We start from the raw sequence: 42214 nt of genomic DNA on the forward strand, positions 1-42214 counted from the left end.
CTCGTAGCAATGAAGTAATACGTCTTGGTCCCCTGCATAACAAAGCGCCCTTTATTAAAGTCGTTGCTTTTAGCCAAGTAGCTGAACTCATTAAAGGTGCAAATGCGGATAAAATCGTTATAATTGAGTCAGGCAATGACGGTCCCTTCCTTGGAATGGTTTAATTTTTTTGTCAAAAAAATTGTGCCGTCATTGCCACTTGAACTCCAGTTATTCTGCTTGTTTTCTACCAAAAAAATCAAATTCTGCTCATTATTTAAGCATACTTGCTTAAGTTAAATGGCCAAAGTCGAGTGAAAATGATAGTGAGGTGCTCATTTTCCATTGTTGGACTGGAGTTCATGACTCTGAACCCGATATGTTAGTTGATACAGAAATCAGCTTTATTCTTCGTTTGGGTAGTTTAGGCTTACAACAAAAAGTCATTCCAAATCGAGTTGAATTGACGAGAGATGCTATTGCTCCTGGGTATGCTGAAAATTGGGTGTTATGTTAAGCCAAATGCTAAAGCAAATATACTGGTATTGGGAAAAGATGTTTATCAAAAGTCGTTTATAACAGCGAATCCTGATTTACTTGAGATATTAGATATACCGTTAAAAAATAAATTAGCACTTTCTCATCATCATCACTCAATTACTTTGCAAGTGAAAAAAGTTTTAGTCAATATAATAACAGGTGAAAAGCCAAGTTTGGAACGTGTTGCTGCAGAGCTTTCAATGAACCCAAGAACATTGCAAAGGAAGTTAAGCCAGCATAACACCAATTTTAATACATTATTAACAGAAGTTAGAAAGGAAATGGCTTCGTATTATATGGAAAAAAAAGGCTTAAAAAAAGGAGAGGTTGCGTTTCTACTGGGTTTTGATAGTGTGAATTCTTTTTATCGATCCTATAAAAAATGGCGATGATATTTTGTTTTTTTAAGAATAAGTGGAGCATTGTATGAAACGACTTGAAAACAAAGTTGCTGTAGTGACTGGTGGTAGTACAGGGATTGGGTTGGCAACGGCTGCAAAGTTTGTACAAGAAGGGGCAACCGTTGTAATCTTTGCCCGTAATAAAGATGAACTAGAAATAGCTGTTAATCAGTTAGGTGATAGATGCTTTGCTTTTCAAGGGAGTGTAACCAGTCAGGAAGATCTCTCTAAACTTTATAGCTATGTGCACAAAGAGTTTGGTAAACTCGATATTATTTTTGCCAATGCCGGACAGGGTGAGTTTACTCAATTAGATGTCGTGACAGAAGATCATTTTGATAGAATGTTTAATGTTAATACAAAAGGTGTATTCTTTACGATTCAGCAAGCATTACCCTATTTATCATCAGGGGCATCGATAGTCATAAATGCGTCAATTTCTGGTATTAAAGGGTTTCAACAATTAGAAGCATATTCGGCATCAAAAGCAGCTGCGCGCTCTTTAGCAAGGACATTATCTGCAGACCTGGCATGTAAAGGTATTCGTATTAATGCCATTTCTCCAGGTCTTATTGATACGCCTATCCACACTAAAATGGGCGTTGATGGAGAGAATGTGCGTGAGGGAGCGAGACAAGCCATACCTTTAGGCAGAATAGGAAAACCTGAAGATGTAGCGAATGCTGTAGCATTTTTAGTCTCAGATGAAGCTGCGTATATTGTGGGGATAGACTTAATTGTTGATGGTGGTCTTACACAGGTTTAATGTGAATGGAAGATTGCAATAACAAGTGTTAGCACATTACTGTAACGTGAGAAAGGCTTTATGAATACAATAAGTTTCGTAAAGCCTTATAGCCATTCAGGTTTGACTTATTGAATAGTCCATTTAGGGTACACCTATAGTGTACTGACTTAAAACTGATTAACAATTAAGCACTGAATAGAATAGTCAGTTATTATTTGAAGAACTCTAGGCAAGTGTTTTAGCCTAATTGTTAAAAGCCTTAAGTTGCTCTATCTTTGGAAACCCTTGCCACTCGTAGTTATGTCTAGTCAAAAAAACGTCATACGTATCTAGGTTATTCCACGACCACCAAAAGTCTTTAAGCTCCTCTAAAGCTTCATAACAGTAAGAAATTGCAGGTTGGATATAGACAGCACAATTTTCAATATTGAATAAAGCGACTTTCAAGTAGTTAGAAGGTAACGACTGAGCATTTAATTTAAGGTTTTTTATATCATGAATTAGTTTTTTATTTTTTGTGTTAAACTCCGCTTTAGATTGGTATGCAAGAGGTTTCTTGTTATCAAGCTCTTCAAATTGCTGAATATTTTTTATGTGGAATACTGCACTCAATATATACCTGGTTTTTACAAATAAATTATAAATTTTTTCTTTTTCTTCTACTGTTGGTTTAGGGAGTATATCACTTAAAAGATTTTTTTCATTTCCAATTACTATTGATGGGAAAATGAAAAAAATCATTAATATAGCCTTTAGCATATAGCCCTCCATGCTCAGTAGTAGTCACGTTATAATATCTATATATGATAGTTAAAACTCGATTGATTGTAAGTATTCAGTTTGTCATGGATTATCTAATTATTTAATAAGTAATTTATCCTTTTTCTTTCTTTAACTCATTGTATTTATTTACCTGACAACTGGTGCATTTAGGGTATACCTTTAGTGTACTGTTTGTAGGGTAGTCCAATAAGTTATTGACCCACTATGTATACCCAAAACGAAGGGTTTTTAGGGGCGGCCGTCAAGCGATGAAGCTCCCGGAGCTTATATTAATAAGTGACTGGTGTGAAGAGCGCTGACAACAAACCCTAAAAATGATTCTTGAAGGGTATATAATGGACTTTTTAAGAATACCAATAAAAAACGGAATAATAATATGCGTTGAGGCTTATTAACATTGAACGTAAAACCCTTTTACGATTCTTCCCAAAGACAGATTCCTGTGTCAATACGGCTTTGATAACCATAGTGTTCAAAAAGTTGCTCTGCACGTGAGTGACTATGGGGCTATGGCTTGGTAAAAATGTTTAGAGTATTGAGATAATAAGTCTGATTATTTGTTCTCTAAATATTTATGTAATGATATGCCGGTGATTGACGGCATATGGGATGTTGGTGGCGCGAATGGCTTTATGTGCCGTATTCATATAGCGATGCCTATTGCTTTTTGCCTTCTCTAAAGTGACTTGGGAAGCTACCTTTTAGTTTGCTATTTCAGATTTAACCTTTGGTTTTTTCCCAAATCGCAAGTGAGGATATTGTCAATATTTAAAGCTTGACTTACCTGATCAAAAACAATGTTCAGTTGTAAAACCTATGCAGTCTAAAGGTTATTAAGTGAGCAGTAGCCTGTCATTCGAAAATACGTTGTAAGTAGCATGCTGCCTGACTTGCCAACCTGCTTTCCTGTTGCTTGACTTATACATGATTAATACGTATGTTCAAATCGTTTGAATTTTGACTATTTTTTGTCTAACAAGTCACCTTTAGATGAGTGCTTAATGAGGCCAGTAGGTCATATTAGTGTAATAGTTTGTAGGTATTTCTCAGTTAAGTGAAATACAGGGGGAACGATTTGACTCACTACAGGCCGAAGAGCATGAGGTGTTCGGAACCATTACTGGTTGGTTAATGTCTGTTGTTGAGTAGTTAACCAGGTTAATACTTCCCTGAGTTAAACAGTGAACCCAAAGCACGATTCATGAAGGGTATTGATGGTATTTAAATCGAATTTATTATGGCGCAATCAGACACGGTAGAGCGAATACTTGATGCAGCAGAAGCCTTATTTGCTGAAAAAGGCTTTGCAGAAACATCATTACGCACCATCACAAGTAGAGCTGGAGTTAACCTGGCAGCGGTTAATTATCATTTTGGCTCTAAAAAAGTGTTGATACAGGCGGTCTTTTCCCGTTTTCTGGACCCATTTAGTAAGCAGTTATCACAAGCGCTTGATAATGTTGAAGCGCAGTGGCATGAAAAAACGCTGAGTTTAGAAGAGCTACTTAAACTGCTTTTCCAGCAGATTTTATCCGTAGAGTCTCGCGGTAAAAACGATTTATCAATCTTTATGCGTTTACTTGGGCTGGCCTTTAGTCAAACCCAAGGGCATTTGCGTAAGTATCTTGAGTCAGTTTATGGTGATACGTTTAGGCGTTACATTGAACTTGTGGTCCGCGCTGCACCTGGGTTACCCAAGGAAGAGCTGTTTTGGCGTATTAACTTTATGCTTGGCTCGGTAGCATTCACCATGTCTGGACTGGATGCACTGCGTGCGATTGCTGAGGCAGAATATGGTGAGCATCCAAATATTCCTGTGATACTTGAAAGAATGGTGCCTTTTCTTGCCAGTGGTATGCGTGCTGATGTACCAACATTAACCTCATCTCATACTTCGAGCGAACAAACAGCATTTGATACATGATGTCTGTAATGCCACGCCTTGAAGTTTGTGTAAGTACACAGCAACTGCTGCTATTTAATACTGGTAATGATACCCCTGTATGTTATTCCATCTCGACAGCAGAAAATGGGGTAGGGCAACAGCAAGGCAGTGGCCAAACCCCATTAGGCAAACACTATATTAGAGCCAAAATTGGTGGAGAATGCCCTTTAAATGCCGTGCTTGTCGGGCGTCGCTTTACGGGTGAAATCTACACGCCGCAGCTGGCTAAACAATACCCTCATCGTGACTGGATTTTGTCCCGTATTCTTTGGCTATGTGGCTGTGAAGTGGGCATCAATCGGTTGGGGAATGTGGATACCATGCGTCGTTATATCTATATTCATGGCACGCCGGATACCGAGCCGATGGGGGAACCTCACTCTCATGGCTGTATACGGATGCGAAACCAGGATTTAGTCGAACTTTTTAATGCGATCCCTGTGGGGACGCCTGTGCTTATTAAGCGTTAGTTGATCAAGGATTCAGTATGCGTTCTGGACCATTTGTGATTGACATTGCCGGCACCCAGTTGACCGAAGAAGATGTGCAATTACTCCATGACAACAGGGTCGGTGGGCTGATTTTATTTAGTCGTAATTATCAGCATCGACAACAACTTGTGGATTTAATACAGCAGGTGAGGGCTTTGCGTCCTGATTTGCTTATTATGACTGATCAGGAAGGTGGTCGTGTGCAGCGCTTTAAGGCTGAGTTTACACGTATTCCTGCAATGGGGCGCTTAGTTAAAGCGGCACAACACGAAAATATTGAGGTTCCAGCATTATTACGTGATGTTGGGTGGTTGTTAGCCAGTGAGTTATTAGCCTGTGGTATTGACTTAACGTTAGCTCCTGTCGTGGATTTAGATCGAGGCATCAGTACAGTAGTGGGTGATCGAGCTTTTGCTGAAGACCCACAATGTGTAGTTGAGTATGCCGGTGCCTTTATTGAGGGGTTAACTGCAGCAGGCATGTCAGCTTGTATCAAACATTTTCCAGGTCATGGTGGGGTAGCGGAAGATAGCCATCATCATCAGGTTGTTGATGAGCGTACCTTTGAAGACATTATGTCTACTGATGGCTTAACGTTTAAAACATTTATCAGGCAAGGTATTCCTGCGGTAATGGCTTCTCATGTCATTTTTCCAAAGGTTGCCGCAGAGCCAACAGGCTTCTCTCATTATTGGTTAACGACCATTTTGCGCGAAAAACTTGGCTTTAAGGGCGTTATTTTAAGCGATGACTTGTCTATGCAAGGGGCAAGTTGGCTAAATGGCAGTGCAGTTGCTCAAGCACAAGCCGCAATTGATGCAGGCTGTGATTTGTTATTGGTGTGTAATCAACGAGCCAAAGTCTTACAGCTGCTTCAGCAGACAGCTTTTGCTCAGCTTGATTGTGGAAACCAAATCCGTACACTGCGTTCGAATAATTATGTTGATTTTGACCAGTTACAAAAAGATGCGCGCTGGGTAGAGACCCGAGCACGCTTGATGCGGTGGAGTTATGACTGAGGACGTTGATAAGGCGGTAACCAACTTCTGGCAATACTTTGACTTTATTAAAAGCCAAGATATTTGGGTTTATCAGGTATTTACGGTGGTGTTTTTAACACTGCTGGCAAATTTTATTGCCCGACGAGTGTTGAATAAGCTAGCAATACAGTTAGAAAAAACCGTTAATGTCTGGGATGACGCGTTAATCGCAGCAGCACGGAAACCTCTTGAAATCCTGATCTGGGTGATAGGTTTAAGCTGGGCAGCCGAAATTACGCGTAAAGTGTCGCATGCTGTGGTGTTTGATATTATTGAGCCGGCACGCCAAGTGATTGTGATTGGACTAATCACGTGGTTTCTTGTGCGCTTAATACATAATATTGAGCAAACACTGATCGCACCACCTTCTCATCGCCAGCCGATGGATGCAACGACTGTATCGGCTATTGGCAAGCTGCTAAGGGCAGCCGTTATTATTACTGCAGTACTTGTTGTACTTCAGTCATTAGGGTACAGCATATCGGGTGTGCTGGCTTTTGGGGGAATTGGTGGTATTGCTGTTGGTTTTGCAGCAAAAGATTTATTAGCCAATTTTTTTGGTGGGTTGATGATTTATTTAGATCGACCTTTCAAAGTCGGTGACTGGGTTCGCTCTCCAGATAAAAATATTGAGGGTACCGTTGAGCATATTGGTTGGCGGTTAACTTGTATTCGTACTTTTGATAAACGACCTTTATATGTTCCTAACTCAACATTTGCCAATATCTCGGTTGAAAACCCTTCAAGAATGTTGAATCGACGGATCTATGAAACCATTGGTGTCCGTTATGATGATGCCAATAAAGTCCAGCCGATTATTGAATCAGTGAAAAGTATGCTGGAAAGTCATCCTGATATTGATACCCGGCAAACCTTGATTGTTAATTTTAATGCGTTTGGGCCATCCTCACTGGATTTCTTTATTTACACGTTTACCAAAACGACAAACTGGGTCGAATACCATAAAATTAAGCAGGATATTCTGCTAAAAATTCTAAAAATCATTGCTGAGCACCAGGCAGAGGTAGCCTTTCCAACACAAACGGTCCATTTACCTGATGCATTACAGGTTAATACAGCAAATGGTTTACATCATCCTGATAATAAAGTTGCATTAGAACACGGAGATTAACACATGCCGTCGATGGCTGTTATTGGGGGCACGGGGCTGACGCAGTGGCCAGAATTGGAGCTAAAGGATACCGTTTCGCACGAAACTGTTTATGGTAATCCATCTGCGCCTATTACTATTGCCAAGTTAGGGAATGTTGAGGTTGCTTTCTTGGCACGCCATGGCTGTCCTCACCAGTTTGCGCCACATCGTATTAATTATCGAGCGAATATCGCTGCGTTAAAGAAGCTTGGCGTGAATCAGATTTTTGCCGTAAATGCGGTGGGGAGTATCTGCTCAGAAATACCACCTGAGAGTATTGTAATACCTGATCAAGTAATTGATTACACCTACGGCCGTGAACATACTTTTTTTCCTGGCGATGATCAGCCAGTGCATCATATTGATTTTACTGAGCCTTTTAGCCCTAACTTGAGGGACCGGCTGTTGCAGACCGCTCAGGATATTCAGTTATCAGTTACAAAAAAAGCTGTATATGGTTGTACTCAAGGCCCACGTTTAGAAACGGTTGCCGAAATCAATCGTTTAGAGCGAGATGGCGTTGATATTGTTGGCATGACAGCTATGCCAGAGGCGGCCTTAGCGCGTGAGATGGAAATGGACTACGCGAGTATAGCCCTAGTTGTCAATATGGCGGCTGGACGAAGCTCAGGGATTATAACCATGGATGAAATTGAGCTGGCGTTAGCTAAAGGTATGCAAAACGTTAAACGTCTATTGCTGGCGACCCTTAACCGATAAGTATTGGACTGACATACGGATTGATCTGATGCCATTAATGATTATGAGGCGGGTTTTTCCTGTGACGGTAAAATAGGTGTCAACTTGATAATTACGCCAATAACAGGGCTGTCAATGTAGTGCAGTGTTTTTGGCGTAACCACTTCGGTTTGCTGCAAACTGTAGTTGGCTTTCAGTTCGTAGCGCAGGTCATCTGGACTGGCTGAGGCTAGCCAGCGCTCCTCGGCAGTCATTTCTGCTTCATCCTCAAATTCCATAACATTCCAACGATGCTGGCGTGCGGCTTGCTGCTTGGTCGGGGCGCTTACTTCAAATGTGCGAAACCACAAGTCGACCTTGAGCTGGTAAACATGCTCAAAAGGTTGAATTTGTATGGTGCCAATAAGTTCGGGCTGGTCTTCATAGTACTGTCCACCCTCTATGCGGATAGGTTCAGCTTGTTGGTAGGGTTGCATCCAACCGGCATAGGTCAGCACAAAAAATGTGTGGTTGCGTTGTAGTTTTTGTACAGTTGTGGACAAGGTTTGTTGATCTTTCTGAAGTGCTGGATAAGTAGTACGGGCGGTTAAGTTGCTCCCAATGTTGCTCAGGGATTGATCAGAAAGGTAAGCGTAGTGTGTGGGAAGGGGGTGTTTATTGAGTGCGGGCCAGTTTTCCAGTGTATCTTCGTTAAACTCTTGCTGAACGATAATGACTTCGACTTGCAGCCATTCGGGTAAAGGCTCTGTTAAGCTGTTTGCTGCAGGTTTGCTTGGTTGTGCTGTTGCCGCCAGGCAGGCAGCAACAGTCAACAGCGCTCCTGTTAGGATGAGTAATCGTGAGCATCCAATGCTTTGCATTTTCAAGTTGTTAGCTTATTCCATTCAATAATCACACCCTAAGCTTAGCCAGAGGCTAGTCAGTTTACCCATTAAAACAATGGATATGCCAAAAACAGTGAATACGCTCTTTAACAGTGATCACCGGGACTAGCTTGCCAGCAGAGTCATAACCTGCTGGGTAGTTTTTAAGCGCAGATCAGGAGAAGGCATGTCTTCAAAATATTTAAAGATGGTCGCGCCTTCCAGTCGGTAGCGATAAGGGTGAGCCTGTACCAGTTGCACAATTTTTAATGGGTCTACTTGAGGTTCACTGCCAAACTCCAGACGACCCGTTTCTGCTCCAGTATCGATTTTATGGATACCGAGCTTTTGCGCTAACAGCTTAAGCTCTGTTTGCCTGAACAGGTATTTCGTGGGCTCAGGTAATAAGCCAAAGCGGTCAATCAGTTCCACCTGCAGTTCTTCTAGTGACTCAGTGGTGGTGGCGTTTGCAATGCGCTTATACATCATCAGTCGGGTATGAACATCGGCAATGTAATCGTCAGGCAGTAAGGCGGGTACCCGTAAATTCACTTCAGGGCCTTGTTGTAAAGGTTTATCCAAGTCAGGGGTTTCACCTTTTTGAATGGATGCAACAGCACGCTCTAACATTTCCATATACAAGCTGAAACCCACAGATTGAATCTGCCCACTTTGTTCATCACCTAGCAACTCACCAGCACCCCGTATCTCTAAGTCATGGGTCGCTAAGGTAAAGCCAGCGCCTAGTTCATCTGCTACAGAGATAGCATCCAGGCGTTTTACGGCATCATCAGTGACTTTTTTCGATTCAGGCGTGAGTAAGTAAGCGTAAGCCTGGTGGTGGGAACGGCCAACCCGACCACGTAACTGGTGCAGTTGTGCTAAACCAAATTTATCTGCCCGGTCGATAATGATGGTGTTAGCGCTTGGGATATCGATACCGGTTTCAATGATCGTAGTACACACCAGCAGATTGCTGCGCTTATGGTAAAAGTCAGACATGACTTGCTCTAGCTCTCGCTCCCGCATTTGCCCATGACCAATGGCAATACGAGCTTCGGGTACCAGCTCGGTAAGTTCTTCGGCGACTTTCTCAATGGTTTTGACTTCATTGTGTAAGTAATACACCTGCCCACCACGTAGCAGCTCACGGAGAATGGCTTCTTTAATCAAGTGTGAGTCAGAGGGACGGACAAAGGTTTTTACCGATAACCGGCGTGCTGGTGGCGTAGCGATAATCGATAAGTCTCGCAGGCTGGCCATCGCCATATTTAAAGTACGTGGAATGGGGGTGGCGGTAAGGGTCAGTATATCGACTTCAGCGCGCAGGGCTTTTAACTGCTCTTTTTGGCGTACCCCAAACCGATGCTCTTCATCGATAATGATTAAGCCCAAGTTGCGGAAAGTGACAGACCCTTGTAACAGCTTGTGAGTTCCAATGACGATATCCACTTTGCCTTCTTCTAAGGCTGAAAGGGTTTGATTCACTTCTTTACTGCTACGAAAGCGTGAAAGTACCTGAATGTTAACGGGTAAATCGGCAAAGCGATCCTTGAAGCTTTCATAATGTTGCTGGGCGAGTAGGGTGGTGGGGACGAGGACGGCAACCTGCTTGCTGCCTTGCACGGCAATAAACGCTGCTCGCATCGCGACCTCGGTTTTACCAAAGCCCACATCACCACAGACCAGTCGGTCCATCGGTTGAGGCGAGGTCATGTCTTGTATGACGGCTTGAATAGCTGACTGCTGATCAGGAGTTTCCTCAAAAGGAAAGCTGCTGGCAAACTGCTCGTAGCTAAGCTCGGGCGCAGGAAAGGGAAAACCTTGTCGTGCTGCACGGCGGGCGTAAATATCTAATAGTTCGGCGGCGACATCACGGGCTTTTTCGGCAGCTTTGCGCCGTGCTTTACTCCACTGTTCACTGCCTAGTTTGTGTAAGGGGGCTAACTCATCATCGGCGCCTGTGTAGCGGGAAATTAAATGGAGACTGGAAACCGGCACATAGAGTTTCGCTTCATCACTGTACTCCAGGGTTAAAAATTCAGCCGGGTGATCATCAATGGTGAGCGTTTGCAAGCCACGATACCGGCCTACGCCATGATCAATATGAACAACAGGCGCGCCTATTTTCAGCTCAGTTAAATTCTTAATGATCTGATCACTTTGGTCTTGCTGTTTTCGACGGCGCCGGCGTTGTGCCACCCGCTGGCCAAATAACTCGGACTCAGTAATCAGACACAGGTTTTGATCGGTGAACCATAAACCTTGATCAATAGGCGCCACGGTAATGCCAAAAGCGCTGCTGGTATCATCAGCAAAGGCGTGCCAGTGACTAAAAAATGTAGGGTTGATATTTATTTTTTTAAGATGCTCTAGCAGTGTTTCCCTTCGACCTGCTGACTCAGCGCAAAATAGAATGCGAGGCTTGTGCTCAGCAATAAACGCTTTGAGTAAGTGTAGGGGTTGTTCATGGCGGGCATCCGTTGCCAAAGAGGGTAAGGGGGAACTGGCAAGGTTGGTACGCCCCGACTTTTCTTCAACGGTCTCTTTTTCAAGCTGCAGTCGCGGTAACTGACGACACGCTGAAAAAAACTCATTGCTAGGGACAAACACGCGATGCGGCGGCAGAATGGGTCGCCGAATATCATGACGACGACTTTCGTATCGATTACTGGCTTCTTGCCAAAAACGCTCAATGGCCGGTTCCACATTACCAAATAGGATGGCTTGAACCTGACTGGGTAAGTAGTCAAACAGGGTGGCGCACTCTTCAAAAAATAGCGGCAGATAATACTCTACACCTGCAGGGGCAATGCCATGAGTGACATCTTGATAAACTGGGCACTGTCTGAAGTCCACATCAAATGTTGTACGCCATGCCTGCTTAAAATGATCAATCGCTTTGCGATTGAGTGGAAATTCTTTAGCGGGCAACAGGTGAAGTTCATTAAGCTTTTCTGTTGAGCGTTGTGTTTCAGGATCAAATAAACGTAGGGTTTCAATGGTGTCATCAAATAAATCAATACGTACTGGGGTTTCCAAACCCATTGGAAATATATCCATAATACTGCCTCTTACCGCAAACTCACCGTGCTCATAAACCGTATCAACACAGCGGTAACCAGCACTTTCTAGGCGTTTACGCTCAGTTTCCAGGGCAAACTGGTCGCCAACCGTCAACATAAGGCTGTTTGCTTGTAAGTAGTTGCTGGGCGTAATGCGATGCATCAGGGTCGTGACCGGAACAATAAGAATACCTTGATGCACTTGGGGCAAACGGTAAAGGGTCAGTAATCGTTGTGAAATAATATCCTGGTGTGGGGAAAAGCTATCATAGGGGAGTGTTTCCCAGTCAGGAAAAGACAACACAGGAAGTGTGTTGTCGGCTAAAAACAACCCTAGTTCACGTTCAATCTGGTTCGCACTGGCCGTGTCTGGGGTAATGATCAGACTTAATCCATTAAATTGGTGAGCGGCTGTGGCGACAGCCCAGCTGGTTGTCGCACCCTGTAAGTTGCCAAGAAAACGTCGATCACCACGATGCGTGGGTAATTCCAGAGTCGTATGTTGAACGGTCATTGACTTACCAGTTTGTCCTACAAAAATTCAGATAATCTTTCCAACCACGCATCATACGCGAGATATGGGATATAACGCACGCCGAGTATTAAGAATAACCCGTCACTGAGTTGCGTTGCCGGTAGCGAGCCTCGATAATATACGCGCTTATAACCTAGAGTGTGTATCGACAAAAAACAATACCGTAGTGTATTGGCTAACAAATAAAGGTAAAAAATCGTGAATCAAAAAATACAGCATGACTGTTTCCAGGATTGGAAAAAACGTGAAGCGATGGCTGAGGCCATGATCCCGCTAATTGGCAAGCTGTATCGTGAGCACAATGTCGTGACTTCCATTTACAGCCGACAAATCATTAACCGCTCGGTCATTGATATTATTAAAGCCCACCGTTTTGTTCGCCAGATTGAAGCAGAAGAACTGGCTATTGAAGACAGCTTCCCGATTCTCCAACTGCTCACGGATTTAAACTTAGGGCCAGCACATATTGATGTGGGCAAGTTAGCTATTAAATTCAAGAAGCAACAACAAACACAGGACCTGGCTACCTTTGTCCGTCAAGAGGTTGCAGATGTGATTGACAAACACCCTGGAGGCGATGGTAAAGGCCAGGATGTGGTGTTATACGGTTTTGGTCGTATTGGTCGTTTGGTGGCCAGAATATTAATTGAGCGTGCAGGGAGTGGTGATGGGCTAAACCTCAGAGCTATTGTGGTGCGTAAAGGCGGGGCTAAAAATGATTTACTTAAACGTGCCAGCCTCCTGCGCAGGGACTCTATCCATGGCTCATTTGGCGGAACCATAACCATTGATGAAACCAATAATGCGATCATTGCCAATGGTACATTTATTCAAGTGATTTATGCCAATTCACCTGCTGAGGTAGACTATGCTCAGTATGGTATAGACAATGCTGTCGTGGTGGATAACACCGGTATTTGGCGTGATGAAGGAAGCTTATCCCAGCACCTTAAGTGTTCTGGTGTGAGTCGCGTGTTATTAACAGCTCCAGGCAAGGGCGAATTGAAAAATATTGTGCAAGGGGTGAATCATCAGTTAATTACCGCAGATGATAAAATTGTGACGGCAGCTTCTTGTACGACCAATGCCATTGTCCCTGTGCTTAAAGCGGTTAATGATCAGTTTGGTATTGAACACGGTCATGTAGAAACCGTTCACTCCTATACCAATGACCAGAATCTTATTGATAACTACCATAAGGCTGACCGCAGAGGCCGAAGTGCGCCGTTGAATATGGTAATTACGGAAACAGGAGCGGCGAAAGCGGTGGCCAAAGCGTTGCCAGAGTTGAAAGGTAAGTTGACCGGCAATGCGATACGTGTACCCACACCGAATGTTTCTTTAGCTATTCTTAATTTAACGTTGAATAAAGACACAACAGCTGATGAGCTTAATAATTACTTACGAGAAATTTCACTTTACTCAGAGCTGCAAAAGCAGATTGATTATGTCAACTCGCCAGAAGTAGTGTCGTCTGATTTTGTTGGTTCTCGCTATGCTGGCATTATTGATGGAGAGGCAACCATAGCAGACAACAACCGTTGTGTACTTTATGTGTGGTACGATAACGAGTACGGCTATAGTTTTCAGGTGAATCGAATACTGCAAACGTTGGCTAATATTCGTTATCCCATGTTTCCAAAACCATAAAATTTGAATCAAAACCCTGTGGCTTTGCCATCGGGTTTTGTTCGCTGTTGCTCCGCAGTACCGCAAAATCTGAATAAATACGGCGTTATAGGTGGCATAATTTCGACTGCATCATTATAATGCTGGCGATTTTTCTGTGGGGTAATAACTCTAATTAGCCTGATGATGCTCATGTGAACCGCATTGTAAGATATCCCTAGAAATGGGTTTTGACCTACAAGGCATTATGATTTTAACGTGAGCCTATGAGCTCATAAGTAAGTCATGCTTCTCAGCGCAACCACTTGACTGAACAATACAACAACAAGTGTCAGTCGTCCGTGATGGGTTAATTAGGGTAACCTTGAACGTTCAACCAGTGATAGGCATTACGTATGATCAACATCAAACGGGGCCTTGATTTACCGATCACAGGATCGCCACAGCAGTCCATTGATGCTGCACGTCGCCCAGTCCGCTCTGTAGCGGTGCTTGGCCGTGACTATGTTGGTATGAAACCAACCATGGCCGTTGCTGAAGGTGATCGGGTAAAGACAGGACAGGTTATCTTTTCTGATAAAAAAACACCGGGCGTACTTTATACTGCTCCTGCAAGTGGAGTAGTGACCGCGGTCAATCGAGGTGAAAAACGGGTATTCCAATCGCTTGTGATAGAAGTTGATGGTGATGATGCTGAAACATTTGCCAGCTATGAGCCAAAAAACTTTGATCAACTGACACCAGCACAAGTACAGGAGAACCTGGTTCAATCTGGCTTATGGACAGCTTTCCGGACTCGTCCTTTCAGCAAAGTGCCAGCGCCAGATACTAGGCCACACTCCATTTTTGTCACGGCAATGGATACCCATCCGTTGGCTGCAGACCCTGCTGTCATCATTCAAGAGTATCAAGATGACTTTGTGCAGGGGCTGAAAATTATTGCTAGGCTCACTTCAGGCAAAGTATTTGTTTGTCACGGTGACAATGCTTCAATTAATGTAGGGCAAGCGCCAGCCTCATTCCATAGTTTCTCTGGACCGCATCCTGCGGGCTTGCCTGGAACCCATATTCACTTCCTAGATCCTGTAGGCACTAACAAAACCGTTTGGCATATTGGCTATCAGGATGTCATTGCCATTAGCCGTCTGTTTACTACAGGTAAACTATGGGTAGAGCGCGTCGTATCACTGGCAGGCCCTCAAGTGACTAAGCCTCGGTTGGTAAAGACTCAGCTGGGCGCTAACCTCACTGACCTTGTTCAAGGTGAAGTTTCTGATAAGGCCAATCGTATAATTTCAGGCTCTATTTTTGGCGGCTCAACAGCTAAAAATGAACTGGCATTTCTAGGTCGTTACCATAATCAGGTTGTGGTGCTTGAGGAAGGTTACAAGCGCGAATTCATGGGATGGTTGGCTGCTGGACAAGAAAAGCACTCAGTTATGAATGTGTTTTTATCCAAACTTTCAGCGAGCAAACGGTTTTCCTTTACCACTACAACCAATGGTAGTGTCAGAGCCATGGTGCCCGTGGGGAATTACGAAAAAATCATGCCACTGGATATTTTACCTACGCAGTTACTTCGGTCACTGATCGTTGGTGATACGGAAATGGCTCAAAAATTAGGCTGTTTGGAGCTTGATGAAGAAGATTTGGCATTGTGCAGCTATGTATGTGCTGGCAAATATGAGTACGGGCCAATCTTACGTGACAACCTGAATCGTATTGAGCAGGAGGGTTGAAGATGAGCTTGCGACAGTTTCTCGACAAAATAGAACCTAACTTTCATAAAGGGGGCAAGTACGAAAAGTGGTATGCGCTTTATGAAGCTGCAGATACTATTTTTTATACCCCTGGTAAAGTCACTGGTGGCACAGCACATGTCCGTGATGGTATTGACCTAAAGCGGATTATGATTACCGTTTGGTTTTGTGCATTTCCTGCTATGTTTTTTGGCATGTACAACGTGGGCTTGCAAGCACTGCAGGCGATGCCAACAGTAGGTGTTTCTGAAGTAGATGGTTTGCGTGGTGCATTTATCAGCCTGTTCAGCAGCTATGATGTTAATAGCTGGTGGGACTGTTTGATATACGGTGCAGCCTACTTTTTACCAGTTTATATCGTGACCTTCGTTGTCGGTGGTTTTTGGGAAGTATTATTTGCTTCAGTTCGTGGTCATGAGGTAAATGAGGGCTTCTTTGTAACCTCAATCTTATTTGCCTTGATCTTACCGCCAACCATTCCTTTATGGCAGGTTGCGTTGGGTATTTCCTTTGGTGTGGTAATTGGTAAAGAAGTTTTCGGCGGAACCGGTAAAAACTTTCTTAACCCAGCACTCACAGGGCGAGCTTTCTTATTCTTCGCTTATCCTGCGCAATTATCTGGTGATGCGGTTTGGACAGCAGTTGATAATTTCACAGGAGCAACAGCTTTAGGTGTAGCGGCTGCTGATGGTATGGACGCGCTGCAAAATACCTATACCTGGGCACAAGCTTTTGTCGGTACGATCCCTGGCTCAATTGGTGAGACTTCTACCTTAGCCATTATGCTAGGTGGCTTCGTGCTACTGATTACGGGTATTGCTTCTTGGCGGATTGTGTCTGGAGTGATGATTGGGATGATTGCCACATCACTGCTATTCAATGCTATTTCCTCTGAATCCAATTATATGTTTGCCATGCCTTGGTACTGGCATCTGGTATTGGGTGGCTTTGCCTTTGGTATGTTCTTTATGGCCACAGACCCTGTTTCAGCGTCAATGACGAATACAGGTAAATGGTACTTTGGTGGTTTGATTGGTGTAATGGTGGTGTTGATTCGGGTCATTAACCCCGCTTTCCCTGAAGGAATGATGTTAGCCATTCTATTTGCCAATCTGTTTGCGCCGTTAATTGACCATTTTGTGGTGCAAGCGAATATCAAGCGGCGGGAGGCGAGACTCAATGTCAGCTAATGACTCAATCAAGAAAACGATTACCGTTTCTGTCCTGCTGTGCTTGGTCTGCTCTGTTTTAGTTTCCGGTGCAGCGGTAATGTTGCGGGATACTCAGAAGCAAAACAAACAGCTGGATAAACAGCGTAGTATTCTGGAAATTGCGGGCTTGATGCAGCCAGACAAGTCTATTGCAGAGCAGTTTGCGGCGATTACCCCGAAAATTGTTGATCTGCAGTCAGGCCAGTTTACGGATGAGATTAATGCCAGTGGCTATGACCAGCGTAAAGCTGCAAAAGACCCGAAGCAGTCTGACATCGTGCCAGCTGATCAGGATATTGCCAGCATTAAGCGCAAAGCGCATTACGCGACAGTTTATGTGGTAGAGAAAAACAATAGCATTGATACCATCATTTTACCGGTTCATGGCTATGGACTCTGGTCAACAATGTATGGCTTTCTGGCCTTGAAAGGGGATACCAAAACGGTTGTGGGCTTTGGCTTCTATGATCAGGGAGAGACTCCTGGCCTGGGTGGTGAAGTGGACAACCCCAAATGGAAAGCGCTGTGGACTGGTAAAGAGGTGTTTGATGACCAGTTTAAAGTGAAGATTAACTTGGTCAAAGGTGCAGCGAACCCGAGTAATCCCAACTTTGACCACCAGGTTGATGGTTTAGCGGGAGCAACGCTAACCACACGTGGTGTTGAAAACCTGCTGCATTACTGGCTGGGTGAAAATGGCTTTGGACCTTTCTTGGCAAACTTAAGAGCGGGGAAAGCGTAAAATGAGTACGACCAAAGAAACCATCTTATCCCCCATTTTTGATAACAACCCGATTGCGTTACAAATTCTGGGGATTTGTTCTGCACTGGCGGTAACCAGTAATTTGCAGACAACCGTTGTAATGTGTATTGCACTGACGCTGGTAACGGCCTTTTCCAATATGTCAGTGTCGTTAATCCGCCACCACATACCCAGCAGTATTCGTATTATCGTGCAAATGACGATTATTGCTTCATTGGTTATTGTGGTGGACCAGGTGTTGAAGGCTTTTGCATATAGCATCAGCAAGCAGCTTTCAGTTTTCGTGGGGCTGATCATTACCAACTGTATCGTCATGGGTCGTGCTGAAGCCTTTGCTATGAAAAACCCACCCATCCCCAGCTTCATCGATGGTGTTGGTAATGGATTAGGGTACAGCATTATTTTGCTGACCTTAGGATTTATTCGAGAGCTGTTTGGGGCAGGTAAATTGTTTGGTGTTGAGATTCTGCCGCTGGTGAGTGAAGGTGGATGGTATCAACCCAATGGCATGCTGCTCTTACCACCTTCAGCGTTCTTTTTAATTGGTTTACTGATTTGGGGCCTCCGAACTTGGAAGAAGAGCCAAGTGGAACAGCCTGACTATAAACTGGCCGCTCACAGCAAGTATAAGGAGGCTATGTAATTATGTTTGAACATTACATTAGCTTATTCATAAAGGCTGTTTTTATTGAAAATATGGCACTGGCATTCTTTCTGGGAATGTGTACGTTTCTTGCCATTTCTAAAAAGGTTCAGGCGGCTATTGGTTTGGGAATAGCGGTCATTGTGGTATTGGCAGTAACAGTACCAGTCAATAACCTCCTTTATCAGCATGTTTTAAAAGAAGGGGCTTTAGCTTGGGCGGGCTTGCCTGATGTTGATCTGTCTTTTCTTGGTTATTTAAGTTACATCGGTGTGATTGCAGCTATTGTGCAGATACTGGAAATGGTGCTGGATAAGTATGTGCCTGCACTCTACAACGCGCTAGGTGTTTTCTTGCCTTTGATCACCGTTAACTGTGCCATTTTGGGTGCTTCTTTGTTTATGGTCGAGCGAGACTATACCTTTGCAGAAAGTACCGTATACGGTATTGGCGCAGGTGTAGGCTGGGCGCTGGCTATTGTCGCTCTGGCCGGTATCCGAGAAAAACTCAAGTATAGCGATGTCCCAGAAGGGTTACGTGGCTTAGGTGTAACATTTATTACTGTTGGTTTGATGTCATTAGGCTTTATGTCTTTCTCTGGCGTTCAACTCTAAGCAGTTATGTGGACCAACAGTGAATGAATAATAAGGAAACGATATGTCAGGTATCAGTGTAATCCTGCTCGGGGTTGCCATGTTTACAGTCATCGTCCTTGCACTGGTGGCAGTAATCCTGGTAGCCCGCTCCAAGCTGGTGAGTACCGGTGATGTCACCATTAACATTAATGATGATCCCGAGAAATCAGTAACAACGGCGGCTGGAGGTAAACTACTGCAGACGCTAGCTGAGAATAACATTTTCTTGTCATCGGCCTGTGGCGGTGGTGGCTCTTGTGCTCAGTGCAAGTGTAAGGTGCTCGATGGTGGCGGTTCAATTCTGCCGACTGAAGAGTCTCACTTTAACAAGCGGGAAGCGAATGAAGGTTGGCGCTTGGCTTGCCAGGTTCCAGTCAAGCAGAACATGCAAATTGAAGTCCCCGAAGAGTTTTTTGGGGTTAAAAAGTGGGAATGTACGGTTAAGTCAAACCACAATGTGGCGACCTTTATCAAAGAGTTGGTGCTGGAGTTACCAGAGGGTGAGGTTGTCAATTTCCGGGCGGGTGGCTATGTCCAGTTGGAAGCGCCACCTCATGAAGTTCATTATAAGGACTTTGATGTTGAAGAAGAGTACCGTCCGGACTGGGATAAGTTTAACCTGTGGCAGTACGTCTCCAAGGTGGATGAGCCTGTTATCCGGGCCTACTCAATGGCGAATTATCCTGAAGAAAAGGGTGTTCTGAAGTTTAATATTCGGATTGCTTCACCACCGCCTGGCTCAGATGTGCCACCCGGTAAGATGTCTTCCTGGGTGTTCAACCTTAAGCCTGGCGATAAAGTGACGGTGTATGGTCCCTTTGGTGAGTTCTTTGCGAAAGACACAGAAGCGGAAATGGTCTTTATCGGTGGTGGTGCGGGTATGGCACCTATGCGAGCCCATATTTTCGACCAGCTCAAACGCTTGAACTCGAAGCGTAAGATGTCATTCTGGTATGGTGCTCGTAGTAAGCGTGAGATGTTTTATATTGAAGACTATGATCATCTTGCCGCTGAAAATGACAATTTTGAGTGGCACGTTGCACTGTCAGATCCTCAGCCAGAAGATAACTGGACTGGGTACACTGGTTTTATCCATCAGGTATTGCTTGAAAACTACTTGAAAGATCACCCAGCACCTGAGGACTGTGAATACTACATGTGCGGGCCACCCATGATGAATGCGGCTGTAATCAAAATGCTGGAAGACTTAGGTGTTGAGCCTGAAAATATCCTGCTTGATGATTTTGGTGGTTAATACTGAGCTGGTTAAAAGTGAACATACTATGTCAGTTTATACTGTCATAATACAAAGCTTTAGATAACGTCAAAAAAGGGTTCGGTCAGCATGATTGAACCCTTTTTTGCTTATGTGAGGCACTCAAGCAATCATTGTTTAGTATCAGTGAGTACTGTAGTGAACATACTTGAACAATATTTGTATGTGAAAAAAAATGTTTTTGGCTGCGCCATTTTATTGTCTCTGCTTGCGCTGTTAACCGGTTGTAATCAGAAGACAATAGAGCAGGTCAGTGGCCCGACGATGGGCACCTCTTATCAGGTAAAGTATATTGCAGGGGATAGCAGTGTAAGTCAGTCAGAAGTGGCACAACGCGTTGATGCTGTGCTGGCTGATATCAATCAGCGTATGTCAACGTACATTCCAACCTCTGAACTTATGCAGTTTAACCAGGCTCCTACTGGTGAGGTGTTTAAGCTCTCGAATGATATCGTGACACTTGTGGCCTTAAGTCAAGAAATCTCGGAGATGAGTGGTGGTCGCTATGATGTAACGGTTGGGCCTTTAGTTAATTTATGGGGGTTTGGTCCCGATAAGCGACCGACAACCATCCCTTCAGATGAAGCACTTGCTGAAGCCTTTGATAAGGTTGGTTATCAGCATGTGAAGGCGGATAAGCAGGCCTCTACCTTACTTAAAGTAAAACCTGTTTTTGTTGATTTATCTTCTATTGCTAAAGGTTATGCTGTCGATAAAGTGGCTGAAGCCCTCGACACGATGGGTATCAACAGTTATTTGGTCGAAGTCGGTGGGGAGTTAAAAATCAAAGGCGAAAAAGCGGCTGGCGTACCTTGGCGTATTGGTATTGAAGAGCCTGCTTTAGGTCAGCGTAAGGCCAGCGCGGCGATTGAAGCACCCGGTAAGGGAATAGCCACATCAGGAGATTACCGTAACTATTATGAAATAGATGGACAGCGCTTCTCTCACACCATTAATCCGCTGACAGGGCGTCCTATTACTCATAAGTTAGCATCTGTGACAGTGGTGCACCCATCTGTTGCGATGGCCGATGGGTTAGCAACCATGTTAATGGTTGTGGGCTACCCTGAGGGTATGGCGCTGGCAAAAGAGCACGATCTTGCGGCCTATTTTATTGTCAAAGAAGGGGAAGGGTTTACCAGTTACCTATCGCCTTCCTTTAAACCGTTTCTTGCGCCCAGTACCAGAGAGGAGTAAGCCATGACTGTTGTGCTGTTAGTGTTTCTCATGATGTTATTGATCATTGTAGGGATGGCTGTAGGGGTGATTTTTGCGCGAAAACCGATCAAAGGTTCTTGCGGAGGCTTAAATACGCTGGGAATGAAAACCGCTTGTGAAGTCTGTGGCGGCAATCAGGATAAATGTAAAAAAAATACGCAGCGTAATGTCAGTTCAGATAGCCAAGTGGATGAATCCACCACTGAATTTTATGATGCGACTAAATAATTTAGCCGTGAACAATACTGCTTCAATAGCATTTAAATGTGGCCAGATATTCTGGAACCCGCAGCCTTAAGAAGCAGTATATTTCTTTATTACAAAGTACTTGTGATGAAGCAGTCATTTAGCCTAGCAAGAATACTTAAGACTGATGGAGTGCCATGGTGGGTGTCACAAATTATGATGTGGTTGTATTAGGGTCTGGACCTGCTGGAGAAGGTGCTGCAATCAATGCACGCAAACTGGGAAAGCGGGTTGCTTTAATTGAACAGCAGCAACAGCTTGGTGGTAACTGTACACACTGGGGGACTATCCCCTCTAAAGCGTTACGTCATGCTGTAAAAGAAATTATTAGTTTTAACACTAAGCCCATGTTTCGCGAGATTGGTGAGCCACGTTGGTTCAGCTTTCATAATGTACTGAAGAATGCAGAAAAAGTGATTGCGAAGCAGGTTAAGTCAAGAACTCAATATTTGGCCCGTAATCGCATTGATATTTTTTTTGGGCGGGCAAGCTTTGTTAATGAAAATACCATTGAGGTATTAGATCGAAATGGTACAGTCCAGCACCTGGAAACCAAGCAAACCATTATTGCTACAGGCTCTCGGCCTTACCGTCCTGCTGATATTGATTTTAGCCATCCACGTATTTATGACAGCGATACTATCCTGAGTTTAAAGCACACACCTCGCCGGATTGTGATTTATGGTGCAGGTGTTATTGGTTGTGAATATGCCTCTATTTTTAGTGGCTTAGGGGTAAAAGTCGACTTAATCAATACCCGCGATAAACTGTTGTCTTTTTTGGATGAAGAAATATCAGATGCGCTGAGCTATCACCTGCGACATATTGGGGTGGTGATTTGGAATAATGAAGAGTACGAAAAGGTTGAAGGGGTGGACGATGGTGTCATTATCCATCTTGGCTCTGGTAAACGCTTTAAAGCCGATGCCTTGCTGTGGGCCAATGGGCGGACAGGTAATACTCAGGGGATGGGCCTGGAAAATATTGGCTTAATGCCTAATAGCCGGGGCCAGCTGGATGTTAATGAACATTATCAGACGGTGTTAGAACATATTTATGCGGCAGGTGATGTGATTGGCTGGCCCAGCTTGGCAAGTGCTGCATTTGACCAAGGTCGTTCAGCCGCTGGTAATGCGGCAAGCACTGAGCAATGGCGATTTGTAAATGATGTACCTACGGGGATTTATACGATTCCTGAAATAAGCTCTATTGGTATGACGGAACAAGAGCTGACCTCGGCAAAAATTCCTTACGAAATTGGCCAAGCCTACTTTGAGGCGATGGCTAGAGCACAAATCAGTAATGAAACCGTCGGCATGCTAAAAATTCTGTTTCATCGTGAAACCCTGGAGATTTTGGGCATTCATTGCTTTGGTGATCAAGCATCAGAAATAGTACATATTGGTCAGGCGATTATGAGTCAGAAAGGCGAGGCCAATAGTTTACGTTATTTTGTTAACACCACCTTTAACTACCCAACAATGGCAGAAGCGTATCGAGTGGCCGCACTTGATGGGTTAAACCGTTTATTTTAAATATCGATAGGGCTGCACAGAGCTTACTCATTACCTACCATCAGTTCTCCAAATGAAGGTAACGAGTAGGCCAGTCGGTAATAATGCTATCAACTTTGCAGTCAAGCATGCGCTGTATATCCTCAGCCTCATTTACCGTCCACGTTGATACTTCCAGTTGATTGGTTTTAGCTTCCGCGACTAGGGTTGGATTACAACGTTTGTGGTAAAGCACCAAGAGTTGACAATTAAATGCCTGGGCTAAGCGAAGGGGGTGAGGATGATGTTCAATCACCGCACCCAGCCGATATGACCGATCGAGGCCTTGAATATAGTCTAAGCAGTGCCAAACTCCTGACGTGATGACGACATCACCACGAGGTTGATGATGCGCGAGCCACTGGTGAGCAGCCTCTGCAACAGCATAAGCCTCTGCCCGGTTGTCTGCTTTTAGCTCCAGTTGCAGATGTTCAATTTCAGGACATGCTTCAACCAGTGAACTTAGGGATGGAATCTGAGCAGATTGAGGCCATCCCTTAAGTCCATAACGGGCATCAAGCATTCTCAGCTGATCATAGGTGTGGGCAGCGACTCTTCCTTGTCCATTCGTCGTTCGGTTAACGGTGCTATCGTGGATAACCACTAATTGATGATCCTGACTCAATCTTAAATCAAGCTCAAAGTGGCGAACACCTTGGTCAATAGCATGTCGAAAACCTGTAAGGGTATTTTCAGGTGCCTCATTCCGAGCACCACGATGTCCAATAATCAGCATTACAAATAAAGGTTATGGATTACGATGAACGACGCTATGTAACACCTGCTGACGGTCAAAATACACAGTGAATTTGTCATATTCCCAACGAGTAATAGTCGGCTGGCCAACTGAGTGAGTGGCTTTAGGTTCACCAAACTGGTGACGTACCTGCTGCTCAGTTAAGCCGTGATGGGGAAGATCTCCCACCTGAGACTGTTGCTTTTGATCTGCTATGTTAACGGTTTCACCCCAGCAGCTAAGGCTTAAAAAGAGTGTAAGACTGCTAATCACTAATGACTTCATGATGAATACTCCTAGACAGATTGATCAAGCCTTGCCCGGCGTTGCTGGGCCTGGAATTGAATAACATGTTTCGCTAACAGTTGTCTATCACTGTCACTGATGCATTCAAATGTGATGTGGTTTGTGTAGGTTTTATTCGCTTCTTCACAAGATACAATCTGTCCTGATAATAGCATTCCTGCATAAGAAGGAAATAAAACAAGTTTTATGGCAATATACCCTCCCTTTGGTAAAGGTGCTGATGAGCTGAAGGCGATACCGCCTTCACTTAAGTTGACAGACTGGCGTGGCAATGAAGCAATGTCTTCACTGCAAGCGGCAATGATACGGCTGAGTAACTGAATACGGCGATCAATATTCTTTAGGTAATTCGCTACTTGGCGGTCTTGCTCGTGAATTGAACGTAATATTTGCTGTGATTCAGCTTCAATTGTCTGCATTTCAGTTATTAGTTGAAATTGCTCAGAAGTGTCACTGAAGGGAAAGGCTGCTGCACCAGGCGCAATGAGTTCTGGCATGAGTTGATACTCGATGGCAACAATGTCATCGATACGGAAGTAGTCGCGGTGATCTTGTGCATCGTCAGCCATAGCTAACCAAACCATTATTGTTCGTTTTTGCATTCAAGAATATCTGTTTTAGAGTGTAGCAGCCATTTATTGAGGGCTAAGGCAAAACTGCATGTTTAAACCATTACCATTGTTTATTGGGCTGCGATATACCGCAGCAAAGCGGCGCAATCACTTCATCTCGTTTACCTCGCTGATATCACTGATTGGCCTGGTACTGGGGGTGATGGTCTTGATCATTGTGTTATCTGTAATGAATGGCTTTGACCGTGAGTTGAAGCAGCGAATTCTCGGTATGGTCCCTCATGCAAAAATCACCAAGGTGTATGGCACCATCTCTGACTGGGAAAGCTTAATTCAGCAAATGGAAAACTCACCTCGGGTGATCAGTGCGGCGCCGTTTAATAATACTCAAGGCATGCTGACCAGTAATGGGCGTGTGCAGCCTGTTGCCATTTATGGGGTAGCACCAGACTATGAGCAAAAGGTTTCGATCGTTAATGATCATATGCGAGCGGGTAAACTGGCTGATTTAAAACCGGGTCAGTTTGATATTGTATTAGGTGATATCGTAGCGCGTAGGTTAGGGGCACAAGTAGGAGACAAGGTGACGCTGGTATTGCCTGATGCCTCTGTCAATCCGGCAGGTGTTTTCCCTAGGATGAAGCGCTTTAATGTGGTGGGTATCTTTGAAGTGGGTGCTGAACTAGATAGTTCGCTCGCCATTATACACTTTCAGGATGCTGCAAAGTTATTACGTATCAAGGAAGGCGTGCAGGGTATTCGCTTGAAAATGGTGGACTTATTTACTGCCCGAGAGGATGTTGGCAAGCTCGCAAACATGCTGCATGATCGTTATTACTATAGTGACTGGACCCGTACCCATGGCAGCCTTTTTCAAGCAATCCAAATGGAAAAAACCATGATTGGCTTGTTACTTACCCTGATTGTAGCGGTAGCCGCGTTTAATATTGTGTCTACGTTAGTTATGGTGGTAACCGATAAACAATCAGATATTGCGATTCTGCGTACGTTTGGCGCTAGCACCAAGACTATTATGGGGATTTTCATTGTCCAAGGTTCAGTTATTGGCGTTTCAGGAACGCTACTGGGAGTTATCCTGGGGGTTCTGGTAGGGGCCAATGTACCAGAAATAGTGGACTGGATTGAAAGGACCTTTGAAATACAGTTTTTAAGTGGTGATGTGTACTTTATCGATTATTTGCCTTCCCAATTACAGTGGAGCGATGTAGGTATTATTACTGTCGCTGCTTTGTCTTTAAGCTTTTTAGCAACTCTTTATCCTGCTTACCGAGCATCCCGTACTCAACCTGCAGAGGCTCTGCGTTATGAATAATCAGCATGTACTAGTGTGTCAACAGTTGGTTAAGCGCTATCAGGAAGGTCCTGCTGAGGTTGAGGTGCTCAAGAGAGTCAACTTACAGCTAAGTGCTGGTGAGCGAATTGCGATTGTAGGAAGCTCAGGTTCAGGTAAAACCACTTTGCTGAATCTTTTAGGAGGACTGGATACACCAACGGAAGGTGAAGTGTTATTGGATGGCCAGCAGATTAGTGCTATGGCTGAAAATGAACGGGGACAACTGCGTAACAGCAAGCTGGGATTTGTCTATCAATTTCATCACTTACTGCCTGAGTTCACTGCACTGGAAAATGTTGCGATGCCTTTATTAATGAGGCCTCAAGTTAAGATTAAAACTGTGAAAGAGCAGGCAACAGAGCTGCTGACCCGTGTCGGCCTAAGTCACCGGTTGGAGCATAAGCCCGGAGAGTTATCAGGAGGAGAGCGACAGCGGGTCGCTATTGCCAGAGCACTTGTGACAAAGCCTTGCTGTGTGCTGTTAGATGAACCGACAGGAAATTTAGATCAGCATACAGCACATACTATTCATGAGTTAATGCAGGAACTAAGTCAGACGACAAAAACAGCCTTTTTAGTCGTGACACACGACCTGGCCTTAGCTAATCAAATGGACAGGGTTTTAAAGCTGGTAGAGGGCGAGCTAATTGCTGCTTAGGATTTCAGCATAGAAAAAATATTTAACACCCGAAGCAGGCCTCTTTGAGGCTGCTTCTTACACCGGTTTAATTAGCTAGGCATCGTCTGAGGGAGACTGATACTGGCTGGGGTCAATGGTTTTTCCCAGAGATCGTTTATCAATGCGGCGGTTGCCACCAACCACTTCATAACGAAATACCACCATATCACCTACTACTACCTCAAGGGTTTGCTCTGCAGATAAATAGTTGTAGTTTTCCCCATCAACAGTCAGGGTATGAATATAATATTCTGGCATTCCTAACCATTCTTTATGAGGACCGTCAGTGTTAATGGCTTCCAAAATGCCTTTACCCTGACTTTTTTTCTTACCTTTACGGAAACCTTGGTAACCTTTTCTCATAACACTCAACTACATCAAATTGTTGGTTTAAATAAGCTAATCATTTTGTTGTCGCGTTTTACGTAGCTTTCGACTGTTCCAACTACGGGTGACATGCCAACGCCAGTAGAGGCGAATAGTTAAGTAGCTCACAGCACCAGAAAATAGTCCTGTAATAATAGAGCCAAAATAAAGTGGCTGCCAGATACGCCCAAGTTCATGCTCAAACCACTCAACAGTCATGGTGAACTCTATATCACTTACGGGTGTGCCCAATAAATAACAGCCAACTTTATAAGTGAAGTAAAAAATGGCTGGCATGGTGATGGGGTTGGTAATCCAAACCAATACAACAGATATGGGCAGGTTACAGCGAACAAACATTGCTAAAACACCCGCGACCAACATTTGCATTGGTATTGGTAAGAACGCACAGAAAATACCAACGAAGAAAGCACCAGCAACAGATCGTCGATTTAAATGCCATAAGTTCGGGTCATGAATTCGATCTCCAAGGTAGTGAAGAGAGCGGTTGTTTTTAATTTTTTCGGGACTGGGTAAAAATCGACGGATAAGTTTCTTTGGCATGAAAGGGCTCAACTAACCAAATACTGTCAAAAGCTGGGGTATTATGCCTGTAAAGTTAGCGCTGTACCAATATGTTACATAAAGTTCTACTGGCCTTTATTGCTGGCTGTATAGGTATTGGCTGTTTACCAGTACTGCCCAGTCTTCTAAGCATAGGCATTTTTACAGTTGCAGTCTGTATCTTGTGTGCATGTGTACGTCGCCGAATAATGCTTTGCCTGATAATACTGGCGGGGCTGCTAGGGTTACTACGTGGCTATAGTTTTGGTTATGGTGGATTAGCACAGCAATTACCGAAAAGTGCTGAGCAGCAAGTACTTCAACTTGAGGGAGAAGTGGTTGAAGTTCGACAGCGTAATCATCGCGTCCAAAAACTACTGATAAAAGTTCACGCGTTGATAGCACTCAAGCAGCCGATTAATCCCACACCTGAATATATTTTACTGAGTGATTATCAGGGCAAAGCCAGTTATCAGCCGACGGAAGTGTGGCGCTGGCGTGTAAAATTAAAACGTCCTCATGGTTTTGCAAGTCCTGGAGCATGGGACTATGAGGGGTATTTATTCCAAAAAAGAGTGGGAGCTGTAGGTTATATTCACCAGGCACAGCAACAGTTAACGCCTGCTGGGCATAAAGTTTCCTGGTTTCGCTGGTTTTGGCCTCAGTCTTGGCGTGACCATATGCCTCCTGAGGTTCATGGTGTGCTGACAGCTTTGCTGCTTGGTGATAAACAATATTTGCAAGGAAGTACTTGGGAAGTATTTCGCTCAACGGGAACAGCTCATTTGTTAGTTGTGTCTGGGCTGCATATTGGGTTGATGGCTACACTGGGTTGGCTGTTTGTTCATTGTATTGGGCGCTTTGTCAGCTGGCCATGGCAATTTATCTCACGTCCTCGCTGTGCAGCAATCGTTGCTTTGGCTTTTGCCTGTAGTTATGCACTGCTCGCCGGCTTTTCATTACCAACCCAACGTGCGCTTATCATGGTGGCTATTGCACTATCTGGGGTATTACTTGGTGTGAGGTTTAGACCCGTCACGCTGTGGTTGTCTGCCCTGGCAGGTGTGATTGCCTGGGACCCTTTAGCCTGGATAAGTAGTGGCTTTTGGTTTTCGTTTATTGCCACGGGTATTTTACTCTGGCGTTTTGCAAACCGACCAGGTAAACCTTCATGGTCTTTTCGGTATATATGGCCACAATGTGTTGTGATGGTGGCAGTGCTCCCCATACTGTATAGCCAAGGACAAAGCGTGAGCTGGCTAAGTCCTGTTATCAATATGCTTGCTATACCTTATCTTGGCTTAATTCTATTACCAATGGCTTTGTTAAGTGGCTTATTGACTTTTCTTTCGTTGCCCCCTGACTGGGCTGCTATGCCCGTATCTATTGCTACCCAGGGTTTGCTGCTTGGAATTCACTGGAGTGCTTCCTTAATTACGCCAAAACTAACAATACAGTTGCATGGATTACCCCTGATACTGGCTTGTTTAGGGGCATTGTGGATATTGTTACCTTCAGGATTCCCCGGCCGCTGGCTAGGCTGGTGCTGGTGGCTGCCACTTTTTTGGACACAGCCTGCTGGCGTTGCTCATGGTGGCTTACACTTGGCTGTTTTAGATGTGGGACAAGGCTTGGCTGTTGTGATTAAAACTGAGCATCATCTACTGGTGTATGACACTGGGAAAGCGTTTTCTCCAAGTTTTTCTGCTGCCAAAGCAGTGTTAATCCCATACTTGCAGCAGAAAGGCTGGTTGGCCGTTGATACACTGTTAATTAGTCATGGTGATTTAGATCACAGTGGCGGTATGAAGGATATTATTGAGCAGTTTCCTGTCAGCCGTGTTCTCTCTGGAACACCAGCGCAGCTGCAAACTGATACTTTAGATGTGGAAAAGTGCAAACCTGGACAGCATTGGCAGTGGGATAACGTAAGGTTTCAAATACTCGCAGGTGGAAACATGCACAGGCATGATAATAATGCCGCATCGTGTGTGTTGAAAGTATCTGCAGAAGGATTAAGCGTATTACTTCCTGGTGATATTGGTCAGACAGAAGAACACCGTTTAGTTGAGCAGTATGGTAATCAATTAAAGGCTAATGTGTTGATTGCTGCACACCATGGCAGTAAATATTCTTCATCTATGCTATTTCTTAAACATGTACAACCGACTTTTGTCGTATTTTCTGCGGGTTACCTTAATCCATTTAAACATCCTGCACCTGCAGTATTGAAACGAATTAATGTGTTAGCCAGCAAGGAATTCCAAACCAGTCGGGATGGAACGGTAGAGATAAATTATGATCCTGGACTGGAGTTAATTTCGACTTCATTTTATCGACGTGATGTACGGCATTATTGGTCTGAAAAAGTGAACTGGTAGGTATTCGGTCAAGGGATAGTTTGTGTTAGAGTGTGCGCAACGAAAATGAAGGGGAGAAGTCGTGTTCGAGATCATCAAAGCCGGTGGATGGCTAATGTGGCCAATCCTGATTTGTTCGGTGATGGCGTTGGCAATTTGCATTGAACGTATTTGGACATTACGTGCGACCAAAATTGCCCCCAAGCATACTCTAGCCTTAGTCTGGAAGTGGATCAAAAATAAGCAGTTAGATTCTAAGAAGCTTAAAGAGTTAAAAAGCAACTCTCCTCTTGGAGAAATTTTGGCGGCAGGTTTAGCCAACTCCAAGCATGGTCGGGAGATCATGAAAGAAAGTATTTCTGAAGCAGCTGCTCGTGTTATCCATGAGTTAGAGCGTTATCTGAATACCCTCGGAACGATTGCAGCCATTGCTCCGCTATTGGGCCTATTAGGAACTGTGTTAGGTATGATCGAAGTATTTAACCAGATTGGTGCTGCCAGTGCGTTAGGCAATGTTGATACCTTAGCGGGTGGTATTTCCAAAGCATTGATTACTACTGCTGCAGGTCTAACAGTTGCAATTCCTTCGTTAATGTTTCATCGGTTTTTTGTTCGTCGTGTGGATGAACTGGTAGTGACGATGGAACAGGAGGCCACTAAGTTAGTTGAGGTGGTTCATGGCGATCGTGAAGTGGACTATAGCGAGGTAGGAAAGCAGTGAAATTCCAGCGTCAGACCAGGGAAGATGTTTCCGTCAATTTGACGCCTTTGATAGACGTGGTTTTTTTATTGCTGATTTTCTTTATGGTCACGACTACGTTTACTAAAGAGTCTCACCTGGAAATCGATCTACCTGAAGCTTCAGGTAAACAAGTGGCTGAGCAACCCAAGCAGATAGAAATACTGATTAACCGGCAGGGAAATTACGCTGTGAATTCCCAGGCTCTCGTTAATAATTCTATAGCCACCATCAAAAATGCTTTGCAAAAGGTATCTAATGGAGACACTAGCTTACCTTTAGTCATTACTGCTGATGCGAACACCCCTTATCAAGCTGTAGTAACCGCAATGGATGCAGCAGGGCAAATGGGGTTTGTGCATTTGCGTGTAACCACGAAGCAAAAAGCAGAAGAGTCATCTCCATAATTAAAAGGGCTTTTAATAAGCCCTTTTAATTTTGTGCCGAGTTTTTTAATGTCAATAAAACAGTGCATAACTCAAGCCTGGTATCAGGGGAGTAAGTGGCTATATCCACTATACCCATTGAGTTATTTATTTAAATGTATTGCCCGCCAACGTCGAAAACGCTTCTTATCCTTGCCACCTCCTGCATTATCTAAACCCGTTATAGTTGTTGGAAATATTACTGTGGGTGGTACAGGAAAAACCCCTGTAGTGGCCGCTATTGTTCAGCAATTACAAAAGCAGGGTTTACAGGTCGGTATTATTAGCCGGGGGTATGGTGGCAGTGCTACACAGTACCCGTTGGATGTTAATGACCAAATAGACCCATTACTATGTGGTGATGAACCACTTATGTTAAGGCAAATGACAAAGGTACCTGTAGTGGTTGCTCCTTACCGGTATCAAGCTGCTCAATATCTAATACAACAGTATGCAGTAGATATTATTGTTGCTGATGATGGCTTACAGCACTATCGGTTGCCACGAGATATTGAAGTAGTTGTCATTGATGGACAGCGAGGGATGGGTAATGGTCACTGTTTACCTATGGGACCACTCAGAGAGCCCGTTGACAGGTTGCACTCAGTGGATTTTGTGATTTGCAATGGTGCTTATCAGCCAAAAAGCAACTTACCCGTCTCTGTATTTGAAATGCAGCTTAACCCGGTCAAGCTTTATAATTTAAAGACAGGTGAAGCATATGACGTTCATCATTGGCAGGGGAAAACGGTAGAGGCTGTCGCGGGCATTGGTAATCCCCACCGTTTTTTTGAGACACTGGATAATCTTGGCATTAAGCCTAGGAAGCATGTTTTTGCTGATCATCATCAATATAAGGTAGAGGATTTAGCATTTAACAGTGATCATCCTATTATTATGACCACCAAAGATGCCGTAAAATGCAGTGCATTTGCGAGTGAGCGTTGTTGGTGTCTTGTTGTTGAGGCTGAATTACCAGGGGCATTTTGGACATCATTTTTAGCTAAAACGGCTAGCCTTGCATAATCAGTGGTGTGGTAATGAACTTATTAATAGGTGTGGTTTTTCGAATGTGTGTAACGACTGATGTAACGTTTTTGGCTGGCAAGCAGATAATGAGCTAGTAAACAGGGGAGAGGAATGGATAAAAAACTATTTGAAATATTAGCCTGTCCACTTTGTAAGGGGGCGCTTTATTATGCCCGTGAGCAACAGGAATTAGTTTGCCGACAGGATGGACTCGCATTTCCTATTCGTGATGATATTCCTGTGATGCTTGAGTCGGAAGCTCGAACTTTGACAACTGAAGAGCGGCTTCAAAAAAAATAACAGCAAGATTGGTTTTATTAACTTTACTAGATTTGATGATATATGAACTCAACGGACTACACCGTTATTATTCCCGCACGCTATGCATCAAGCCGATTACCTGCCAAACCATTGGCAGATATTGCAGGAAAGCCAATGGTGCAGCGTGTTTATGAGCAAGCCTGTGCAAGTAATGCAAAACGTGTGGTTATTGCAACAGACCATCCTGATATCGTGGCTGCTGTTCAGAAGTTTGGTGCTGAAGTGTGCTTAACAGATGCTGACCATCCATCTGGCACTGATCGATTGCAGCAAGCGGCCAGTGAGCTAGGGCTGGATGATGATGCTGTTGTGGTTAATGTGCAAGGGGACGAGCCGCTTATTCCTCCAGCGTTAATCGACCAGGTTGCACATAACCTACGTAATGATCGTGATGCTGTGATGGCAACTCTTTGTCAGCCGATTACTGAGCTGGAAATGATGCTAAACCCGAATGTGGTGAAAGTAGTGACAGATGCCAAGCAACATGCACTATATTTTTCAAGAGCAGCTATACCATGGCCTAGAGATGAGTTTGCAGGCCAGCCACAAAACCTTCCTGCGGGCTTGCCCGTAGCCCATCATATTGGCATCTATGCTTATCGTGTTAGCCTACTCAATGATTTTGTTTCTTGGGGAAGTTGCTTATTAGAGCGAACAGAGTCATTGGAGCAGCTGCGTGTATTATGGCATGGTAAGAAAATTCATGTTGCACAAGCGCTGGTAACGCCACCACGAGGTGTGGATACAAAAGATGACTTGCTACGGGTTTGCCAGCTGTTAGGGGAATTGAATTGATTAAGGTGATGTTTGTTTGCCTGGGCAATATCTGTCGTTCACCCACAGCCCATGGTGTTTTTTTGCATATGGTGAAGAGAAAAGGCCTCGCTGACCAAATAGAGGTCATGTCAGCAGGGACCTCTGCCTACCATATCGGTGAGCAACCTGATACACGAAGTCAGCAAGTTGCTGCTGCCAGGGGTTATGATTTATCAATGATTCGGGCGCAACAGTTTATTCAGGAAGACTTTTTTTCAGCAAACTTTGTTCTGGCCATGGATAAAAGTAATTTAGCTTGTTTGCGTGAGCTGTGTCCTCAGGGGCACGAGCAGAAGTTACAGTTGTTTTTAAACTATGCAGGTGTGAATCAGCTAGAAGTGCCTGATCCTTATTATGGTGGTCCTGATGGCTTTAGCGATGTACTTGATCTTGTAGAGCAAGGTGCAAACGGGTTGCTTAAGCATATTTGTCAGCAGTACAGGATTCCATTGTGATAGGTCAGTTAACACTTAAACCTGCCTCCCTTAAGCCATGGCATACCCTAGGTTTTGATGTCAAGGCTAAAGGGATTGTTAATGTTTATAGTGAAGCGGATATTTTTCACGTTCTCTCTTTTGCTAAGCAGCAGGGCCTATCTGTCCTTCCTTTGGGGGAGGGTAGCAATACTATTTTTGCAAAAGATTTTGCGGGAATAGTGATGCGTGTTTGTATACAAGGACGGCGTATTGAGCTGGGAGTAGACGGCAGGTTAATGGTTTATGGCGCGGCCGGTGAAAACTGGCATAGCTTTGTACGTTGGACATTAGCGCAAGGCGCTTATGGTTTAGAAAATCTATCTTTAATTCCTGGCACTGTGGGTGCCAGCCCTATTCAAAATATTGGGGCGTATGGAGTAGAAGTTAAAGATGTGATTGATTGGGTGCGTTACATTGATATTGCTTCAGGTGAAGTCATACATTTGAGTGCGAGTGACTGCTTCTTTGGTTATCGAGATAGTATTTTTAAGCAACAGCTCAGAGATCAAATTGTGATTACAGAAGTTGCTTTTCGTTTGTCTTCAGTTTTTACGCCAAACCTGTCTTATGCAGGATTACAAGGCAGCCATGCCGCTGATGCTTTGCAGTTAAGTGATTATATTGTCGGTGTTCGAAAAGCTAAGCTACCAGATCCACAAACGTTAGGTAATGTGGGGAGTTTTTTTAAAAACCCAATTATCCCTGCAGAACATTACCAGGCGCTAAAGGAGAAATTCCCTAACCTAGTCGCTTATCCTGCTGAAGATGGATATTGGAAGCTGGCTGCTGGGTGGTTGATTGATCAATGTGGCTTTAAAGGCACGCGTAAAGGGAGTGTGGGAGTATATAAGCATCAAGCTTTGGTTTTGGTCCACTTTGGGGAAGGCTGTGTGGCAGATTTATTGTCACTTGCCTGGGATATTCAGCAACAGGTATGGCTACGTTTTTCCGTCAGAATGGAAATAGAACCCAGAATCTATCCTCAATAATCCTCTGTCTTAACGCAGCCAGATAAATAATGCTGCTGTCCCTTGAGTAAAACAAATAAAAGACTAAGAGCAACAGCAGGGTATTTCACCCTGCTGTTGCTTTTGATTATAAACTAAGCATCCCTTGATGCTTCTTCAACAGGCTCTGAAGGTGATACTTCTGATGCCTGTTTGGTTTGTGGTTTGGTGGTTTGGTAATCAACTACGGGTTCTAAGTTCATGACCGCAGAAGCACTTTTAGGTGGCTCTGTTGGCGTATGCAAAACTTCTGCTAAATCGGCAGCTAGATGAGTCGGTTTTGCACTAGGTGGTGTTGAGTCACCTTGTGCTGGTTGAGCTGAAGCACCGGTCTCTTGAGTAGCATTTGCAGTAGTATCACTAGCTGCCTGTCGCTGCTGTTTACGCTTGAGTCGAGGGTCGTTTAACGCTCTACCTCGGCGGCGTTTTGGCTTGCTACTGGCCTGAGTTTGCGCAGAAGCAGCTACAGATGACTCTGATGGACTCGCTTGTGATGTTGGTGTGGCTTCCTGAGCTGAGTTTGCCTTTGGTTCTGCTGCTTTAGTATCAAAGACTGAAATGACAGGCTTATCATCCTCTTTATTGCCTTCTACCTTAGGCGAGCTAGCAACTGGTTTGGCATCTTCTTTGCCTGAGGTTGCTTCAGACTTTGGCTCAATAATAGCGGATGACGCTACAGCTTGAGCTGGTGAGTCTGCTACTTGAGTAGCTGTTTGCTGTACGGTTTCCTGTGGCTGCTCAGCGGTGGCCTGCCTATGAGAAGGCGAGGGTTTTTGTTCCTCACTAGCAGGCGTCATGGTAGGCATCGCATTCTGCTTAACTTCATGAGCAGGTGCTTCGTAGGCAGCTGTTGCTGGTTTTGCCTGATTCGCATCCTGCTGCGATGTCTCTGAGCTTGGTGCTTGAGTAATAGCTTCTTGCTCTCTTTGGTTATCATCCTTTTGACGCTGAGAGGGGCGATTACTCTTCCTTTTTTGGGGTTGACTACTGTTGTTACCCCTGGGACGACGCTTAGGGTTTGTGTTGTCAGTGTAAGTTTCAGTGGCAACTTCGCGTTGCTCTATCTGAACAGGCGCTTCTGTAGCAACTTGTGTTTCCCGCTCCCGGCGCTTTGGATTACGTGGTTGAGATTTTCCACGAGATCTATCACCACGAGAGTCTGCTGAAAAATCTTTATTGCTAGCTCTTGGGCGGTCTTGATTATCTTGCTGACGAGAAGGCCGGCGACCACTTGGACGAGAGTCGCTCCTCTTGCCTTGAGGGCTGCGAGCTCTTCTATCTTCTTTTTGATCTAAGCTAGCGGGCTTTTCAGTAGGTGTTGATTCACCCGCAAACAAACCACTGATCGAACTCATGAGTGATTTGAACAGGCCAGGCTTGCTGGGTACAGGGGCTGGTTGAACAGGAGCAATATTTTTTACTACTGCTTCCTGGCGAACAGCTCGTCCGGCACTGAGCTCAATGCTTTCTGTCTCAATTTGGGGTTCTTGCTCGTAATTGAGCTCATTTTCACCTTGGCCTACTTGATCTTCACGTAGACGTTGGACTTCAAAGTGGGGTGTTTCAAGGTTAGGGTTCGGTATGATGATAACCTGAATAGCATTACGAGACTCAATATCGGCAATCGCAGCCCGCTTTTCATTCAGCAAGAAGGTAGCAACAACCACTGGCACCTGGGCGCGTATTTCGGCTGTGCGTTCTTTAAGCGCTTCTTCTTCTAAGACCCGAAGGATTGCTAGAGAGAGAGAGCCTACATCACGAATAATGCCTTGACCGTTACAGCGGGGGCAAACCACACCACTGGTTTCGCCAAGAGAGGGCCGAAGTCGCTGACGGGACATTTCCATTAAGCCGAAGCGCGAAATACGACCGACTTGGACGCGGGCGCGATCCATTTGCAGAGAGTCACGCATACGGGATTCAACTTCACGCTGATTGCGCAGTGGTCCCATATCTATGAAATCGATAACAACTAAGCCACCAATATCCCGCAGTCGAAGTTGACGCGCAATTTCATCTGCGGCTTCAAGGTTTGTCTGCAGGGCGGTTTCTTCAATATCACCACCACGCGTGGCGCGGGCAGAGTTGATATCAATGGAGACAAGCGCCTCAGTAGGGTCTATCACAATAGAGCCACCTGAGGGTAATTTAACTTCGCGCTGGAATGCAGTCTCTATCTGGCTTTCTATCTGGAAGCGGTTGAATAGTGGAATCGAGTCCTGGTAGAGCTTAATACGATTACGGTATTGAGGGATGACCTGTTCAACAAATCTTAATGCATCACTATAAACAGCTTCATCATCGACTAAGACCTCACCGATATCATGGCGCAGATAGTCACGGATAGCACGAATGATGACATTGCTTTCTTGATAAATCAGGAACGGTGCAGGCTGTTTTTGAGCTGCATCTTTAATCGAGTTCCAAAGATGGAGGAGATAGTCTAAGTCCCACTGTAATTCATCACGGGTACGTCCCAAGCCGGCTGTGCGAACTATAACGCCCATTTCTGATGGAATATTCAGTTGACTCATTGCTTCACGAAGCTCAGCCCGCTCTTCACCTTCAATACGGCGGGAAATACCTCCAGCCCGAGGGTTGTTTGGCATAAGCACGAGGTAGCGACCAGCGAGGCTGACCAATGTGGTGAGTGCTGCACCTTTGTTGCCGCGCTCTTCTTTATCTACCTGGATAATAACTTCTTGGCCTTCAGACACTACATTACGTATGTTAATGCGTCCCTGAATTTCATGCGGTTGCTTGGCAAAGTATTCTCGAGATATTTCTTTTAAAGGCAGGAAACCATGACGCTCAGCGCCAAAGTCTACAAATGCAGCTTCTAAGCTGGGCTCAATACGAGTAATGCGTCCTTTGTAAATATTGGCTTTTTTTTGCTCCCTTGCTCCAGACTCAATATCTAAATCATACAAGCGCTGCCCATCAACTAGCGCAACACGCAACTCTTCACGTTGAGTTGCATTAATTAACATTCTCTTCATATGGTTTGTAGTACCAATTATAGTTGCAACGCCATGAGCATCACATTGGCACCACCTATCATTGTTTTATTGTGAAGGTGCTATTTTAGGCCGCGCTCAGAAAATTAGGCTTTCTTAATGCTGAAGCGAGGTTAGCAAATTTATTCGGTCTAACGTCCCATTTTGCAGATGCGTTGTGCGGCTTAGTGATATGTTGAAAGCCGCTGCAATTACCTGGCAAAAAGCCAATCTCCCACGTAGGTATGTGATTTATACGATTACATATGTGTTTGCGTCAGGATGATTGGGCGTCGCCACCTTTCACATATAAAGGCTGATATGTGGGCACATGTAAACTCAAGGCCCAGTGTTAAACTTAACGTATCAACAGTTATGTAACGATACGCCATTAATTGTATGTCTTGATGACTAGTTCAAATGGCATGAACAAATAGTGTGTATTGCCATTAATACGGTCAAGACAAAAAAAATTGCTGCTTTGCACCATTAAATGTTTGACTTTTGGCGCATTATTCCGATTATAGCAGGTCGCGAACTATATCAGTAATTCGTAAGTGCTTCAATCTGCTTAAAAACTATTACACTATTATTATGAGTAATGATTCAACTCTACATGCAGTAACTGCTGCTGCCTTTAGTCAAGTCCAGCACCTGGTCGTCACGGAAGAGTATGCCGGTCAGCGTATTGATAATATGTTAAAGGTCCTTTTGAAAGGGGTTCCTTTAACACACATCTATCGACTTCTACGTAAAGGTGAAATTCGTGTAAATAAATCGCGTATCAAGGCGCACTACCGGTTAGCACCAGGGGATCAGCTTCGACTTCCCCCGATTCGTGTTTCTGACTCAAAAGAAAAGCAGCCAAAGGCAAGGCCACTTCAACTGCAGCAAATTGAAGATGCCATTATTTATGAAGATAGTGGGCTGCTTGCGATCAATAAACCCTCAGGCTTTGCAGTGCATGGTGGGAGTGGTATTAAGTTGGGTGTCATTGAAATTCTCAGGCAGTTGCGGCCACAGTGTAAGGTGCTTGAGCTGGTGCATCGATTGGATCGTGATACTTCGGGCTGTTTATTGATTGCCAAAAAGAAAAGTGTGTTACGGCATCTTCACCAGCAGCTACGAGATGATCAGGTGCATAAGGTGTATCATGCGCTGGTTGTGGGTCGCTGGCCTGCACGAAAAAAAATGATTAATGTGCCGCTGCAGAAAAACACATTGCAGTCTGGTGAACGCATGGTGAAGTCCGATAGTGCGGGTAAGCCATCCTCAACAGAATTCCGAGTGTTAACACGTTATAAATCGGCGACCCTGATGGAGGCGAAACCTATAACCGGACGAACCCATCAAATACGGGTTCATTCACAATATGCTGGGCATCCAATTATTGGGGATGAAAAGTATGGGGTGGAGGAAGTGAATAGCACTATGCGCGGCATAGGCATTAAGCGTCTTTTCCTTCATGCAGCAGCCATCACCTTTATCTTGCCCGAAACAGGTAAGCCCTTTACCATATCCGCCCCACTACCTGATGACTTGCAGAAAGGTTTGAGTTGTTTGCAATGAAGTCCTCTTATCAAGCTATTATTTTTGACTGGGATGGTACGTTGCTAGATTCAACGTTAGCCATTGCTGAGAGCCTGAAAGCCGCAGCTACCGATTTACAGCTGCCCGTGCTTTCCAGAACTGACTACCAGAATATTATTGGGTTAGGGCTAGCAGAGGCCTTGCAGACGTTATACCCCGATTTGTCTGGTGAACAGTGGCAGGTTGATATGCGAGAGCGCTATAGCTATTACTTCCGCCAGTGGGAGCAGCAACAGTTAGCTTGTTTTGAGGGAGTTGTCCATGGGTTGCCAAGCCTTAGGCAAGCCGGTTTTGCTTTGGCTGTCGCTACAGGTAAAAGTCGCCATGGTCTAAATCGAGCATTAGCAGCAAAAAACTGGGATGACTTATTTGCGGTGACACGGTGTGCTGATGAAACTCATTCTAAACCCCACCCTCAAATGCTATGGGAAATTCTAGAGGTTCTTCAGCTTGACCCTCAGCAAGCGCTTATGGTGGGTGATACTGAGTTTGATATGGCAATGGCGTCAGCTATTGGTATGGACTGTGTGGCTGTCAGTTATGGTGCTCATCATCTGGATCGGCTGTTGAAATATCAGCCTGTTCTCTGTGTTGACCATTTTAGTGAGCTTGTTGTGTGGCTACATGAAAGGGCCTAGCGCTTTAATATTGCATTATAGGGTGTTGAGATGACAGACAGTACAAACAGACCTGACTCCGAAAATAAGCCGTGGCGAGAGGAAGAAAGCTCACCAGGAGCTGATGAGGCATCTGCTGTGGCTAAGCCTGGACATGAAACATCTACTATCAAAGAGACGGATTTGGGGCAAAATAGTCAAAGAGCAGGTGGTGGAAATAAAGAGTGGCAGCTTATTGAAGGTTTAGTGGGTGGCATCTTAGTTGAGAAACGTCGTACTCGACGTTGGGGAATATTTTTTAAATTACTGACATTTATTTATCTTTTTGTCTTGCTTTATTTGTTTACCCTGGGTGGTATTAGCAAAGATGCAATGGTCAAGTCAGGTGATCATACAGCGCTGGTTGAAATTAGTGGTGTCATCGCTGCTGATGAGGCTGCTAATGCAGATAGTATTGTGACGGGGCTGCGTGCTGCGTTTAAAGATAAGCACACTAAAGCTGTAATTTTACGTATTAATAGTCCTGGTGGTTCCCCCGTGCAAGCGGGCTATGTTTATGATGAAATTAAGCGTCTGCGTGGCTTGCATCCAGATATTAAAGTTTATGCAGTGATTATGGATCTGGGCGCATCAGGTGCTTATTACATTGCTGCTGCTGCGGATGAAATATATGCAGATAAAGCCAGTCTGGTAGGTTCAATCGGTGTTGTGGCTTCTGGCTTTGGCTTTGTTGACGCTATGGATAAAGTAGGTGTCAGTCGCCGGGTGTACACGGCAGGAGAGCATAAAGGTTTCTTGGATCCCTTTTTGCCGCAGAACAACTCAGAAACAGAATTCTGGCAGACGGTACTTAATACCACGCACCAGCAATTCATTGACAGTGTTAAAAAAGGGCGGGGTGAGCGACTTAAAGATGACCCTAAACTCTTTAGCGGCTTGGTTTGGTCAGGTGAGCAAGCGCTTTCCCTAGGCTTGATTGATGGCCTTGGTAGTGCCAGTTATGTCGCCAGAGATATTGTTAAGCAGGAAAATATTGTTGACTTCACTCCTCAGGAAAATCCCTTTGAGCGCTTTGTTGAAGGATTAGGGGCAAGTATGGGGAATGCCATCAGTAACAAGCTTGGCTTATCTCAAGAAATGAAGTTGCGCTAGTAGAATACCAAACTGCTTGCAATAGCCTTTAACTGCTGTTTGGTGTTGCAAGCAATTATTGTTTTACTCTGTTGTTAATAATTGCTTATTTTTGCAGTAACAATGGATTAACCCCAAATTCCTTTAGCAGGCTGACCAGTTGAATAAGTGGCAGGCCAATCAGGGTGTTTGGATCTTGGCTGTTGATATACTCAAATAAAGCAATCCCAAGCCCTTCGCACTTAAAGCTTCCCGCGCAGTCTAGAGGCTGCTCCTGTTCTATATAATCCTGTATTTCTTGATCTGTAAGTTCGCGAAACTTTACGACCACAGGCTCCACAACGGTTTTATGTTGCTGTAGCTTGCTATCCAGAACGCATAGACCTGTAAAAAAGGTTACCTGACGCCCTTGACAGTGTTGCAGTTGACTAAATGCGGTGGTCTTGTCTAGCGGCTTGGTAAGAATCTGATCATCAAGCGCTGCAACCTGGTCTGAACCAATAATCAATGCTTCAGGATGCAGAGGTGACAGAGCATAGGCTTTGGCGGTTGCTAATCGATAAGCAAGCTGACTGGCAATTTCACCCTGTTCGGGTTGTTCATCGATATCAGGTGCGCAGGCGGTGAATGAAATATTGAGACGTTGCAGTAACTGCTGTCGATAGCGAGAGGATGAAGCAAGAATGATGGACTTGGAGGGTGGTGAAGTAGCATTCATAGACTATAGGGAGCTATTAATAGAAATGTAGTCATGCGCAATTTAGCTAAAAAAATTACACTACGCGCGTGAGTTTTGTTTATGCTGCATAATAACAACGCGATGCTCGACTTTTATTAGTTTGAAATGACAACCCCTGACCCCAACCTTTGTTTTGCCGAAACAAATTCAAAGGGACAGGGGATGTCAGTAGAAGAGTTTATCATAGCAGTTTATTGCTGGGTTGATGATACCTT

General features: G+C 44.5%; 42 protein-coding genes. 31 read left to right on the forward strand and 11 right to left on the reverse strand.

Annotation, left to right across the window (positions count from 1 at the left end):
* The first annotated feature begins 310 nt into the window (after positions 1-310).
* The 3 genes from F607_RS34020 to F607_RS0110050 are packed head-to-tail and all read left to right on the forward strand — an operon-like array spanning position 311 to position 1686.
* A complete protein-coding gene (locus F607_RS34020; RefSeq protein WP_157365418.1) occupies positions 311-496 on the forward strand; it encodes a hypothetical protein in 186 nt (61 codons plus the stop codon).
* Positions 471-911, forward strand: a complete 441-nt coding sequence (locus F607_RS29040) for a helix-turn-helix transcriptional regulator (protein ID WP_051311262.1) — start codon at positions 471-473, stop codon at positions 909-911. Before F607_RS34020 ends, F607_RS29040 begins: the two co-directional genes overlap by 26 nt.
* A 34-nt stretch (positions 912-945) precedes the next feature.
* Positions 946-1686 (forward strand): glucose 1-dehydrogenase, encoded by a 741-nt coding sequence (locus F607_RS0110050; RefSeq protein WP_027707992.1) that lies wholly within the window; start codon positions 946-948, stop codon positions 1684-1686.
* Positions 1687-1911: 225 nt separating this feature from the next.
* Here the strand turns inward: F607_RS0110050 and F607_RS0110055 are convergent, their stop codons facing one another.
* Entirely contained in the window at positions 1912-2427 is a 516-nt protein-coding gene (locus F607_RS0110055; protein WP_027707993.1) for a hypothetical protein, read from the reverse strand.
* Positions 2428-3688: 1261 nt separating this feature from the next.
* On the opposite strand from F607_RS0110055, the gene F607_RS29045 reads away from it, so the two are divergent.
* From F607_RS29045 to F607_RS0110080, 5 genes are read left to right on the forward strand one after another with little or no spacing between them, the layout of a single operon-like run.
* Entirely contained in the window at positions 3689-4375 is a 687-nt protein-coding gene (locus F607_RS29045; RefSeq protein WP_051311264.1) for a TetR/AcrR family transcriptional regulator, read from the forward strand.
* Complete coding sequence (locus F607_RS0110065) at positions 4372-4866, forward strand: L,D-transpeptidase family protein (RefSeq protein ID WP_420864432.1); 495 nt, start codon at positions 4372-4374, stop codon at positions 4864-4866. Before F607_RS29045 ends, F607_RS0110065 begins: the two co-directional genes overlap by 4 nt.
* Positions 4867-4883: 17 nt before the next feature.
* Complete coding sequence (nagZ, locus tag F607_RS29050) at positions 4884-5906, forward strand: beta-N-acetylhexosaminidase (protein ID WP_038290902.1); 1023 nt, start codon at positions 4884-4886, stop codon at positions 5904-5906.
* Entirely contained in the window at positions 5899-7059 is a 1161-nt protein-coding gene (locus tag F607_RS29055; protein ID WP_084611187.1) for a mechanosensitive ion channel family protein, read from the forward strand. The genes nagZ and F607_RS29055 overlap by 8 nt, the downstream gene beginning before the upstream one ends.
* A gap of 3 nt (positions 7060-7062) precedes the next feature.
* Positions 7063-7800, forward strand: a complete 738-nt coding sequence (locus F607_RS0110080; RefSeq protein ID WP_027707995.1) for an S-methyl-5'-thioinosine phosphorylase — start codon at positions 7063-7065, stop codon at positions 7798-7800.
* Positions 7801-7841: 41 nt separating this feature from the next.
* Here the strand turns inward: F607_RS0110080 and F607_RS0110085 are convergent, their stop codons facing one another.
* Entirely contained in the window at positions 7842-8639 is a 798-nt protein-coding gene (locus F607_RS0110085; protein WP_027707996.1) for a CsiV family protein, read from the reverse strand.
* Between the two features lie 129 nt (positions 8640-8768).
* A complete protein-coding gene (gene mfd / locus F607_RS0110090; protein ID WP_027707997.1) occupies positions 8769-12221 on the reverse strand; it encodes a transcription-repair coupling factor in 3453 nt (1150 codons plus the stop codon).
* Between the two features lie 219 nt (positions 12222-12440).
* On the opposite strand from mfd, the gene F607_RS0110095 reads away from it, so the two are divergent.
* On the forward strand, positions 12441-13892 hold the full coding sequence (locus tag F607_RS0110095; protein ID WP_027707998.1) for a glyceraldehyde-3-phosphate dehydrogenase: 1452 nt from the start codon (positions 12441-12443) through the stop codon (positions 13890-13892).
* 8 nt (positions 13893-13900) lie between these two features.
* On the opposite strand, the gene F607_RS34025 is transcribed toward F607_RS0110095, so the two are convergent.
* Positions 13901-14065 carry a hypothetical protein gene (locus tag F607_RS34025; protein ID WP_157365420.1) on the reverse strand — a complete coding sequence of 55 codons (165 nt, stop codon included), beginning with the start codon at positions 14063-14065 and terminating at the stop codon, positions 13901-13903.
* A gap of 201 nt (positions 14066-14266) precedes the next feature.
* On the opposite strand from F607_RS34025, the gene F607_RS0110105 reads away from it, so the two are divergent.
* From F607_RS0110105 to sthA, 9 genes are all read left to right on the forward strand, one after another.
* Entirely contained in the window at positions 14267-15610 is a 1344-nt protein-coding gene (locus F607_RS0110105; protein ID WP_027707999.1) for a Na(+)-translocating NADH-quinone reductase subunit A, read from the forward strand.
* A gap of 2 nt (positions 15611-15612) precedes the next feature.
* The gene (locus tag F607_RS0110110) at positions 15613-16821 is read left to right on the forward strand and encodes an NADH:ubiquinone reductase (Na(+)-transporting) subunit B (RefSeq protein WP_027708000.1); all 1209 of its coding nucleotides are present in this window, start codon (positions 15613-15615) and stop codon (positions 16819-16821) included.
* On the forward strand, positions 16811-17584 hold the full coding sequence (locus F607_RS0110115) for a Na(+)-translocating NADH-quinone reductase subunit C (protein WP_027708001.1): 774 nt from the start codon (positions 16811-16813) through the stop codon (positions 17582-17584). The genes F607_RS0110110 and F607_RS0110115 overlap by 11 nt, the downstream gene beginning before the upstream one ends.
* Before the next feature lies 1 nt (position 17585).
* On the forward strand, positions 17586-18248 hold the full coding sequence (locus F607_RS0110120; protein WP_027708002.1) for an NADH:ubiquinone reductase (Na(+)-transporting) subunit D: 663 nt from the start codon (positions 17586-17588) through the stop codon (positions 18246-18248).
* A 2-nt stretch (positions 18249-18250) separates the two neighbouring features.
* Positions 18251-18862 carry an NADH:ubiquinone reductase (Na(+)-transporting) subunit E gene (gene nqrE, locus F607_RS0110125; protein WP_027708003.1) on the forward strand — a complete coding sequence of 204 codons (612 nt, stop codon included), beginning with the start codon at positions 18251-18253 and terminating at the stop codon, positions 18860-18862.
* A 43-nt stretch (positions 18863-18905) separates the two neighbouring features.
* Entirely contained in the window at positions 18906-20138 is a 1233-nt protein-coding gene (gene nqrF, locus F607_RS0110130) for an NADH:ubiquinone reductase (Na(+)-transporting) subunit F (RefSeq protein WP_027708004.1), read from the forward strand.
* A 90-nt stretch (positions 20139-20228) separates the two neighbouring features.
* A complete protein-coding gene (locus tag F607_RS0110135; RefSeq protein WP_084611188.1) occupies positions 20229-21356 on the forward strand; it encodes an FAD:protein FMN transferase in 1128 nt (375 codons plus the stop codon).
* Positions 21357-21359: 3 nt separating this feature from the next.
* Entirely contained in the window at positions 21360-21605 is a 246-nt protein-coding gene (nqrM, locus tag F607_RS0110140; protein ID WP_027708006.1) for a (Na+)-NQR maturation NqrM, read from the forward strand.
* 158 nt (positions 21606-21763) lie between these two features.
* Positions 21764-23158: a Si-specific NAD(P)(+) transhydrogenase gene (sthA, locus tag F607_RS0110145; protein WP_027708007.1), complete on the forward strand. Its 1395-nt coding sequence runs from the start codon at positions 21764-21766 to the stop codon at positions 23156-23158.
* Positions 23159-23198: 40 nt separating this feature from the next.
* On the opposite strand, the gene F607_RS0110150 is transcribed toward sthA, so the two are convergent.
* The 3 genes from F607_RS0110150 to F607_RS0110160 are packed head-to-tail and all read right to left on the reverse strand — an operon-like array spanning position 23199 to position 24820.
* Positions 23199-23912, reverse strand: a complete 714-nt coding sequence (locus F607_RS0110150) for a glycerophosphodiester phosphodiesterase (RefSeq protein WP_027708008.1) — start codon at positions 23910-23912, stop codon at positions 23199-23201.
* Positions 23913-23924: 12 nt separating this feature from the next.
* Positions 23925-24197 (reverse strand): hypothetical protein, encoded by a 273-nt coding sequence (locus F607_RS0110155; RefSeq protein ID WP_038290906.1) that lies wholly within the window; start codon positions 24195-24197, stop codon positions 23925-23927.
* Between the two features lie 11 nt (positions 24198-24208).
* Positions 24209-24820 (reverse strand): PilZ domain-containing protein, encoded by a 612-nt coding sequence (locus F607_RS0110160; RefSeq protein ID WP_051311265.1) that lies wholly within the window; start codon positions 24818-24820, stop codon positions 24209-24211.
* Between the two features lie 58 nt (positions 24821-24878).
* Between F607_RS0110160 and F607_RS0110165 the strand changes: the two genes are divergently transcribed.
* Positions 24879-26123: a lipoprotein-releasing ABC transporter permease subunit gene (locus F607_RS0110165; RefSeq protein WP_027708011.1), complete on the forward strand. Its 1245-nt coding sequence runs from the start codon at positions 24879-24881 to the stop codon at positions 26121-26123.
* Positions 26116-26802: a lipoprotein-releasing ABC transporter ATP-binding protein LolD gene (lolD, locus tag F607_RS0110170; protein WP_027708012.1), complete on the forward strand. Its 687-nt coding sequence runs from the start codon at positions 26116-26118 to the stop codon at positions 26800-26802. The genes F607_RS0110165 and lolD overlap by 8 nt, the downstream gene beginning before the upstream one ends.
* A 75-nt stretch (positions 26803-26877) precedes the next feature.
* On the opposite strand, the gene F607_RS0110175 is transcribed toward lolD, so the two are convergent.
* A complete protein-coding gene (locus F607_RS0110175) occupies positions 26878-27186 on the reverse strand; it encodes a hypothetical protein (RefSeq protein WP_027708013.1) in 309 nt (102 codons plus the stop codon).
* 36 nt (positions 27187-27222) lie between these two features.
* Positions 27223-27753 (reverse strand): DUF2062 domain-containing protein, encoded by a 531-nt coding sequence (locus F607_RS0110180; RefSeq protein WP_027708014.1) that lies wholly within the window; start codon positions 27751-27753, stop codon positions 27223-27225.
* 71 nt (positions 27754-27824) lie between these two features.
* On the opposite strand from F607_RS0110180, the gene F607_RS0110185 reads away from it, so the two are divergent.
* The 8 genes from F607_RS0110185 to murB all read left to right on the forward strand — a co-directional run bounded on the left by F607_RS0110185 (position 27825) and on the right by murB (position 34908).
* Positions 27825-30134, forward strand: coding sequence for a DNA internalization-related competence protein ComEC/Rec2 (locus F607_RS0110185; RefSeq protein ID WP_027708015.1), 2310 nt, complete (start codon positions 27825-27827; stop codon positions 30132-30134).
* 61 nt (positions 30135-30195) lie between these two features.
* The gene (locus tag F607_RS0110190) at positions 30196-30834 is read left to right on the forward strand and encodes a MotA/TolQ/ExbB proton channel family protein (protein WP_027708016.1); all 639 of its coding nucleotides are present in this window, start codon (positions 30196-30198) and stop codon (positions 30832-30834) included.
* A complete protein-coding gene (locus tag F607_RS0110195) occupies positions 30831-31259 on the forward strand; it encodes an ExbD/TolR family protein (RefSeq protein WP_027708017.1) in 429 nt (142 codons plus the stop codon). The genes F607_RS0110190 and F607_RS0110195 overlap by 4 nt, the downstream gene beginning before the upstream one ends.
* A 48-nt stretch (positions 31260-31307) precedes the next feature.
* The gene (gene lpxK, locus F607_RS0110200) at positions 31308-32303 is read left to right on the forward strand and encodes a tetraacyldisaccharide 4'-kinase (RefSeq protein WP_038290910.1); all 996 of its coding nucleotides are present in this window, start codon (positions 31308-31310) and stop codon (positions 32301-32303) included.
* Between the two features lie 114 nt (positions 32304-32417).
* A complete protein-coding gene (locus F607_RS0110205) occupies positions 32418-32606 on the forward strand; it encodes a Trm112 family protein (protein ID WP_027708019.1) in 189 nt (62 codons plus the stop codon).
* 42 nt (positions 32607-32648) lie between these two features.
* Positions 32649-33422, forward strand: a complete 774-nt coding sequence (kdsB, locus tag F607_RS0110210) for a 3-deoxy-manno-octulosonate cytidylyltransferase (protein WP_027708020.1) — start codon at positions 32649-32651, stop codon at positions 33420-33422.
* Positions 33423-33430: 8 nt separating this feature from the next.
* Positions 33431-33898: an arsenate reductase/protein-tyrosine-phosphatase family protein gene (locus tag F607_RS0110215; protein ID WP_038290917.1), complete on the forward strand. Its 468-nt coding sequence runs from the start codon at positions 33431-33433 to the stop codon at positions 33896-33898.
* Entirely contained in the window at positions 33895-34908 is a 1014-nt protein-coding gene (gene murB / locus F607_RS0110220) for a UDP-N-acetylmuramate dehydrogenase (RefSeq protein ID WP_027708022.1), read from the forward strand. The genes F607_RS0110215 and murB overlap by 4 nt, the downstream gene beginning before the upstream one ends.
* Before the next feature lie 113 nt (positions 34909-35021).
* Here the strand turns inward: murB and F607_RS29060 are convergent, their stop codons facing one another.
* The gene (locus F607_RS29060) at positions 35022-37925 is read right to left on the reverse strand and encodes an Rne/Rng family ribonuclease (RefSeq protein WP_211233622.1); all 2904 of its coding nucleotides are present in this window, start codon (positions 37923-37925) and stop codon (positions 35022-35024) included.
* Between the two features lie 591 nt (positions 37926-38516).
* On the opposite strand from F607_RS29060, the gene rluC reads away from it, so the two are divergent.
* Genes rluC through F607_RS0110240 form a run of 3 tightly spaced genes read left to right on the forward strand, consistent with a single transcriptional unit; the run spans position 38517 to position 41281 of the window.
* A complete protein-coding gene (rluC, locus tag F607_RS0110230; RefSeq protein WP_027708023.1) occupies positions 38517-39491 on the forward strand; it encodes a 23S rRNA pseudouridine(955/2504/2580) synthase RluC in 975 nt (324 codons plus the stop codon).
* On the forward strand, positions 39488-40150 hold the full coding sequence (locus tag F607_RS0110235) for an HAD family hydrolase (RefSeq protein WP_027708024.1): 663 nt from the start codon (positions 39488-39490) through the stop codon (positions 40148-40150). Before rluC ends, F607_RS0110235 begins: the two co-directional genes overlap by 4 nt.
* 30 nt (positions 40151-40180) lie before the next feature.
* Positions 40181-41281 (forward strand): S49 family peptidase, encoded by a 1101-nt coding sequence (locus F607_RS0110240; RefSeq protein WP_084611189.1) that lies wholly within the window; start codon positions 40181-40183, stop codon positions 41279-41281.
* Positions 41282-41366: 85 nt separating this feature from the next.
* On the opposite strand, the gene F607_RS0110245 is transcribed toward F607_RS0110240, so the two are convergent.
* Positions 41367-41978, reverse strand: a complete 612-nt coding sequence (locus F607_RS0110245) for a Maf family protein (protein ID WP_027708026.1) — start codon at positions 41976-41978, stop codon at positions 41367-41369.
* Positions 41979-42214: the final 236 nt, after the last annotated feature.

Source organism: Zooshikella ganghwensis DSM 15267, from assembly GCF_000428585.1.
In the GTDB taxonomy this organism is placed as follows: Bacteria; Pseudomonadota; Gammaproteobacteria; order Pseudomonadales; family Zooshikellaceae; genus Zooshikella; species Zooshikella ganghwensis.

Coding starts and splice junctions, on each gene's coding strand:
- F607_RS29040 (WP_051311262.1), top strand. CDS start 471: ATGCTGAAAATTGGGTGTTATGTTAAGCCAAATGCTAAAGCAAATATA.
- F607_RS0110050 (WP_027707992.1), top strand. CDS start 946: ATGAAACGACTTGAAAACAAAGTTGCTGTAGTGACTGGTGGTAGTACA.
- F607_RS0110055 (WP_027707993.1), bottom strand. CDS start 2,427: ATGCTAAAGGCTATATTAATGATTTTTTTCATTTTCCCATCAATAGTA.
- F607_RS29045 (WP_051311264.1), top strand. CDS start 3,689: ATGGCGCAATCAGACACGGTAGAGCGAATACTTGATGCAGCAGAAGCC.
- F607_RS0110065 (WP_420864432.1), top strand. CDS start 4,372: ATGATGTCTGTAATGCCACGCCTTGAAGTTTGTGTAAGTACACAGCAA.
- nagZ (WP_038290902.1), top strand. CDS start 4,884: ATGCGTTCTGGACCATTTGTGATTGACATTGCCGGCACCCAGTTGACC.
- F607_RS29055 (WP_084611187.1), top strand. CDS start 5,899: ATGACTGAGGACGTTGATAAGGCGGTAACCAACTTCTGGCAATACTTT.
- F607_RS0110080 (WP_027707995.1), top strand. CDS start 7,063: ATGCCGTCGATGGCTGTTATTGGGGGCACGGGGCTGACGCAGTGGCCA.
- F607_RS0110085 (WP_027707996.1), bottom strand. CDS start 8,639: ATGCAAAGCATTGGATGCTCACGATTACTCATCCTAACAGGAGCGCTG.
- mfd (WP_027707997.1), bottom strand. CDS start 12,221: ATGACCGTTCAACATACGACTCTGGAATTACCCACGCATCGTGGTGAT.
- F607_RS34025 (WP_157365420.1), bottom strand. CDS start 14,065: ATGAGCATCATCAGGCTAATTAGAGTTATTACCCCACAGAAAAATCGC.
- F607_RS0110105 (WP_027707999.1), top strand. CDS start 14,267: ATGATCAACATCAAACGGGGCCTTGATTTACCGATCACAGGATCGCCA.
- F607_RS0110110 (WP_027708000.1), top strand. CDS start 15,613: ATGAGCTTGCGACAGTTTCTCGACAAAATAGAACCTAACTTTCATAAA.
- F607_RS0110115 (WP_027708001.1), top strand. CDS start 16,811: ATGTCAGCTAATGACTCAATCAAGAAAACGATTACCGTTTCTGTCCTG.
- F607_RS0110120 (WP_027708002.1), top strand. CDS start 17,586: ATGAGTACGACCAAAGAAACCATCTTATCCCCCATTTTTGATAACAAC.
- nqrE (WP_027708003.1), top strand. CDS start 18,251: ATGTTTGAACATTACATTAGCTTATTCATAAAGGCTGTTTTTATTGAA.
- nqrF (WP_027708004.1), top strand. CDS start 18,906: ATGTCAGGTATCAGTGTAATCCTGCTCGGGGTTGCCATGTTTACAGTC.
- F607_RS0110135 (WP_084611188.1), top strand. CDS start 20,229: ATGATTGAACCCTTTTTTGCTTATGTGAGGCACTCAAGCAATCATTGT.
- nqrM (WP_027708006.1), top strand. CDS start 21,360: ATGACTGTTGTGCTGTTAGTGTTTCTCATGATGTTATTGATCATTGTA.
- F607_RS0110150 (WP_027708008.1), bottom strand. CDS start 23,912: ATGCTGATTATTGGACATCGTGGTGCTCGGAATGAGGCACCTGAAAAT.
- F607_RS0110155 (WP_038290906.1), bottom strand. CDS start 24,197: ATGAAGTCATTAGTGATTAGCAGTCTTACACTCTTTTTAAGCCTTAGC.
- F607_RS0110160 (WP_051311265.1), bottom strand. CDS start 24,820: ATGCAAAAACGAACAATAATGGTTTGGTTAGCTATGGCTGACGATGCA.
- F607_RS0110165 (WP_027708011.1), top strand. CDS start 24,879: ATGTTTAAACCATTACCATTGTTTATTGGGCTGCGATATACCGCAGCA.
- lolD (WP_027708012.1), top strand. CDS start 26,116: ATGAATAATCAGCATGTACTAGTGTGTCAACAGTTGGTTAAGCGCTAT.
- F607_RS0110175 (WP_027708013.1), bottom strand. CDS start 27,186: ATGAGAAAAGGTTACCAAGGTTTCCGTAAAGGTAAGAAAAAAAGTCAG.
- F607_RS0110180 (WP_027708014.1), bottom strand. CDS start 27,753: ATGCCAAAGAAACTTATCCGTCGATTTTTACCCAGTCCCGAAAAAATT.
- F607_RS0110185 (WP_027708015.1), top strand. CDS start 27,825: ATGTTACATAAAGTTCTACTGGCCTTTATTGCTGGCTGTATAGGTATT.
- lpxK (WP_038290910.1), top strand. CDS start 31,308: ATGTCAATAAAACAGTGCATAACTCAAGCCTGGTATCAGGGGAGTAAG.
- F607_RS0110205 (WP_027708019.1), top strand. CDS start 32,418: ATGGATAAAAAACTATTTGAAATATTAGCCTGTCCACTTTGTAAGGGG.
- kdsB (WP_027708020.1), top strand. CDS start 32,649: ATGAACTCAACGGACTACACCGTTATTATTCCCGCACGCTATGCATCA.
- F607_RS0110215 (WP_038290917.1), top strand. CDS start 33,431: ATGTTTGTTTGCCTGGGCAATATCTGTCGTTCACCCACAGCCCATGGT.
- F607_RS29060 (WP_211233622.1), bottom strand. CDS start 37,925: ATGAAGAGAATGTTAATTAATGCAACTCAACGTGAAGAGTTGCGTGTT.
- rluC (WP_027708023.1), top strand. CDS start 38,517: ATGAGTAATGATTCAACTCTACATGCAGTAACTGCTGCTGCCTTTAGT.
- F607_RS0110235 (WP_027708024.1), top strand. CDS start 39,488: ATGAAGTCCTCTTATCAAGCTATTATTTTTGACTGGGATGGTACGTTG.
- F607_RS0110240 (WP_084611189.1), top strand. CDS start 40,181: ATGACAGACAGTACAAACAGACCTGACTCCGAAAATAAGCCGTGGCGA.
- F607_RS0110245 (WP_027708026.1), bottom strand. CDS start 41,978: ATGAATGCTACTTCACCACCCTCCAAGTCCATCATTCTTGCTTCATCC.